The organism is Gordonia oryzae (assembly GCF_003797185.1).
Taxonomy (GTDB): domain Bacteria; phylum Actinomycetota; class Actinomycetes; order Mycobacteriales; family Mycobacteriaceae; genus Gordonia; species Gordonia oryzae.
In genome coordinates, this window is the sequence record NZ_RKMH01000004.1 from 115,344 (window position 1) to 173,014 (window position 57,671).

Annotated in this window: 51 protein-coding genes (2 of these 51 cut by a window edge); 22 read left to right on the plus strand and 29 right to left on the minus strand. The window is 66.5% G+C overall.

The window, feature by feature from the left end; translation table 11 throughout:
• Positions 1-308: the beginning of an LLM class F420-dependent oxidoreductase gene (locus tag EF294_RS06440; protein WP_123927054.1), read on the minus strand. It extends 475 nt beyond the left edge of the window; the window shows 308 of its 783 coding nt (coding positions 1-308); it begins with the start codon at positions 306-308; the stop codon falls past the left edge of the window.
• A 137-nt stretch (positions 309-445) separates the two neighbouring features.
• On the opposite strand from EF294_RS06440, the gene EF294_RS06445 reads away from it, so the two are divergent.
• Positions 446-1,048, plus strand: coding sequence for a class I SAM-dependent methyltransferase (locus tag EF294_RS06445; RefSeq protein WP_123927058.1), 603 nt, complete (start codon positions 446-448; stop codon positions 1,046-1,048).
• Between the two features lie 625 nt (positions 1,049-1,673).
• Positions 1,674-3,047, plus strand: coding sequence for a ferredoxin reductase family protein (locus tag EF294_RS06450; RefSeq protein ID WP_123927062.1), 1,374 nt, complete (start codon positions 1,674-1,676; stop codon positions 3,045-3,047).
• Between the two features lie 451 nt (positions 3,048-3,498).
• Here EF294_RS06450 and EF294_RS06455 read toward each other — a convergent pair whose 3' ends face one another.
• The 6 genes from EF294_RS06455 to EF294_RS06480 are packed head-to-tail and all read right to left on the minus strand — an operon-like array spanning position 3,499 to position 11,682.
• The gene (locus EF294_RS06455) at positions 3,499-4,404 is read right to left on the minus strand and encodes an amidohydrolase family protein (protein ID WP_123927065.1); all 906 of its coding nucleotides are present in this window, start codon (positions 4,402-4,404) and stop codon (positions 3,499-3,501) included.
• Positions 4,401-6,359 carry an acetoacetate--CoA ligase gene (locus tag EF294_RS06460; RefSeq protein ID WP_221182442.1) on the minus strand — a complete coding sequence of 653 codons (1,959 nt, stop codon included), beginning with the start codon at positions 6,357-6,359 and terminating at the stop codon, positions 4,401-4,403. The genes EF294_RS06455 and EF294_RS06460 overlap by 4 nt, the downstream gene beginning before the upstream one ends.
• Positions 6,360-6,399: 40 nt before the next feature.
• Positions 6,400-7,728, minus strand: coding sequence for an MFS transporter (locus EF294_RS06465; protein ID WP_221182443.1), 1,329 nt, complete (start codon positions 7,726-7,728; stop codon positions 6,400-6,402).
• A gap of 25 nt (positions 7,729-7,753) precedes the next feature.
• Positions 7,754-9,901, minus strand: a complete 2,148-nt coding sequence (locus tag EF294_RS06470; protein ID WP_123927068.1) for an acetate--CoA ligase family protein — start codon at positions 9,899-9,901, stop codon at positions 7,754-7,756.
• 51 nt (positions 9,902-9,952) lie between these two features.
• The gene (locus tag EF294_RS06475; protein ID WP_123927072.1) at positions 9,953-10,882 is read right to left on the minus strand and encodes a 3-hydroxyacyl-CoA dehydrogenase NAD-binding domain-containing protein; all 930 of its coding nucleotides are present in this window, start codon (positions 10,880-10,882) and stop codon (positions 9,953-9,955) included.
• Positions 10,879-11,682, minus strand: a complete 804-nt coding sequence (locus EF294_RS06480; protein WP_246007721.1) for a crotonase/enoyl-CoA hydratase family protein — start codon at positions 11,680-11,682, stop codon at positions 10,879-10,881. Before EF294_RS06480 ends, EF294_RS06475 begins: the two co-directional genes overlap by 4 nt.
• A gap of 214 nt (positions 11,683-11,896) precedes the next feature.
• Here EF294_RS06480 and EF294_RS06485 point away from each other — a divergent pair, with 214 nt between their 5' ends.
• The 12 genes from EF294_RS06485 (at position 11,897) to EF294_RS06540 (ending at position 26,989) form a co-directional block, all read left to right on the plus strand.
• Positions 11,897-12,373, plus strand: coding sequence for a MarR family winged helix-turn-helix transcriptional regulator (locus EF294_RS06485; protein WP_123927075.1), 477 nt, complete (start codon positions 11,897-11,899; stop codon positions 12,371-12,373).
• A gap of 361 nt (positions 12,374-12,734) precedes the next feature.
• Positions 12,735-13,943 carry a DNA polymerase IV gene (gene dinB / locus EF294_RS06490; protein WP_123927078.1) on the plus strand — a complete coding sequence of 403 codons (1,209 nt, stop codon included), beginning with the start codon at positions 12,735-12,737 and terminating at the stop codon, positions 13,941-13,943.
• Positions 13,944-14,081: 138 nt separating this feature from the next.
• Positions 14,082-15,587: a CitMHS family transporter gene (locus tag EF294_RS06495; protein ID WP_123927080.1), complete on the plus strand. Its 1,506-nt coding sequence runs from the start codon at positions 14,082-14,084 to the stop codon at positions 15,585-15,587.
• 56 nt (positions 15,588-15,643) lie between these two features.
• Positions 15,644-17,287, plus strand: a complete 1,644-nt coding sequence (locus EF294_RS06500; protein ID WP_123927083.1) for an ATP-binding protein — start codon at positions 15,644-15,646, stop codon at positions 17,285-17,287.
• Positions 17,284-17,970 carry a response regulator gene (locus tag EF294_RS06505; RefSeq protein WP_123927086.1) on the plus strand — a complete coding sequence of 229 codons (687 nt, stop codon included), beginning with the start codon at positions 17,284-17,286 and terminating at the stop codon, positions 17,968-17,970. Before EF294_RS06500 ends, EF294_RS06505 begins: the two co-directional genes overlap by 4 nt.
• 287 nt (positions 17,971-18,257) lie before the next feature.
• A complete protein-coding gene (locus EF294_RS06510) occupies positions 18,258-19,562 on the plus strand; it encodes a TrpB-like pyridoxal phosphate-dependent enzyme (protein ID WP_123927089.1) in 1,305 nt (434 codons plus the stop codon).
• A gap of 23 nt (positions 19,563-19,585) precedes the next feature.
• Entirely contained in the window at positions 19,586-20,326 is a 741-nt protein-coding gene (locus EF294_RS06515; RefSeq protein ID WP_123927092.1) for a DUF429 domain-containing protein, read from the plus strand.
• 517 nt (positions 20,327-20,843) lie between these two features.
• Positions 20,844-22,220, plus strand: coding sequence for a 4-hydroxyphenylacetate 3-hydroxylase N-terminal domain-containing protein (locus EF294_RS06520; protein ID WP_123927095.1), 1,377 nt, complete (start codon positions 20,844-20,846; stop codon positions 22,218-22,220).
• Complete coding sequence (locus tag EF294_RS06525; RefSeq protein WP_123927099.1) at positions 22,217-23,434, plus strand: acyl-CoA dehydrogenase family protein; 1,218 nt, start codon at positions 22,217-22,219, stop codon at positions 23,432-23,434. Before EF294_RS06520 ends, EF294_RS06525 begins: the two co-directional genes overlap by 4 nt.
• Positions 23,435-23,478: 44 nt before the next feature.
• Positions 23,479-24,588 (plus strand): homogentisate 1,2-dioxygenase, encoded by a 1,110-nt coding sequence (locus tag EF294_RS06530; protein ID WP_123927102.1) that lies wholly within the window; start codon positions 23,479-23,481, stop codon positions 24,586-24,588.
• Positions 24,585-25,778, plus strand: coding sequence for an alpha/beta hydrolase family protein (locus tag EF294_RS06535; RefSeq protein ID WP_123927105.1), 1,194 nt, complete (start codon positions 24,585-24,587; stop codon positions 25,776-25,778). The genes EF294_RS06530 and EF294_RS06535 overlap by 4 nt, the downstream gene beginning before the upstream one ends.
• A complete protein-coding gene (locus EF294_RS06540) occupies positions 25,763-26,989 on the plus strand; it encodes an acyl-CoA dehydrogenase family protein (RefSeq protein ID WP_123927108.1) in 1,227 nt (408 codons plus the stop codon). The genes EF294_RS06535 and EF294_RS06540 overlap by 16 nt, the downstream gene beginning before the upstream one ends.
• Here EF294_RS06540 and EF294_RS06545 read toward each other — a convergent pair.
• From EF294_RS06545 to EF294_RS21965, 3 genes are all read right to left on the minus strand, one after another.
• Complete coding sequence (locus EF294_RS06545; protein ID WP_123927111.1) at positions 26,936-28,111, minus strand: FAD-dependent monooxygenase; 1,176 nt, start codon at positions 28,109-28,111, stop codon at positions 26,936-26,938. The genes EF294_RS06540 and EF294_RS06545 overlap by 54 nt on opposite strands.
• A gap of 20 nt (positions 28,112-28,131) precedes the next feature.
• Positions 28,132-28,893, minus strand: coding sequence for an alpha/beta fold hydrolase (locus EF294_RS06550; protein WP_123927114.1), 762 nt, complete (start codon positions 28,891-28,893; stop codon positions 28,132-28,134).
• Positions 28,894-29,612: 719 nt separating this feature from the next.
• A complete protein-coding gene (locus EF294_RS21965) occupies positions 29,613-30,407 on the minus strand; it encodes an AMP-binding protein (protein ID WP_246007722.1) in 795 nt (264 codons plus the stop codon).
• Positions 30,408-30,560: 153 nt separating this feature from the next.
• Between EF294_RS21965 and EF294_RS06560 the strand changes: the two genes are divergently transcribed.
• Positions 30,561-31,163 (plus strand): TetR/AcrR family transcriptional regulator, encoded by a 603-nt coding sequence (locus tag EF294_RS06560; protein ID WP_123927117.1) that lies wholly within the window; start codon positions 30,561-30,563, stop codon positions 31,161-31,163.
• A gap of 21 nt (positions 31,164-31,184) precedes the next feature.
• On the opposite strand, the gene EF294_RS06565 is transcribed toward EF294_RS06560, so the two are convergent.
• The 6 genes from EF294_RS06565 to EF294_RS06590 all read right to left on the minus strand — a co-directional run bounded on the left by EF294_RS06565 (position 31,185) and on the right by EF294_RS06590 (position 38,031).
• A complete protein-coding gene (locus EF294_RS06565; protein WP_123927120.1) occupies positions 31,185-32,453 on the minus strand; it encodes a TerD family protein in 1,269 nt (422 codons plus the stop codon).
• The gene (locus tag EF294_RS06570) at positions 32,450-33,253 is read right to left on the minus strand and encodes an HAD family hydrolase (RefSeq protein ID WP_123927566.1); all 804 of its coding nucleotides are present in this window, start codon (positions 33,251-33,253) and stop codon (positions 32,450-32,452) included. The genes EF294_RS06565 and EF294_RS06570 overlap by 4 nt, the downstream gene beginning before the upstream one ends.
• Positions 33,254-33,330: 77 nt before the next feature.
• Positions 33,331-34,452, minus strand: coding sequence for a cysteine protease StiP family protein (locus tag EF294_RS06575; protein ID WP_123927123.1), 1,122 nt, complete (start codon positions 34,450-34,452; stop codon positions 33,331-33,333).
• A complete protein-coding gene (locus EF294_RS06580) occupies positions 34,449-35,693 on the minus strand; it encodes a phosphoribosyltransferase family protein (protein ID WP_123927126.1) in 1,245 nt (414 codons plus the stop codon). The genes EF294_RS06575 and EF294_RS06580 overlap by 4 nt, the downstream gene beginning before the upstream one ends.
• Positions 35,690-36,913 (minus strand): HpcH/HpaI aldolase/citrate lyase family protein, encoded by a 1,224-nt coding sequence (locus EF294_RS06585; protein ID WP_123927130.1) that lies wholly within the window; start codon positions 36,911-36,913, stop codon positions 35,690-35,692. Before EF294_RS06585 ends, EF294_RS06580 begins: the two co-directional genes overlap by 4 nt.
• Complete coding sequence (locus EF294_RS06590; protein WP_123927134.1) at positions 36,910-38,031, minus strand: hypothetical protein; 1,122 nt, start codon at positions 38,029-38,031, stop codon at positions 36,910-36,912. Before EF294_RS06590 ends, EF294_RS06585 begins: the two co-directional genes overlap by 4 nt.
• A gap of 155 nt (positions 38,032-38,186) precedes the next feature.
• Here EF294_RS06590 and EF294_RS06595 point away from each other — a divergent pair, with 155 nt between their 5' ends.
• From EF294_RS06595 to EF294_RS06605, 3 genes are read left to right on the plus strand one after another with little or no spacing between them, the layout of a single operon-like run.
• Positions 38,187-38,807 carry an AIM24 family protein gene (locus tag EF294_RS06595; protein WP_123927137.1) on the plus strand — a complete coding sequence of 207 codons (621 nt, stop codon included), beginning with the start codon at positions 38,187-38,189 and terminating at the stop codon, positions 38,805-38,807.
• A gap of 12 nt (positions 38,808-38,819) precedes the next feature.
• A complete protein-coding gene (locus EF294_RS06600) occupies positions 38,820-39,524 on the plus strand; it encodes an AIM24 family protein (RefSeq protein ID WP_123927140.1) in 705 nt (234 codons plus the stop codon).
• Complete coding sequence (locus EF294_RS06605; RefSeq protein ID WP_123927143.1) at positions 39,521-40,282, plus strand: AIM24 family protein; 762 nt, start codon at positions 39,521-39,523, stop codon at positions 40,280-40,282. Before EF294_RS06600 ends, EF294_RS06605 begins: the two co-directional genes overlap by 4 nt.
• 111 nt (positions 40,283-40,393) lie before the next feature.
• Here the strand turns inward: EF294_RS06605 and EF294_RS06610 are convergent, their stop codons facing one another.
• The 4 genes from EF294_RS06610 to EF294_RS06625 form a co-directional block, all read right to left on the minus strand.
• Positions 40,394-41,569: a DUF475 domain-containing protein gene (locus EF294_RS06610; protein WP_123927146.1), complete on the minus strand. Its 1,176-nt coding sequence runs from the start codon at positions 41,567-41,569 to the stop codon at positions 40,394-40,396.
• A 130-nt stretch (positions 41,570-41,699) separates the two neighbouring features.
• Positions 41,700-42,275 carry a TerD family protein gene (locus tag EF294_RS06615; protein ID WP_123927149.1) on the minus strand — a complete coding sequence of 192 codons (576 nt, stop codon included), beginning with the start codon at positions 42,273-42,275 and terminating at the stop codon, positions 41,700-41,702.
• Positions 42,276-42,466: 191 nt separating this feature from the next.
• On the minus strand, positions 42,467-43,903 hold the full coding sequence (locus tag EF294_RS06620; protein ID WP_123927152.1) for an acyl-CoA synthetase: 1,437 nt from the start codon (positions 43,901-43,903) through the stop codon (positions 42,467-42,469).
• A 39-nt stretch (positions 43,904-43,942) separates the two neighbouring features.
• On the minus strand, positions 43,943-44,599 hold the full coding sequence (locus tag EF294_RS06625; RefSeq protein WP_246007723.1) for a helix-turn-helix transcriptional regulator: 657 nt from the start codon (positions 44,597-44,599) through the stop codon (positions 43,943-43,945).
• 143 nt (positions 44,600-44,742) lie between these two features.
• On the opposite strand from EF294_RS06625, the gene EF294_RS06630 reads away from it, so the two are divergent.
• Positions 44,743-45,471 (plus strand): MSMEG_1198 family transcriptional regulator, encoded by a 729-nt coding sequence (locus tag EF294_RS06630; protein ID WP_123927157.1) that lies wholly within the window; start codon positions 44,743-44,745, stop codon positions 45,469-45,471.
• A 13-nt stretch (positions 45,472-45,484) separates the two neighbouring features.
• Here EF294_RS06630 and EF294_RS06635 read toward each other — a convergent pair whose 3' ends face one another.
• The 8 genes from EF294_RS06635 to EF294_RS06665 form a co-directional block, all read right to left on the minus strand.
• The gene (locus tag EF294_RS06635; protein WP_123927160.1) at positions 45,485-46,519 is read right to left on the minus strand and encodes a ThiF family adenylyltransferase; all 1,035 of its coding nucleotides are present in this window, start codon (positions 46,517-46,519) and stop codon (positions 45,485-45,487) included.
• Complete coding sequence (locus EF294_RS21970) at positions 46,516-47,028, minus strand: hypothetical protein (protein WP_246007724.1); 513 nt, start codon at positions 47,026-47,028, stop codon at positions 46,516-46,518. The genes EF294_RS06635 and EF294_RS21970 overlap by 4 nt, the downstream gene beginning before the upstream one ends.
• Positions 47,019-47,936, minus strand: a complete 918-nt coding sequence (locus tag EF294_RS21975; RefSeq protein WP_246007725.1) for a phenylacetate--CoA ligase family protein — start codon at positions 47,934-47,936, stop codon at positions 47,019-47,021. Before EF294_RS21975 ends, EF294_RS21970 begins: the two co-directional genes overlap by 10 nt.
• Before the next feature lie 309 nt (positions 47,937-48,245).
• On the minus strand, positions 48,246-49,187 hold the full coding sequence (locus EF294_RS06645) for a quinone oxidoreductase family protein (RefSeq protein WP_123927163.1): 942 nt from the start codon (positions 49,185-49,187) through the stop codon (positions 48,246-48,248).
• A gap of 36 nt (positions 49,188-49,223) precedes the next feature.
• Complete coding sequence (locus EF294_RS06650; RefSeq protein ID WP_123927166.1) at positions 49,224-49,997, minus strand: HNH endonuclease family protein; 774 nt, start codon at positions 49,995-49,997, stop codon at positions 49,224-49,226.
• Between the two features lie 222 nt (positions 49,998-50,219).
• Positions 50,220-51,317, minus strand: a complete 1,098-nt coding sequence (locus tag EF294_RS06655) for an inositol-3-phosphate synthase (RefSeq protein ID WP_123927169.1) — start codon at positions 51,315-51,317, stop codon at positions 50,220-50,222.
• Positions 51,310-52,029, minus strand: a complete 720-nt coding sequence (locus EF294_RS06660) for a PadR family transcriptional regulator (RefSeq protein ID WP_123927172.1) — start codon at positions 52,027-52,029, stop codon at positions 51,310-51,312. The genes EF294_RS06655 and EF294_RS06660 overlap by 8 nt, the downstream gene beginning before the upstream one ends.
• Before the next feature lie 111 nt (positions 52,030-52,140).
• Positions 52,141-52,353 (minus strand): hypothetical protein, encoded by a 213-nt coding sequence (locus EF294_RS06665; protein WP_123927175.1) that lies wholly within the window; start codon positions 52,351-52,353, stop codon positions 52,141-52,143.
• 309 nt (positions 52,354-52,662) lie between these two features.
• Between EF294_RS06665 and EF294_RS06670 the strand changes: the two genes are divergently transcribed.
• From EF294_RS06670 to EF294_RS06680, 3 genes are all read left to right on the plus strand, one after another.
• The gene (locus EF294_RS06670; RefSeq protein ID WP_123927178.1) at positions 52,663-53,052 is read left to right on the plus strand and encodes a DUF5318 family protein; all 390 of its coding nucleotides are present in this window, start codon (positions 52,663-52,665) and stop codon (positions 53,050-53,052) included.
• Positions 53,053-53,212: 160 nt separating this feature from the next.
• Positions 53,213-55,513 (plus strand): transglycosylase domain-containing protein, encoded by a 2,301-nt coding sequence (locus EF294_RS06675; RefSeq protein ID WP_123927181.1) that lies wholly within the window; start codon positions 53,213-53,215, stop codon positions 55,511-55,513.
• Positions 55,497-57,122, plus strand: coding sequence for a glycosyltransferase family 87 protein (locus EF294_RS06680; RefSeq protein WP_246007739.1), 1,626 nt, complete (start codon positions 55,497-55,499; stop codon positions 57,120-57,122). The genes EF294_RS06675 and EF294_RS06680 overlap by 17 nt, the downstream gene beginning before the upstream one ends.
• Here the strand turns inward: EF294_RS06680 and EF294_RS06685 are convergent.
• On the minus strand, positions 57,119-57,671 hold the 3' portion of the coding sequence (locus tag EF294_RS06685) for a GNAT family N-acetyltransferase (protein WP_123927183.1). The gene runs 29 nt beyond the window's last position; only the last 553 of its 582 coding nucleotides appear in the window; its start codon lies off the right edge, out of view; the stop codon is at positions 57,119-57,121. The genes EF294_RS06680 and EF294_RS06685 overlap by 4 nt on opposite strands.

Below are 57,671 nucleotides of genomic sequence, written 5' to 3' on the forward strand. Positions count from 1 at the left end.
AACCGGCCGCCGGAGATGTGGTCGACGGTGCGTGCCATGTCGGCGAGCAGTTCGGGGTTGCGGTAGGAGTTGCAGGTGACCAGCGCGCCGATCTCCACGCGTTCGGTCTGTTCGGCCCAGGCGCCGAGCATCGTCCAGCACTCGAAATGGGCGCCGTCGGGATCACCATAGAGCGGGTAGAAGTGATCCCAGTTGAAGATGACGTCGACGCCGGCATCCTCGGCGCGCAGAACCGCGTCGCGAATGAGTGAGTAGTCGGGAGCGTGCTGGGGCTGGATCTGGACACCGATGCGAATGGGGAATGCCATGGGTCCCATCTTGCCCTCACGGGCCGGGTATGCGCACCCCCGTTGGTCCGCGGTGGACTTCGTCGTGCTGAGGACCATTACTTGCCGTTGCGGCAAGAAGCGTCGATGATCGGGTGCGGTCGTGCCAGAGTCGAGGTATGGGCACTCCAGACGGCAATCCCGACAGCGCGGCCGAATGGGATGCGCGATATCGCGCTACCGACAGATTATGGACGAGCGAGGTCAATCCCGCGCTCCCGATCGAGGTTTCGGACCTGACGTCCGGTACCGCGCTTGAGGTGGGATCCGGTGAGGGAGCAGACGCCCGGTGGCTCGCCGATCACGGATGGCAGGTCACCGCGCTCGACATCTCCCCGGTTGCCATAGATCGGGCGAGGGACACCGACGCCCGTCCAGCGATCACCTGGTTGCAGGCCGATCTCGTCGCCGACGATGTCCCTGGCCGTGACTTTGCACTGGTTACCGCCCACTACTTCCCGATCGCGGCAGTTGACGTCGCGGTGGCGCGCAAGCTCATCGATGCGGTCGGACCGGGCGGAACGTTGCTTGTGGTGGCACATGCCCCCGAGGGTGTGCGGGCCCATGGCTTCGACCCGGCCGACTACATCCAGCCCGGCGACATCGCCGAGATGCTGGGCGAGGGTTGGCAGGTGATCACGCACGAGACGCGCGAACGGGGGCGTCCCGCCGGCGGGGGTCACCACATCCACGATGTGGTGCTGCGGGCGCGGCGCATGTAGATCGGTAGCTCTGGCCGTGAGCGTCGAGGACGCGCGCGATCGGTGATCGCTTCGGTCAATGCCTTGGGTGTCAATGCCTCGGGGTGAGCACCCGACGTTGATCCGCGCGAATCCGTTGCCCGTCTGTAGTAGGTCACGGAATCGATTGCGGGCGTGGGCAACTGCTGATCTGGCATGCCCCAACTCGTAGGGTGGTGGCCTCCAAGACGGTGCGCTCGGTGTGTAGCGCGACAGCGATGTCCTCGGCTGTCCGGATGCTGGTGTTCGCGTGCAGTGCCGCGGGTGTCGACTTGCGGCGGGCGATGTCAGGTTGGGCGTGGGCTCTGCTGAAAAGTGCAACGGCGCCAATTCAGTTTGGCGTGAGATGACGTGACGCCACACCAATACTTCGTTGCTATGGCGTCCGTAGACGGACGGCCTTTGGTCTGTGGAGCAGCAGATCGAGTTCATGGGGTGGCCGAAGGGACAATCAGCTGTCCGACGGCAAGTGAACGATGCGAGGCTGAGCGGATCGAAGGGGCCTTACCCAGGTTCACCCGCTGTTCTCCGGGTAAATCGCGGTGCAACAGCTTTGTACCTGCACATGATGACCGCGAGTAACAGGCCCAAGTATTAGACATCCGATATGATGTACGTCATCCGCAATTCTGACCAGGATCGGAGATTACCAGTGCCTAGGGCAGTGAGAGCGACGCTATGGTTTGGCACGTACCTCGCCGTCGTCGTGGCGCCGCTTGTATTTGCCACCATCGGCATCGTCGAGGAACAGCGCGGATTTTGGAGAGAGTTTTCAGTCAGCCTAGGGTTTGTGGGCTTGTCGATGATGGGACTGCAATATGTCCTGGTTGCCCGCATCCAGACCCTTGCCAAGCCTTTTGGCGAGGATGCGCTGGTTCACTTCCATCGGTACATGGGAGAAGTTGGTACCGTCCTCATTCTGGCGCATCCAATATTGCTCGTGGTAGCGGTAAATGTCGACTACATGAACCGCATCAATCCATTCACCGCGCCTTGGGCGGGCCGTTTCGGCACACTCGCAGCTCTCTTCATAGTTGTTGTCATCGTTACTTCGCTATGGCGACGCGCGTTACGTATTTCATACGAGACATGGCAGCTGCTGCATCTCATCATATCCACCGCCGCAGTAGCCGCAGCAATCGTCCATGTCGAGCTGATCGGGCACTACATCAATCAACCCTGGAAGCGTGCCTTATGGGTTGCTATGTCTCTGGGGTTCCTAGCGATATTTGTTTGGGTACGGGTTGTGAGGCCGATCGCCCGAACCCGCAGACCATGGCGGATTGCCTCCATTACTGCACAGCCTGGGGACGTTGCAGAAGTGGCATTGAAGCCAATGGGCCACGCCGGATTCACCTTCGCTCCGGGGCAGTTTGGTTGGCTGTCAGTTGACAGATCGGCATTCTCCGTAACGCAGCACCCGTTCTCGTTTTCATCAAACGCGGATAACCCTTCAGAAATTACCATGAGTATTAAGAGGTTGGGCGACTTCACGTCTACGATCCACACCGCGGAGCCGGGGTCCATCGCGTATCTCGACGGGCCTCACGGCGTCTTCTCTCCTGACTTTTATGAGGGTCAGGCCTACGTATTCTTGGCCGGCGGGGTAGGGATAGGGCCAATTATGAGCATTCTACGAACTTTCGCTGCGCGTAATGAAGCCACGCGCTGCTATCTCTTCTACGGTGCCAAGAGCGTACGCGAGGCTACATATTATCCAGAAATCTGTGAACTCGCAGACCGTCTGGATTTGAAGGTTGTTGTGACCGTTTCAGAGCCTGGGGAGGATGATGCGGCTGACGTCGAGTACGGGTTTGTGGACATGAAGAAACTGGACGCTCATCTTCCTCATGATAAACGAAACACGTTTCAGTACTTCATCTGTGGGCCGGGTGCTATGCAAAACTCGATAGAGAATGCGCTCGGTAAGCTCGGCATACCGGCTGACCGGGTTCACACTGAGAAATTCAACTTCGTCTGACGATGTCAGTCCGAATATTCGGATCGAAAGTAGGAATGCATGAGACACAGGTACACCCAGTTCGCCGCAGCAGTCGTCTGTGGTTCAGTGCTGATTGTGTGCATACTGTTCGCGATCGTTCAAAGCTGACAATAATTCGACAGTCGCTCACAGGATCCCCGCAGTCGTGTCGCTGATTCTTGGTGGTACGTGTCGTTGGCGGCGGGCTCCGTTGAGGCCGTTCTGAAATCAGAGGCGTTCAGTTTTTCTGCGAGTTGGCCGCGGAGTGAATGAGCGACGGCAAGTTGTCGTGGGTGAGGTTGCGGAATCCGACGGCGATGCCTCACAGCTGCTCGAGGGGGCCGTTGCCGCTGGGGGTCGCGGAGTCCGGGCACCTCCGATGGGGAGTTGCCGGCCGCGAGGATCGACAGCTCATCGTCCATGTGCCCAGACTGTCGGCCCGGTCGGACGGTCACCGGCTCCCGCGCCCGGTCAATCCGAGCAGCTTCGCGGCGTTGTCCTTGAGGATCAATTCCGCGGCCTCGGGAGCGATCGGCAGTTCGGCGAACTCCTTGAGCCACCGCTCCGGTGTGATGAGGGGATAGTCGGTCCCGAACAGGGTTCGGTCGCGCATCATTGCCGACGCTGCCCGCACCAGTTCGTCGGGGAAGCGCTTCGGTGCCCAGCCCGACAGTTCCAGGTAGATGTTGGACTTGTGCACCGCCATGGAGATCGCCTCGGCCTGCCACGGCACCGAGGGGTGCGCGAGAATGATGTTGAGCTGCGGGAAGTCAGCGGCCACGTCGTCGAGCAGGATCGGGTTGCTGTAGCGCAGTTTGATGCCCCGCCCGCCGGGCAGACCGGCCCCGATCCCGTTCTGCCCGGTGTGGAACAGCGCGGGCACGCCGAGCTGCTGCAGTGCGGCCCACAATGGCCGGAACCGTTCGTCGTCGGGGGAGAAGCCTTGCACGCTCGGGTGGAACTTGAACCCGGCCACGCCGTGATCCTCGACCAGCGAGACGGCCTGCTCGATGGCAGCCTCCCCGCGCAGCGGGTCGACGGACCCGAACGGAATCATGATGTCGGCGTGCTCGTGGGCGCGCGCAGCGATCTCCTCGCTCGACAGCGGCGGGTGGCCGGACGCTGTTCCGGCGTCGACGGTGAACACCACCGCGGCAATGCCGAGCTCCCGGTAGGTCGCGGCGATGTCGTCGATGCTCGGCGTCCGTCCCTGCGGCCCACGGAAGTACGCGGCCGAGGCATCCATCAGCTCCTGATCGAGGCTGAGGTGCCCGTGATCGTCGATCTCGATGTGGACATGCATGTCGATCGCCGAGATGGCGTCGAGGTCGATCTCGGTGGGATCGAAGCGGCTCATGCGCGGCTCACCTCGCGCTCGGCGGCCAATGCGACGAACGCATCGAGTGAGGTGGGAACGGCGAGGGCGTCGACGCTGGCGACCTCGGCCAGCGGCCGTCCCTGCAGAATCTTCTTCACGGGTAACTCCAGTTTCTTGCCGGTACGGTTACGGGGCACGGTCGGCACAGCACGGATGGTGTCGGGGACGTGGCGTGGGGACAGTTGATTGCGCAGCGCGGTGACGACGCGCGGGCGCAGTTCCTCGACCGACTGCTGCGGCTCGACCTCGAGGAACAGGATCAGCTCGCCGTTGTCCCCCTGACCGTCGAGGTGCACGACCAGGCTGTCGGCGACACCGTCGATTTCCTCGACCACCCGGTAGAACTCTGCCGTTCCCAGCCGCACGCCGCCGCGATTGAGGGTCGCGTCGCTGCGGCCGGCCACGTGGCAGGACCCGTTCTCCTCGAACTGGATCCAGTCCCCGTGCCGCCAGACCCCCGGGTAGGTGTCGAAGTAGGTCTCGCGCAGCCGGGTACCGTCGTCGTCGCCCCAGAACCCGACCGGCATCGAGGGTATCGGCTCGGTGATCACCAGTTCGCCGAGCGCTCCGACGACGGGCTCACCGTGCTCGTTGAAGGCGTACGCGGCGACCCCGAGCGCCGGCCCGGAGATCCGCCCAGCCCACACCGGCAGCAGGGGATCGCCCTGCACGATGCCCGAGCAGATATCGGTACCTCCACTGCCCACGTTGATCGCCGCGTCGGGGAACTGTTCGTGCAGCCACTGGTAGCCCTCGGGCGGGAGCGGTGCCCCCGCCGATGCGACGGTGCGCAGGTGCAGCCCGTGCGTGCGGCCGGGTTCGAGTCCGGCGCGCCGGGAAGCCATCACAAAGCCGGGCGCCGCGCCCATAATGGTGGTCCCGGTCTCCCGCGCGAGGTCCCACTGCCAACCGGGCGCCGGATGGACGGGGTTGCCGTCGATCGTGACGATGGTGGCGCCGAACAGCAGGGTCGAAACCAGGGCGTTCCACATCATCCATGCAGTGGTGCTGTACCACAGCAGTGTGTCGTCGGCGGTCACGTCCCATGACAGGCCGTGGTTCTTGAAGTGCTCCAGCAGGATTCCGCCGTGGCCGTGCACGATCGCCTTGGGGAGGCCGGTGGTGCCGGAGGAGAAGAGCACCGCGAGCGGGTGATCGAAAGCGACGCGCTCGAACGTCGGCTCCGCGGCGGTGGCTCCCGCCAGCGCCGCGCTCCACGGCAGCGCCCGGGGGATGGTGAACGGGCCGTACTCGATGTCGATCACCGCCCGGACGGACGGTAGCGCCGCCGCGATCGCCGCGACCTCGTCACGGCGATCGATCCGCTTTTCGCCATACACGTATCCGCCCGCGGCGATCAGTACTGCCGGCTCGATCTGGCCGAACCGCTCGATCACGCTGCGCGCCCCGAACTCCGACGCGCACGAGGCCCACGTGGCGCCGAGGCCGGCGGTCGCGAGGTAGCCGACGATGGTCTCCGGCACGTTCGGCAGGTAGCCCACGACCCGGTCCCCGACTCCGACGCCCTGATCACGCAGCACCTGCTGCAGCCGCGCCACCTGCCCGCGCAGCTCACCGTAGGTCAAGGAGACGGGCTCGCGCGTCTGAGAATAGGCGCGGACGGCGACCTTCTCGGCCGGGTGGCGCAGGACGTGCTCGGCGTAGTTGAGTCGCAGGTCGGGGAACCAGCGGGCGAACGGCATCGTCCGCTCGGCCAGCACCGTCTCCGGCGATCCGTCGGCGGTCACCGCGAAGTAGTCGACGATGCTGCGCCAGAACGCGTCGATGTCGGTGACGGACCACCGCCACAGGGCGGCGCGATCGGCGAGATGTAGACCGCGGGACTGGTTCAGCCAGTCGAGGTACCGGCCTATCACGGTGGTTCGGCCGGCGTCGGGCGCGGGCTCGCTGATCAGTTGTCCCTGCTCGATCACGGGATGCTCCTCGCGGTGAACGGTCGGTGGTGGGGGCCGCTCACAGTGCGGATTCCTTGGTGGAGCCGAGCAGCAGCATGCAGATCGCCGCGACCGCCGATCCTGAGGCCATGGCGATGGAGACGCCCTGAAGTCCGATCCCGCTTTGGAACAGGAAGCCCGCGATGACGGGGCCGAGCGCGGCGCCGCCGCGGCCGACGCCAATGACGAATCCGGTGCCGCCGGCGCGGACCGACGTCGGGAACGAGTGCGCGATCAGCGCATAGAGGGCGCAGACCACCGAGTTGGTGCAGAACCCGACGGCTGCCGCTACCAGGCTCAAACCGGCGATCGAGTTCTGCCCGGTGCCGAAGTAGATCACTGCGACCACGGACGCGACCATGCCGATCATCGCGAGATTGCGGGTATTCATGCGGACCGACAGGACGCTCAGCAGCAGGCCTCCGAGCAGGCCGCCGACGTTCGCCCAGACGAGGACCCCGGCCGCGGTGGACGGGGAGTTGCCCATGTCGACGACGATTTTCGGGATCCACTTGAGGATGAAGTAGAACGTCATGATGTGCGCGAAGTACGCCACGGTCAGCAGGATCGTGACCCGCGCCAGCTTGCCTGTGAACAGCTGCTTCACCGAGGCCTTCGGCTCGTCGGCCGAGATCGGCGGCAGCAGCGGAACGGTCCGGTGCCCGAGCCTGGTCAGTGTCGTGTTGATCGCGTCCAGGGCATCGCCGCGGCGGCGCTGCAGGACGAAACCGACTGACTCCGGCACGAAGAACCACACCAGAGGGATCGACACCACGGCGACGATCGCTCCCAGCCAGAACACCGATCGCCACGATCCGGTCTGTTCGAGTAGCACCGCGGCCACCGAGCCGCCGAGTACGGCGCCGGCCGGATACCCCACCGCCATGATGCCGATGGCCCGGGTCTTCGATCGGGTGTTGGAGAACTCGGCGACGATCGCATTGGTGCAGGCCAGCATTCCGCCGATGCCGAGTCCGGTGAACAGCCGGAAGACCGAGAGGGTCGTCACGTCACCGGACGTCGTGGCCAGCGCCATCCCGACGACCATCACCGCCAGGCATGCGAGGGTGACCGGCCTCCGGCCGAAGCGATCGGCCAGGTTGCCGATCACGATCGAACCGGCCGCCATGCCGATCAACTCCATCGACAGCACGATGCCGAGTGCTGCCTTCGTCACCCCCCACTCGGATGCGATACCGGGGGAGGCGAAGCTGATCGAGAGCACGTCGTAGCCGTCGAGGGCGTTGAGTAGGACACAGATCGCCACGATCAGGATCTGGGGCCGCCGCATGCGCGAATCGGCGAGCACGACGCGTGGATCGGAGACATCGCTGGGTTGCGCTGCCACCTGCTGAGGTTCGGACATAGGACTACTACCTGTTCTGTGCTGTCGGGGCGGTGATGATGAGTGCGTCCAGAGCGATGGCCGCGGTGGCCCCCTGTTCCCCGGGCCGCACCACGACGGGGTTCAGGTCGATCTCGGTGATCTCCTCGGCGGCGAGCATGACTGAGCCGAGGGTGGCGACCAGCTGGGCGACCGCGTCGACATCGCACGGTGCCGATCCGCGAAAGCCGGTCAGCAGCGGGGCTCCGCGCAGCTGGAGCAGCTCGGCGGCGACCTCGTCCGCCGACAGGTCGGCGGCGATCAGCCGCACGTCGCGGTTCAGCTCTGCGGTGACTCCGCCGAATCCGATCAGCAGCACCGGCCCCCACCCGGGTTCGCGGCGCCCGCCGATGATCAGCTCGATACCCTGGGCACCCATCGTCTCGATGAGAACGCCGTCAAGGCAGATGCTCGGGTCGTAGGCACCCACATTGGCGTGCAGCCGATCCCAGGCGTCGCGGACCGCAGCGGGATCGTCCAGGCCGAGCAGCACGCCGCCGGCGTCGGATTTGTGCGACAGCGCCGCGGACTGCGCCTTGGCGACCACGGGGTAGCCGACGCGCTCGGCGAGCCGTACCGCCTCGTCCGCATTCGCGGCGAATCCGCCTTCGGGGAACGGGATGCCAAAGGACGCGAGGTACTCCTTTGCCCGGTACTCCGCGATCACCGGGCCCGGACTCGGCAGCGCGGCGCTCGCAGCGGCCGCAGCCTTGGGCGGACGAACGGCGCCTGTGGCGGCGTCGGTAAGCCGGGCGAGGGCGCGGAGCACGCGCTCGGGGGAGGGGAAGTAGCTGACGCCGAGCTCCCGGAGCGCGGCCACCGTCGCATCGTCGACCGGGGCGCCCTCGTCCATGCCGGCCACGATCACCGGCTTGGTCGGGGGAGCGGCGCGCAGAGCTGCCAACACGGGCGGGATCTTGATCGCGGTGGTGCGTTCGTCGGTCTGGATGAGATTCACGATGACCGACCCGAACCGAGGGTCTGCGAGCGTCGCATCGATGACGCGCCGGTAGATCTCGGGATCGACCAGTCCCTGAGCGGTGATATCGAGGGGATTACTCAGCGCCACGAAGTCCGGCACCGCGTCGCGCAACGAGGGGAAACCGGCATCGTCGACCGCTGGAAGCGGCAAGCCGACGCGCTCGGCGAGGTCGAGCGTGAGTGCTTTGAACGCTCCCGATTCGCCGATCACAGCCGGACCTTCAGGCAGGGCAGGGGCGCTGCGCAGCGCGATCTCGCCGACATCGGCCAGTTCTTCGAGTGTGTCGACGCGGATGACGCCTGCCCGGTGCACCAGCGTGGCCATGACCGCATGATCACCCGCCATCGCGCCGGTGTGGGTGGCGGCGGATTCCCGGGCCGCGTCCGACGTGCCGGGGTGCAGCAGCACGAGGGTTTTTCCGGCCCGGCGCGCTGCGGCTGCGGCGGCGAGGAAGCGCTGCGGGTCGCGGAACTGCTCGACGAGCATCAGGACAACGTGGGTCTGATCATCGGCGACGAGGTGTTCGACGAAGTCCTCGACCCCGGTGGCGGCCTCGTTTCCGGTGGAGACCGACAGAGAGATCGGAATGTCGCGGGCCGACACCACGACCCCGAGGACCGCGGCCATCGCGCCGGACTGGGAGACGATGCCGAGTGCGCGTTCTCGGGCGGTGGTGGGAGCGATCGTGGATTCGACGAAGGTCAATGCCGCGGCGGCGTTGTGGTTGACCAGCCCGAGGCAGTTGGGGCCGAGCACCAGCATGCCGGATTGCGATGCGATGGCGGAGAGTTCGTTCTGTGCCGCGCGGCCGGCCTCGCCCCCTTCGGCGAACCCGGCGGAGAAGATCACCACCGCGCCGGTCCTGCGGGCGGCCAGGGCGCGCACCGCGTCGAGTACGGCAGCACCCGGGACCGCGAGGATCGCGCAATCGATGCCCTCGGGTAGCTCGTCGATCGAGGCCACCGCCTGGCGGTCGCCGATCAGAGGACGACGGGGATTGACGAGGTGGATCGCACCGGGGAACCCGCCGCGTTCGAGGTTGTCGAGAACCGAGGCGCCGAGGGCGCCCGGTGTGGTGGAGGCGCCGACGATCGCCACCGATTGCGGCGCGAGCAGTCGATCGAGACGGTGCGCGGGCGCGAGGACTGTATTCATGAGGTCACCTTGGGTGTGCGAGCGCAAGCGCGGGGCTGGGATGGGACGTGCTCATGGCAGGTCCGCGGCGTGTTTGAGGGAGAGCAGTTCTAGCAGGGCCCTGTCCCGGCGCCGCCGGATCGGGGCGTCGTCGAGGCCGAGCTCGTCGTCGACGCCCGCACAGATCCGGTCCACCAGCGCAGGGCTCAGTTCGGGGGCGCCCAGGTCCTCCCACCACTCCACCATCGGCGGCCCGAGGTGTTCGAGGACATGCCGGATGCCCTGACCGCCGCCGGAGATGTGCTGGGTGGCGAACGGTCCGAGCAGGCTCCATCGCAGTCCGGGGCCCCAGGCGATCGCGGTATCGATGTCGGCGACCGTGGCCGCGCCGATGTCTACCAGGTGGTAGGCCTCGCGCCAGAGTGCGGCCTGCAGGCGGTTGACGATGTGGCCGGGGATCTCGGCGCCGACCCGGATGGTGCGTTTGCCGATGCCGCCGAAGAAGGCCTCGGCCTGATCAAGTGCGGTCGCCGACGTGTGGGTGCCACCGACGAGCTCCACCAACGGAACGAGGTGCGGTGGGTTGAACGGATGGGCCACCAGCACGCGGTCAGGGTGGGTCAGTCCCTCTGCGATCCGGCTGATCAGCAGACCCGACGACGAGGTGGTGAGCAGGACCTCGGGGGCGGTGTGCCGATCGAGCACGTCGAAGATCTCCCGCTTGACCGCCAGCCGCTCCGGCCCCGCCTCGATCACCAGGTCGGCGGTGGAGGCGGCCTCGGCGAGGTCGGTGCCGAACGTCAACCGTTCGGTCGACGCCGCGTCGTCGCGGCCGAGTTCGCCGAGGTAGTCGGTGACCCGGACGCGTGCGCCGGCGTGGACGGCCTCGTCGGGCTCGGCGATCACGACCGACACGCCCCGGGCGAGGAGATCGGCGGCCCAGCTGGTGCCGATGGCACCTGCGCCGACGATCAGGACGGTCCCGACGTTGTGGGTGCTCACCGGGGTGTCCCGTTGGTCGACGGGCGTTGGTTGCGGGTCAGGAACGACTGCATCCGCGCCTTCGCCTCATCGGTGCCCTGTGCGACACCCGCCATCAGGGACTCGATCAGGTAGCCCTCGCGTTGCCCGGCTTCCGCGATGTGGGGGAGTGCCTGCAGCACCGCGAACGTGCTCACCGGCGCGATCTTCGCGGCGGAGTGTGCGAGTTCGAGTGCGGTGTCGAAGCCGGCGCCGTCGTCGACGACGTACTGCGATAGGCCGATCCGTTCGCCGGTCACCGCGTCGTACCGGCGACCGGTCAGCATCATGTCGATCATCCGGTCCACCCCGATCAGGCGGGGGAGACGGACCGAGGCGCCGCCGCCGACGAAGATGCCGTGCTGACCCTCGGGCAGCGCGTAGAACGTGCTCATTTCGGCGACGCGGACATGCGCGGACGAGGCCAGCTCGAGTCCGCCGCCGATCACCGCGCCCTTGAGGACGGCGAACACCGGGACCGTGGCCTCGCGGATCGCTCCCAGCGCGCGGTGCCACATCCGTGAGTGCTGTACCCCCTCGAAGGTGTTGCGTTCGTCGAGTTGGGAGAGGTCGAGGCCGGCGCAGAAGTGCTCCCCCTCAGAGCACAGCACTACTGCGCGGATCTCGGAGGTGAGGGCGCTGAAGAACGACTCCAGCGTCAGGACGGTCGCATCGTCGAGGGCGTTGCGCTTCTGCGGGCGTGTGATCTCGACGATCGCCACGGCGTCGTCCCGCCAGGTGGTGACGGTGTCGCTCAGACGTTCCGGCGCGGTCTGCATCATCAGGTTTCCTTATTGCCGCAAGGGTTGGGTGATACATCACAAGGGGAGGGGGATGTGATGTGGGTATCGAAAAACTATCAGGAAACCTGATTAGTGCGCAAGGGTCTTCTTCGGGGTTCCCTGCGAAGGGCGACGCCCGATGGCGTGTACGTTCGGGAGCGGGAAAGCACTGCCCCGTTCCGCTGAAGCATCCGAGATTCGGGAGGTCTCATCCATGTCGCAGGGCCCGACGGGAGTCTCGGACATCCCGACTGCCGACGCTCCGGAACCGTTGCTCATGTACCTCTGCAAACGGCTCGAGCAGGTCATCCGGCATCGCCTCGATTACGTACTGCGCCCGTGGGGGGCGACGGCGGTGCAGTACACCGCGTTGACCGTGCTGGCCAACAGGCCAGACAACACCGTGACCTCGGCAGTGTTGGCGCGTCGCAGTTTCGTCACCGCGCAGTCGATGCACGACATGGTGCGTGCGATGGAGCGCAGCGGATGGATCGAGCGCACGCGCGACGATTCGCATCGCCGGCAGAAGCTCATCAGACTCACCGAGAGTGGTCGGCAGATGCTCGCCGAGGTAGCGCCGCTGACGGCGGAAATCGAGCGGACCATGCTCGGTGAGTTCGACGATGCGGCGCGTGTGCAGTTCCGGACGATGCTCAACAGCTCGTACCGCGCGCTCGCCGGCGCCTCCTGAACACGGCCCTCACCGCCTTGGCGAAAGTGCATCTTCGCTGAGCTTTGCCTGATCAATGACGCCGAGGCGCTCCGAAGGCTTTGACTGCTCTGGCCGCCGGAATCCGACTGCGCGAAGCGGCCCGCGCTTGATGCCCGGGGTGCTCGCGGCCGTCTCTGGTCCAGCGGCCGGGCGAAGCGGATATGTGTCACGAAGTTCCGCAATGGTTTTCGGTTACAGAGGCTGGTGAGTGGCAAGCGCCTCGACCACCGTGGGGAAGGCGTGTCGACCGGCGGTGGGAACTGCCTTCGATGCCTGAGCGTAGAGGTAGTATTCGCCTATACGTTCGATTGACCACGCGCCGGGGAGGAGGGTCCGACTGATGCGCATCGATGGCGGGACGAGGCGAGAGGCGTCGATTCTGCACGCCGATCTGGACTCCTTCTATGCCTCCGTCGAACAGCGTGACGACCCGGCTCTGCGAGGTCGACCGGTGCTCGTCGGTAATGGGGTGGTGTTGGCCGCCAGCTATGAGGCGAAGGCGCGCGGTGTCCGCACGCCGATGCCCGGCCGGGAGGCGCGAGCACTGTGTCCCGATGCGGTCGAGGTGCGTCCACGGTTCGAGGCGTACATGGAGGCGAGTCGGTCGGTCTTCGAGATATTCCGCGACACAACACCTCTCGTCGAGGGGATCTCCGTGGATGAGGCATTTCTCGATGTGGCCGGCCTCCGGCGTCTCGTCGGTGATCCGGTCGCCATCGCCGAGATGCTGCGGTCCCGCGTACGCACCGAGGTGGGTCTGCCGATCACGGTCGGCCTCGCGCGTACGAAGTTCCTCGCGAAGGTGGCAAGCGCCGTCGGCAAGCCCGACGGGCTCCTCGAGGTCAAGCCGGGTACCGAACTGGCATTTCTGCACCCGCTTCCGGTCCGCCGACTCTGGGGTGTCGGCCCCGTGACGGAGGCCAAACTCGCCGACGCGGGGGTTACGACTGTCGGCGACATGGCGCGTCTCGGCCAGAAGGCGTTGTGCCAGATCGTCGGTCCCGGCGCCGGCCGCCACCTGTTCGCGCTGTCGCTCGCCCAGGACCCGCGGCGTGTCCAGACCGGCAAGCGGCGCAGCTCGATCGGCTCACAGCGGGCCCTCGGCCGCAGGCCCCGGCCCGAGGCCGAGATCGAGGCGTCGATCATCGCCATCGTCGACCGGCTCGGCAAGCGACTGCGCGGCGCCGATCGTGTCTGCCGAACCATAGTGCTGCGCTTGCGTTTCGACGATTACTCCCGCGCCACGCGCTCACGCACCCTGCCCGAGGCCACCGACCGCACCCAGGTACTGATGGGTTGTGCCCGGGCGTTGTTCGACGACGCCCTGCCCCTCATCCGGGAACGCGGGTGCACACTGATCGGGCTGTCGCTGGCCAACCTCGACGACTCCGACTCGCTGCAGATGACCCTGCCCTTCGACGACGATCATCAGCCGGAACTCGACGCCACGATGGACGAACTCCGTAACCGCTTCGGCCGGGACTCCGTCACCCGAGCAGTGCTCGTCGGGCGCGATCATGGCGCCGACGCCCCGATGCTGCCCGACTGAACCTGAGGACACGGTGCGCACAATGCGCATAACACGACTTACGAGCACAACAGTGACTGTGATCCGCATTACCCACAGACTCCTCGTGTAGCCGACGACACGCAGAGTCGTCGGGAAGCACGGCAGAAAGTTCAGGCAATGTTGGTAGCACTCGGGGTGGCGATGGTCGCCACCTTCATGTTCCTCATCATCACCAAACGCGCGACACCCGTTGTCGCACTGATCCTGGTTCCCGTCGCCTTCGGCCTTTTCGCCGGCGCGGGCCTCGGGATCAGCGACATGATCAAGGACGGCATCAAGGAGCTCGCACCCACCGCGGCGATGCTGTTCTTCGCGATCATCTTCTTCGGCATCATGATCGACGTCGGTCTGTTCGACCCGATCATCGGCGTCATCGTCCGCATGGTGCGCAACGATCCGGCCCGGCTCGTCGTCGGGACCGCCGTCCTCGCAGCCGTGGTGTCACTCGACGGTGACGGATCGACCACATTCATCATCACCACCGCGGCACTCTTGCCGCTGTACCTGAAACTCGGTGTCTCCCCGGTGGTTTTGACTGTTGTCGCCGGTCTTGCCAACGGCACCATGAACATTCTCCCGTGGGGCGGGCCGACAGCGCGCGCGGCCAGCGCGCTCAAGATCGACACCAATGACGTCTTTCTCCCGATGGTGCCCGCACTCGCGATCGGCATGCTTGTCGTCCTCGCCTTCGCCTACCACCTCGGCGTGCTCGAGCGTCGTCGCATCGGCCGCATGGAGATCAAGGAGTCGATGCTGGCCCCGAGCGATGAACTCGTCCTCGCCGGCGCAGGCGGTGGCAGTGGAACCGATACGCCCACCGGTCGTCGCCGCCTCTTCGGTCGCGGAAATGGTGGTGGTGCGACCGGATCGGGCTTCGGGTCGGCGGGCGCCGGCGGCGACGTGCCCGCCCGCCCCCACGACGATGCAGCCCACGACGATGCAGCCCACGACGACTCCGACGCCACGGCCTCCTTCACCGGCGTGCTCGACCCGAACCGGAAGTCGCTGCGGCCCAAACTGTTCTGGATCAACGCCGCACTCACCTTGGTGCTACTGGCGATCCTCGGCATGGACGTCGTCGCCATCCCCGTGCTGTTCATGATCTTCGCCGGAATCGCTCTCGCGGTGAACTTCGCGCACATCAAGGATCAGCAGGAGGCCATCACCCGGCACAGCTCGAGCATCGTCTCGGTGGTCGCGATGGTGCTCGCTGCTGCGGTGTTGACCGGAGTGTTCAGCGGAACCGGCATGGTCGATGCGATGGCGCACTGGATGGCCGACGGCATCCCGACCTGGATGGGTCCGCACATGGCCGTGGTCATCGGCGTGCTGTCGATCCCGTTGACCTTCCTGATGTCCAACGACGCCTTCTATTTCGGTGTGCTGCCGGTGCTCTCGGAGACCGCGACCCGTTACGGCATCGACCCCTCCGAGATGGCGCGGGCGTCAATCACCGGTCAGCCGTTCCACATGCAGAGCCCGCTGGTACCGGCGATCCTGTTGCTCGTCGCACTGGCCGGGGTCGGCCTCGCCGATCATCACGCGAAGGTACTGTGGCGAGCTGCGGTGGTCTCGCTGGTGATGCTGGGCGTCGGCTGCCTGTTCGGCGCCATCCCCTTCTGAGCCCCGTTCGGCGCTTCCCGCCACCGGCTGATCCCACCCACGCCTAGGCTGACCGTATGCGATTGCGAACGCAGGTACTGCTCCTGCAACTCGCCGTCATCGCGGTCAGCCTCGGCGTGGGTTTCGGCGTGGTGGTCTACGGATCCGACGACCGGGTCCGCGACGAGTACGCCCAACGGGCATTGGCGATCGCCCAGACGATGGCCGACGATCCCGACGTCGTCGCCTCCGTCGCGGCACATCAGGGCACCGACCTCGACCGAGCCGAACTCGTGAACTCGTCCCTGCGTCGCCAGGCAACCGCCGTGGCCCGCAGCACCGGTGCGCTCTTTGTGGTCATCGCCAATGCCGACGGAATCCGATTGGCGCACCCCGACATCGACGAGATCGGCGTGCACCTCTCCACCGATCCGTCCCGGGCTCTGTCCGGTCAGATCGACATCACCACTGATCGGGGAACGCTCGGCGACTCGGTCCGGGCAAAGGTCCCCATTCTCCAGCCCGGACTGACCCATCCGATCGGCCTGGTCAGCGTCGGCGTCTCGACGCAGAAACTCACCCGCGACACCCGCCGCGACATCCTCGCCACCGGGCTCATCGCGCTCGTGGCCCTCGCCGTCGGCGCAGTGGGGTCGGTGCTGCTGGCCCGCCGATGGCGGCGCCTGACCCTCGGTCTGGAGCCCGACGACCTCGCCGAACTCGTGCGTGAGCAACGGGCGGTGCTGCACTCGCTCGATGACGGTGTCCTGGCTGTCGACAGCGCGAACGTGCTGCGGGTCGCCAACGACCGCGCCCGCCGACTGCTCGAGGTGTCCGCGCCGGTCGGCACTTCCGTCGACGCTCTCGGTCTCACGCCGCGGGTGCGTGGTGTGGTCGAAACGCCGACGCCCGAGCCGGTGGCCGCCACCGTCGGGGATCGGATCGTGCTGGTGTCGTCGCATCGGGTCACTGCCGACGGACGTGACCTGGGCATGGTGCTGTCGGTGGTGGATCGCACCGATGTCGAGGAACTGAGCCGCGAGGTCGACGCCGTCCGCGCGATGAGCGTGGCCCTGCGCGCGCAACGCCACGAGACCGCCAATCGCATGCACGTGCTCGCGGGGCTACTGCGGCACGACAACGTAGACGAGGCTCGCGCCTTTCTCGACGACCTCACCGGACCGCACGCTCGCACCGTCGACGGAATCGAAAATGTCGACGAACCGCATCTGCGGGCGTTCCTCGAGGCCAAGGCCAGTCATGCGCGCGAGCGGGGTGTCACGCTGCGTCTCGGCCCCCAGACGTGGGTGGCGGGTGCTCTCGCCGATGCGGTTACAGTGACCGCGGTAGTGGGCAACCTCGTCGACAACGCCATCGACGCTGCGGCCGGCCGAGCCGACGCCGAGGTGGAGGTGGAATTGCTGACCGATCCGGGCGCAGTCGACGACGGTGCGACGCACGCGACACTGTTGGTGACAGTGTCGGATTCGGGACCCGGCATCGCCTTCGAGAACCCGGCGGAGATCTTCACCGAGGGCGTCACCACCAAGACCGACCCCGCCGTGCCCGGCGGCCGGGGGATGGGCTTGTCGATCGTCGGGCAACTCGCGCGGCGAATCGGCGGTGAGGTGACCATCGCCGAGCGGGGCGGAACCGGCTGCGGCGGTGCGGTATTCGTGGCCCGGCTACCGGGCGTGATCGAGGAGGGAGGCTGGTCGTGACCGACCAGGCGCCGCGCACCGACGGCTACGGGGTGCTGATCGTCGACGATGACTTCCGGGTTGCCGCGCTGCATTCCGCGATCGTCACGGCGGTCCGCGGATTCCGTGTGGTCGCCCGCGCCGGGACGCTGGCGCAGGCGCGTACGGCGCTCGCCGAGCGCCCCGACATCGAGCTGGTGTTGCTCGATGTCTACCTGCCCGACGGTTCCGGAATCGACCTACTTGCCGAATTGCATTGTGACTGTTTCATCGTCGGCGCCGAGACCGACGCGCGGGCGGTGCGTGCGGCTACCCGTGGGGGCGCGTTGGCCTACCTGATCAAACCCTTCGCCGATACCGAGTTGGCGCGCCGTCTAGCCGGTTACGCGCACTATCGGCGTGTGCTCGAAGCGCCCCGAGTCAGTCAGGACCAGGTCGATGCGGCGTTGTCCGGCTTGCGGTTCGGCACGGTGCCCGCCGAGCGGCCCGCGGGCGCGTCTCCCACCGAGCAGCGGATCCTCGAGTTGTTCGACGACACCGGCAAGGGGTTGTTCGCCGACCAGGTCTCCGATGCCATCGGCATCTCGGCGGCCACCGCCCGCCGGCACCTCGCGGCGCTGGTGTCGGCGGGACGGCTGGTCATGTCACTGCAATACGGCGGCACCGGACGCCCACGGCAGGAGTATCGCAGGCCGCGCACGTGAGGTGGTCGTCGTGCGCAAGCACTTCGATGGCTTCGACGCGCCGCGGGCACGCGGCAGGTGAGATCGCACTGTCCTCGATGTGTAGTAGCCCGGTCATGGCGGCAGTGCCCGTACGGTAGTCCCACAAGTTTCTTGTGCACATCAACAATCCCCCTGTGTCACCGGCATTCGCGACGTAAGTACAGATGATTGAAGATTGAATATCGCAAACCCTCGGCAATCACGCAGACGCGGGCATCCGACGACCCGGCTCCTTGCCGTGCGCGGGACCGCTACAGTTGTCAGCCATGACGACGCACGTGGATGCCACCAGCCCGGATCTGATCACCGTGGACGTGCCGACGCACTGGTACAACCTCGCAGCCGAACTCGACGAGCCGATTCCGCCGCATCTGCACCCGGGCACCAAGGAGCCGGTCGGCCCAGAGGATCTCGCCGCACTCTTTCCGGCCGGGTTGATCGCTCAAGAGGTGTCGACCGAGCCCTACATCGAGATCCCCGAGCCGGTCCGGGAGATCTACCGGATGTGGCGGCCGTCGCCACTGATTCGCGCGCGACGCTTCGAGGAGTCGCTGAACACCGGTGCGCGGATCTACGTCAAGTACGAGGGTGTCAGCCCGGTCGGCAGTCACAAGACCAATTCGGCTGTCGCGCAGGCCTACTACAACTCTGTGGACGGAGTGCGCAAGCTGACGACAGAAACCGGTGCAGGCCAGTGGGGTAGCGCGCTGGCCTTCGCCGGAGCGCAGTTCGGCATTGACGTCGAGGTGTGGCAGGTGCGTGCGTCCTACGATTCCAAGCCGTACCGCGGATATCTGATGCGGACCTATGGCGGGACGGTGCACCCGAGTCCGTCCGACCTCACCGAAGCCGGCCGCGCGATGCTCGCCAAGGACCCGAACACCACCGGGAGCCTGGGCATGGCCGTCAGTGAGGCCGTCGAGATCGCCGCGACCCACGACGACACCCGGTACGCGCTCGGCAGCGTCCTCAATCACGTTGTGCTCCATCAGAGTGTCATCGGCCAGGAGGCCGTCGAGCAGCTCGCCGGCGTCGAGCCCGGTGGTGCCGACGTCGTCTTCGGTTGCGCTGGCGGCGGATCGAACCTCGCCGGGCTCTCGTTCCCGTTCCTGCGGGAGAAGCTGGCCGGACGGTCGAATCCGCGGATCGTCGCCGCTGAACCCGCCGCCTGCCCGTCGATCACGCAGGGTGAGTACCGGTACGACCACGGTGACGTCGCCGGACTAACTCCGCTGCTCAAAATGCACACGCTCGGAATGGATTTCGTTCCGGACCCGATCCACGCCGGTGGCCTGCGCTACCACGGCATGGCGCCCGCGCTGAGCCACACCGTCGAACTCGGGCTCGTGCAGGGCGTCGCGATCGCCCAGCGCAAGGCCTTCGAGGCCGGAGTCACGTTCGCGCGCACCCAGGGCATCGTGCCCGCGCCGGAGTCGACGCACGCCATTGCCGCAGCCGCGGCTCACGTCGCCGACGATCCGACCGAGCAGGTCGTCGTCATTGGATTGTCCGGCCACGGTCAGCTCGATCTGCCTGCCTACGCGGAGTTCCTCGACGGCACGATGGCCTGAGTGGCCCTCGACCGGTCTCACGTGTGACACGCACCGCTGGAGTCGATCTCGCGGCCGCACCGCGATCGACGGCGGTTGCGGTGATCGACTGGTCGGCCGACGTCGTGCGACTAGTCGAGCTGGTGACACCCGCCGACGATGCAACCATCCGGACCCTGGTGGCCGGGTCGGCGCGGGTGGGGATCGATTCGCCGTTCGGGTGGCCCGAGGAGTTCGTCGAGTTCGTCGTCGCCCACCGCCGCGGCGCGACGCCGACCGGCAGCGGACTCGATGCCATCGAACGCCGACGTCGGTTGGCATTTCGGCGCACCGACCGGTATCTCGTCGAGCACGGACTGGGGCGGCCACTCAGCGTCTCCGCCGATCAGATCGCCCACGTCGCGTTCCGCTGTGCCGGGCTGCTGGCCGACCTCGACGTCGTTGACCGTGTGGATGGCTGGGCAGTGGAGGCGTATCCGGCAGGCGCTCTGCGACACTGGGGCCTGCGTTCCCGCGGCTACAAGCGGGCGGGCAACCGGGAGTCGCTGGCCGGTCTCGTGTCGGCGCTGCAGGACGCGGCCGGATGGCTCGATCTCGGCGATCACCACGCGCTCATGTGCGGTGACGACAACGCCTTCGACGCCGTCGTCACCGCACTCATCGCCCGTGCCGCGCAACTGGGGCACACTCGTCTACCGGACGACGCCGACCGATCGGTGGCGCTGCGAGAGGGCTGGATTCATATTCCCGAATGCTCGTTGGAGGCACTGCGCTCGTCGGGGTGAACTGGAACCAGTACGGTTGCGTGACCCCCGTACGCCGGGGAGTATCCGGCCTCGACCGCGGGTGCGCCCCGATCCCGTGCGCACTCGACGGCACCGGCGATCAGTGGGTGCGCACGAGGCCGGTCCTGCGGTATCCCGTGGTGTCCGCGCGAAGGGTGATCGCAACCCAGCCGACCACCTCGTCATCGAGGTAGGCGACACCCGGCGGGCGCTCGGCGGCACCGAGCCGCCGGACGTGGGGTGCATGCTCTCGCTTCGCCAGGTGCGGGCTTAGTCGTTGAGGATTCGATAGCTCAGGCACCGGCAGGCGTTGGCTTCGGGACGCTTCAGTCCGACCAGGGTGGCGACGTGCGTCTCCGGAGGTGCCTGCACGGCCATGACAACCAGCCTCACCCACTCGGCGTGCAGGTGCAATGGACAGCACTCAAGCGCTTGTATATTTCTGAATCTGAATCTAACATCAGAAAAGTCGAGCCGAACTCGCGCGCCCACTCCCCTCACCTGAAAGAGGCCTCACATGGCGATGATGACCAGGGACTCCTACGTCGCGTCCCTCGACGACGGGCGCCGAATCTTCGCCGAGGGAGAGCAGGTCAAAGATCTCTCGCGGCATCCGCAATTCACCACCGCCATCCAACTCGTGGGCCAGGGTTACGCCGATCACTACCGGCCGGACGATGATGCCAGTGGTCCGTACTTCGACATCCCGCGCAGCCCTGCCCAACTCAAGGAGTTGCTCTCGGACCTGCTGCACTGGGACATGGTCACCGTCACCACCAGCCAGGGCCTACTCGCGCTGCTGACCGCGGCTGCCCGCATGCGCGCCGATCACCCGGAGGCGTCCGCACGCATCGAGGGCTATTTCGATTACTGCCGACGCAACGACCTGCGCTGCGTGCAGGCCATCACCGATGCCAAGGGCGACCGTCGGCTGCCGCCGGGAGCGCAGGAGGATCCCGACGTCTACACGCGGATCGTCGAGCGTCGCTCCGACGGGGTCATCATCCGTGGCGCCAAACTGCATATCTCGTCGGCGGCGGTCTGCCACGAACTCGTCGTCATGCCCACCAAGAACATGAAACCAGGGGAAGAGGATTACGCGATCGCATGCGCGGTGCCGGTCAACGCGCCCGGCGTGCGCATCGTCAACACCAGCTACGCGCCCCGTGAGCGCCAAGGCGATTTCCCAGTCAGCGCGAAACACAATATGCCCGAGGGCTTCATCATCTTCGACGACGTCTTCGTCCCCGCTGAGCGGGTCTTTCTCGACGGCCAGGTCGGCCATTCGGCGACCTTCGCCCACGCCCTCGGACTGTGGGAGCGTCTCGGTGGAACCGCCCATATGTCGGAGTTCGCCGATCAACTCGTCGGGCTGGCGCAGCTGATCGCCGAGGCCAACGGCACCGAACGCATCAACCACATTCGGGAGAAGATCGCCGAAATGGTCATCTACGCCACCATGATCCGGTCCGGCCTCGAGGCGGCGATTGCCAATGCCGAGGAGAGCCCGGAGGGCTGGTACTTCCCGAGCGAGCTCTACACCAATGCCGCCAAGCATTACGCCGCAGCCGATTACAGCCTCATGGTGCGTCACCTCCATGACATCGGCGGCGGCTCGATTCTCACCGCACCGTCGACCGCCGACCTCGACAATGACGAGGTAGGCCCGCTGATCAAGAAGTACATGCGCACCAAGGACGGCATCGACGGCGATTACCGCACCAGACTGTTCCACGCCATCCGTGACTTCACCGCCGACGCCTACGGTGGCTGGCAGCTGGTGACGATGCTGCAGTCCGGCGGCGGGCTGTACGCGCAACGCCTGGTGGCTCGCAAACACTACGACATGGACAAGGCCAAGCGCTCGGCTCTGGAGCTCGCGGGATTGGCATGACGCACCACGGGATTCCCACGGGACTCGACGCCTTCGCCCGATATCTGCGGCGTCGCCTGGCAAGCCTGACCGGTGAGTTCTGTGGCGCGGCAGCCGATCCTGCTCACTCCGAATCCGGAGGCGACAGAATCGCGGCGGTCGAAGAGCTGCGTGCGGGTCACGAGCAGGTGGTGGCGCGAATGCGCCGACTGCAGGGGGCGCTGTTCGACGCGGGTGTTGCATGGCCCGGCGGGCCGGTCGAGCACGGCGGGCTCGGGCTGTCCGCGGCACACGACGAGGTCTTGGAGAACGTACTCGACGAGCTCGGATTCCCCTCCCGAGAGGCACTTTTCGTCGGACTGAATATCGTCGCGCCGGCCCTGCTCGCGCACGCGCCCGCGCACGTGCGCGACTCCGTGCTGCCTGCGCTGTTCCGGGGCGATTTGATCGGCTGCCAGTTGTTCAGCGAGCCCGGCGCCGGGTCGGATCTCGCGTCGGTGAGCACCCGTGGGGTGCGCGACGGCGACGACTGGGTGATCACCGGTCAGAAGGTGTGGACCTCGATGGGCCATCTCGCCGATGTCGGTGAGGCCCTGGTGCGCACCGATCCCGAGGCGCCCAAACATGCTGGCCTGACCATGTTCCTACTCGACATGCACGCCCCGGGGATCACGGTGCGCCCGATCCGGCAGATGACCGGTGGTGCGGCGTTCAACGAGGTCTTTCTCGATGGCGTCCGGGTCGCCGACGGTCGTCGGATCGGGGGGATCGGTGAGGGCTGGGCGGTGGCGTCGACGAGTTTGGGTAGCGAGCGGTCGACGATGAGCGGACCCGGCGGCCCGCTGACGCCGGTCGTGATGGCGCGGCTCGTCGAACTGGTACGCCGCCTCGGTGCCGAGGCGGATCCGGTCCATCGGCCGCAGATCGCGCGTACCGTGACCGCTGTGACTGCCATGCGTGCTGCGGCCGGGCTCAGCCCTGGATCGTGGAGCCACCGGATGGCGCCGGTCAGCGGTTCGGTGCTCAAGTTGCTGATGGTCCGCGCCGCCGACGAGATCGCTTGCCTGGCAACCCAAGTGCTCGGGGAGCGGGCATTCGTCGACAACGGTGACCCGGACACCTTCGCGTGGTCGGAGTTCGTCCTCGGCGTTCCCGCCCTACACCTGGCCGGTGGTACCGACGAGATCCAGCTCTCGGTGATCGCCCACCGCGGACTCGGGCTGCCCCGCAGATGATTTCCGGCACGACTGTGCCACACCACCCACGAAGGAGTGTCGAGATGGAGTCGTTCATCACCCACCGCAAGGGCAGGACGCCTCGCCAGGTTCACCGCGACGTCGAGGACCTCAAGGACGACGAGCTCGGCCGCTACGGGTTTACCGGGCGAACCGCACACCTGTACCGCCGCCACGACCCGACGCAGTACCGTGCCATCGGAGATCTCGCCGGGGTGGACCGCGCGACAACGGATCTGACGCCGACCGATCAGATCGATCCGGCCGGTGAGCCGCTGCTCATGTTCCACAACGCCGATTGTCGAATCTCGTTGTCGCGTCGAGAGACCCCGGCGCCCTTCTACACCCGCAACGTCGATGGTGACGAGTTGATCTTCGTCCACAAGGGCACCGGTCATTTCGAGACCGAGTTCGGGCGACTGGCCTACCGGCCGGGCGACTGGGTCTACCTGCCGAAGGGCACCACCTTCCGGCAGATCCCCGACGATCGCTGCCACTTCCTGATCATCGAGGCCACCGAGGAGTACCGGGTCCCCGAGGCCGGTGTGCTGGGACGGTTCTTCCCGTTCGACCCGTCGTTGGCGGTCGTGCCCGAGGCGGAGGTGTTCGCTGACGATGGGCGCGAGGAGTACGAGGTGCGCTTCCGGCAGCATGAGGGCGCCACGTCGCTCTTCTACCCGTTCAACCCGCTCGACGTCGAAGGCTGGCGCGGAGACAACTTCGCGTTCACATTCAACATCGAGGACTACGACGTGATTACGTCAGAGACGGTGCATCTGCCACCGACGGTGCATCTGTTCATGCAGGCCACCGGCGTGTACGTGATGAATTTCCTGCCCCGTCCCGTCGAAGGTCGTCCGGGTACCGAACGGCTGCCGTGGTATCACCGCAACACCGACTTCGACGAAATTGCGTTCTACCACGGCGGCAGCGTGTTCGGCATCGACATGCCGCCCGGGCTGATTTCGCATGCACCACAAGGAATCCACCACGGGATTCCCGAGCGTGCGCGCGAACGAGCCCGCCGCCGATTCGAGGTCGACCAACGCGTCGAATGGCAGGTCATCGCGATCGACACGCGTCGTCGACTCATCGCCACCCCGGTGATGACGGCCGCAGCTGCCGCCGAGATCGCCGCGGAGGCGAAGGTATGAGCACCACGTGTTCGGCGGCGCGCAATGTCGACTACGACCGCATCCCCTATCTGGTTGTCTTCGACGACACCTCGGCCTACCGGGACACCTACGGCGGTGTCACCGAGAGCGTGGTGCTCGAGAGCTATCTGCTGCAGCCCAAAGGAATCAGCTCGGACACCGTGATCGTGTTCATGCACCCCATCGGTGGTGGAGCCTATCTACCGATGACCAATGCTCTCGCTCGCGCCGGCCACCACGTCATCTACTGCAACAGTCGCTACCGGGGTGTCGACAGCGCGTTGATCATGGAGAAGGTCGTCCAGGATCTCGGCGCCTGCCTGAGAGATGCCCGTGATCGGCTCGGCTATCGCACTGTGGTTCTCGCCGGGTGGAGTGGCGGCGGCGCGTTGTCGTTGTACTACCAGCAGCAGGCGCAACATGCGACGATCACCGCCACCCCTGCCGGTGATCCGCCCGATCTCACGCAGCTCGATCTTCCTGCGGCGGACGGGATGATGCTGCTCGCCGCGCATGTCAGCAGGCACGGGACGCTCACCGAATGGATGGACCCGTCGATCCTCGACGAGACCGATCCCGACAATCGTGATCCCGAACTCGATCTCTACAACCCGAACAACCCGAATCAGCCGCCGTACACCGACGAATTCCTCGCCCGATATCGAGCGGCCCAGATCGACCGGAACCGCCGCATCACGGCGTGGGTGCGTGAGCAACTCGACGATCTGCGGACCAGGGGAGAACCGTTGCTGGAGCGGGGATTCGTCGTGCACGGCACCATGGCCGACCCGCGGTGGCTCGATCTCACCCAGGACCCCAACGATCGTCGACCGGGTTGCTACCTCGGCGACCCGAGGATCGTCAACATGGGTCCAGTGGGCCTGGCGCGCTTCACTACCTTACGGAGTTGGTTGTCGCAGTGGAGTTTCGACGACGCAAACGGCGATGGGCCACGGTGTGCCGCCGATCTCGCCGTGCCCACGCTGGTGCTCGGCAACAGCGCCGACAATGCGTGCACGCCGAGCCACACCCAACGGCTCTACGACGCTGTCGGCCACCCGGACAAGCAGATGCACACCATAGTCGGTGCCACTCATTACTATTCCGGTCGCGCTCAGTTGCCGTACCTGAAGGCGGCGGTCGACACCATCACCGGGTGGCTGGGTGAGCGGTCATGGACGAGGCTCTGAACAGCACCGGTCCGGCCGGCACCACACCCGGTATCTCGCCGGACGAGGTGCGTGCCGCCCTGCGCGACTACTTCGCGACCCGACCCGGTCTCGACGAGGTACGCCGCACCCGGGATGGTCGGCAGCCCAGCGGATTCGACGAGAGCAGCTGGCGAACGCTCGCCACGGACGTCGGGCTGTGCAGCTTGGGTATGTCGCCGCGGTGGGGTGGTCTGGGATTGGGCCTGGACTGCTTGGTGGCCGCTGTCGAGGAGTGTGGAGCCGCCCTGTATCCCGGACCGGCGCGAGCCGCCGTCCTCGCGGCTTGGGCGCTGGGTGAGGGGGCCCTGGTGGAGGGTGGACAGGGTGACCTCGCCGATGCCGACGACGTCACCGAGACCATCAAGGGGCTGCTCGCCGGAATGGTTGTCCCTGGGTCCACTCTCGACGCCCAAGTCGCAGAGCCACAATGCTTCCCGCTCTGGCGTGCCGGCGCGACGACCGGTGTGCTCTCGGCGGTGTCGCACGGTGTTGTTGCCGGGCTCACGGTCACCGAGGTGCGCACCGACGACGGCATTGCCGCCGCGCTGGTGATACTCGACGACTCCGTTGACCGGAGGTCCCGAACCACCGTCGACTTCGCACTACCGCGCACCGATGTGATCGTCACCGGTGCGCCGACCCTGCTCCTCACCGAGCCGGGCGATGACACTGCGCTGCAACGAATCCGCGATGCGTCGACGCTCATGCGTGCCGCCGAGCAGGTTGGCGGCGCCGCGGGGTGTGTGTCGTCGATGGTCGAATATGCTGGAGTCCGAGAGCAATTCGGCCACCCGATCGGCAGCTATCAGGCCATTGCGCACCGGTGCGCTCGGACTGCGGTCGACGTGGCCGGTGCCCGCGGATTGGTGACCGCGGGCGCCGCGGCGCTGGACCGTACGACATTTGCCGACCCCGATACCGCGGTACACCTCGCGTCATTGGCTCATGCTTCGGCCGGCGAGGCCTATCTGGCGGCCTCGAGTTCGCTTATCCAGGTCAGTGGTGGTATCGGATTCACCTGGGAACACCATGCGCACCTCCACTTTCGGCACGCTCGAACGCTCGCGGCGGCGGGCGGAACCCCGGCGGAATACTACGACCGTGCGGTGGTGGACGGCTGCCTGGATTTGGTGACTTCAGGAGTGGGAGGCAACGAAGCCGTGAATCCAATCGAGATGGCGAGCGGGTAGGCCGGATGCTCCCAGACGGGCGTTGCGCCCGAGGAGAAGTGGCGAGTCGTCGGGAAGATGGAGGACGTCGGCGGTGGTGATCGAGGCGTACTGCACCCGCCGGGTGCGGTCTCGCCGGAGGTTCTCGTAGCGGGCGCGCGCGGCGTCGAGGTCGATGCCCGCGGCAAGTTGGTCGGCGAGGACGATCGCATCCTCGATGGACTGGTTGGCGCCCTGACCGTGGTGCGGGACGAGGGCGTGTGCGGCGTCGCCGAGCAGGGTGATGCGGCCGTGGTTCCATCGCGTGAGCGGCGGCCGGTGGAACAACGCCCACCGATCCCCGACAGGGGCCGCCTCAACCATCTCCGTCACCGCCGGATGCCAGTCCGAGAAGCGCCGCATCCGTTGATGATCAGTGGCCGGCGCGGTCCAGGCAGGGTAAGGCCACGGTGCCGGGCCCCGTTCGACGAGCAGGAAGTTGTGGGCACCGGACCCGATCGGGTAGTGCAGCAGGTGGCCGCCCGGTCCTATCCAGAACTGAATGGCGTCGGGGTCGGGTAGTAACCCCAGGTGCGACGGGTTGACGATGCCACGAAAGCCGGAGCAGCCCGAGTAGAGAGCGTCATCGTAACCGAGCACGAGTCGTCGAACGGTCGAGCGGGCACCGTCGGCACCGATGACGAGATCGGCTGCGGCGGTGGTTCCGTCGTGGAAGGTCAGAACTGCCTCGGTACCGCTGTCGTCGATGCCGGTGAGCGTGCGGCCCAGATGCAGGGTGTCGGGACCCACAGCCGTCGACAGGATGGACTGCAGATCGGCCCGGTGCACGCCGGCGTAGGGCGCACCATAACGGCGGCGGTACTCCTCGCCGCCGTAGTGCCGGCCGATGATCTCGCCGGTGCGGCCGTCGCGGAAGATCAATTCGGGAATCTCGGCCCATACCTTGGCGAACCGGTCACCGAGTTCGAGCTGACCCTCATAGAAGCGCGTCGCGTTCGCCGACAGCGCGACGGCTGCACCGACCTCCCTTAGTTCCTCGGTGCGTTCGTAGATCTCACAGGCGATGCCATGGCGACGAAGCGCAAGTGACAGCGTCAGGCCGCCGATTCCTGCGCCGATGATCGCGATGCGTGGGCTGCGCACGTTTCACTCCTCCGCCTCGGCTACCGCCGAGCAGAGGACACCTTCGGTTGCAGTGGCACCGTCGCCGCCTCGACAAAGCTCGCAGCGAGTGTGGCGGGCGAGGACAGTTGCGCTTCGTGGCTACCGGGGGTCCGCAGCATCGGTGAGCCCTCGGGGAGGCGCGCGGCGAAGCGTTCCCAGCCGTATTCGCCTGGGGGCAGCGCCAAGTCGTCATCGGCGAGCAGATACACCGAGGGAAGTGCGAGCCGAGCCCAGTCCTCGAGGTCGAGCGAGTCATTCATGGTGTGGAACGGCTGACGTTCGAGGAGCGGGTGGATGACTCGCTGGACCTCGGCACTGACGTCCTGCATGAACGCTGCTGCGACGACCTCGAAGGGGAACATCACCGAGTTGTCCCGCGATGACTGGGCCGAGGCCCGGAACATGTCACCGTAGGCGGGAGGGCAGAGGTCGATCAGCGATTCGCCCGTGAGGGGAACGAAAGCGCTCCAGTAGACGAGGCGCTCGATCCGATCGGCGATCGCGGCGGCCGCGCCGGACACGGGGAATCCACCCCAGCTGTGTCCCACGAGAACGATATCGTGCAAGTCCCTATCGCATACATAATCAACAAGCGCTGCAACGGAATCCGATAGCCGAACCTCTGCCCGCTCGTCTTCGGTACCGAGTCCCGGCAATGTTGGCGTATAGACGGTGTGCCCCTGTTCGCGCAGGATCTCGGCGACGGGTCGCCATGACCATCCGCCGTGGCAAGCACCGTGAACGAGGACGAATGTGAACATATGCCACCTCTCAGCTGTGATCCATCCCATACCTCTGCCACGCTAGGTTTGCCATCCATGTAATACAAGGACGAAAGATCGGAGCATTCATACAATGTGACGATCAATGCCCGAGATGGCTTCGGCGGCAGAGCCTGTGGAAGCCGCGGATCACGATTCCTCACTGGAGGGCGGTCACGCCGACTCCTGCCACCTCGCCGATGGTGTCCTGGCCTTCGTGGGCGGCAATGGAGTCTCGTTCGATGACGACAACACTCGGCGACACACGCTTGGGTGTGTCTCCCAATTCCCTTTGCGGGTCTTGGCGGCCCGATTGCGCCCTGGCCGCGTTGTCGTCGGTCGCGATAGCTGCCGCTATCGCTTCCTCCTCCGCCTTGCCAGAATGCAATCGTTCGCGCCAATCCCTCGCAGAAGAATTGGGCGACACACCCTAGTCACGACGGTCATTGTCCCCCGGCCCCACCGTGCACCCAACCACGATGAGTAGCCCAGTGATCGGCCATCCCCTACACCCCACACCTCTCCCCTGCCCGCGAGCGTTTCCTACGCCGGCAACCGATCGTGCCGACCATCTCGCTGCCGTCGACCGGACGCGGCGTGCTTCGTGATAGTGCGAGAGTGGCCGTCAAGTCGCGCGTGGTGAGTTCGGTTCTCCTGATGGACGATTCGTGCCACGAAAGCTTCGAGAGGTGACAATGAGCTGCTGAGAGCCATCGACTTCAGAACAGAACCAGGGGGATGAGCGACGGCCACCACGGTGGCACCCCCTCTGGGCATGCGGGCGAGAGTTCCGGGTAGCTGTTGTATTGACTGAACGAGAAAGTCACGAAGAGCCAGACACTCACTAGTAGAGCGAGCGTCATCGACACGAGGTACACGGGGTTGCTTACCCTCATGAGCGCCCCCGAGATGACGAAAAGCGTTACCAGGCCGATCATGTAGGAAACGGGGGCATACATGGTCAGTCCAATGGTCGAGACCAAGGGAAATTGATTGATATCGCACGTCGACCACAGCTGTGCAAGGAGGTATACGCCCCCCAGCATCGCGCCGAAAGCTCCGACGAATGGGGTCAGGGTCGTGCGGAGGATCGGTAACTTGCGGGGCGCCGGGCTCGACTCCGATGCGCCAGTCTGATCCGTGGGCAAACCTGAATTGTGCCGATCCGGCACGCCAGGGTTGTCCCCGGAAGGGCCGTCCCCGGAAGTATTGTCGTCCGAATCCATGTTGGCCCCTTCGCCGTCAACACAAGAGCCTACCGCGCTGCCTTGAGGTGAGGGCCCCGGTGCGCGGCGCTGATACGCGGCGACATTCGGCCCCAACCACGCCACCCGATCACCGCGCCCGACGCCCTGTACCGACAGCGATGCGGCCAGCCGATCGGCGGCCGCGTCGAGGTCGCTCCACGTGAGGTGGCGATAGGGGTCGACGACGGCGATGTCGTCGGCGTGCTCGCGGGCGCGCCGACGGACCGCGGCATCGATGCTGTCGTGGATGTTGGCCTGTGCGGTCATGGCGAAACCTCCGGGGGTGCTGAATCTGAAACTGAGTCTAGATTTAGAATCAGTTGCGCGTTCGGTTACGGTCAGATCAGCCGGTCCCGTAATCTCCAATCCGGATTCACGCGCGGCGTGACCACCGGCACGAACGGACACAGAGAGAGCGGCATGGCGACCAAACGCAAGGGCGAGCGCACCGAGGGGGCGCTGCTCGACGCCGCCCGCGAGGTGTTTGCCGAACAGGGCTACTTCAACGCCAAGATCGCCGACATCACGCGCGCGGCGGGCCGTTCGCCGGGATCGTTCTACAACTACTACGAGAACAAGGCGCAGCTACTCGACGCCCTCCTCGACCAGTTCACCGGTGAGGTCATGGAGCAGTCGATGGCCGCGATGTCCGACGACCCTTACCAGAGTGTGCGCGGTGCGGTCACCGCCTACTGGACGACGTCGCGCCAGCATCTGCCGGAGATGATCGGGCTGACGCAGATGGCGATGACCGACGAGAGGTATGCGCAGCGTGCGCGCGAGATGCGCGCGATCGGGATGCGTGGGGTCATGACGCATCTCAAGCGTGCCCGCAAGGCGGGTCATCTGGCCGGCATCGACCTGCCGACGATGGCCTCGGCGATCATCTCGATGCTCGAATCCTTTTGCTGGACATGGCTGGCAGGCAACGGTGACCTGGGTGTCGAGCCGCCCGACGACGACACGGCGATCACCACGATGACTGCGCTATGGTACGGCGCGATGTACGGTCCGACGGACTGACATCAGGCCGGATCGCGGGCGTCAGGCCAGATGGCGTGCCGCATGAGGCACCGCGTCGCGGGGGGTCTTGCCGTGGAATCCGTCACCGACTGCGCGCAGCTTCCACTCCCCGTTCTCTCGAGAGATGACCGCCATGGTCACCCCGGTGAACGCCATCCCGCCGGCAAGGGTGAACCGGGCCAATTCGGCGCCCGTGGTCTCGTCGACGAGGCGGCAGTACGCGTTGTCGACCTCCTGGAAGGTCTGCCCCTGATACGAGGTGACCGCGAAGACGAGATTGTCGATGGCCGGGTGAATCGCGGTCAGATCGACGTTGATCACCTCGTCGTCGCCCTCGCCCTGACCGGTCAGATTATCGCCGGAGTGCTCGATCGAGTTGTCGTCGCTGCGCAGGCTGCCGTAGTAGACGATGTCGGCGACCTGCCCGCGGGTGAACATGAGCACCGAGGCGTCGAGGTCGATGTCGCGTTGACGACCGCCGAAGAACCCGCCGCGCCTGATCGGGTCCCATCCGAGACCCATCCGGATGCGGGTGAGCGCGACGCCACCGTCCTTGCGCAGCGACACCTTCTGGCCCTTGGACAGATCCACGCGGCGATTCTTTGTCAGGCTGACCTCGCCGGACGCGCCGGGCGGTGCCGGTGCCGGGCGAGTCGGCGGCGCTGGAGGTGGCGGGGCGGATCCCAGCGGCGCGGAACTCTGCGGAGTCAATCCCCTTGGTGGCGAGGCATATCCGGATGCCGACGCGGGTGGCGGAGGTGTGGTCACCGGGGCAGCGTGGGTGACGGCCGGTGCATCGTCGACCGCGACACCGTGATCGCGCACGAGGTCGGCGAAACCGCCCGCATAGCCCTGACCGACCGCGCGGACCTTCCAGCCGGCGCCGCGCCGGTACAGCTCGAGCGCCACCACCACAGACTCGGAGGAGAGCCCGTTGATCGTGTAGGTGAACAGTTCGGTGCCGCGGGCGTCGGTCACGTGGGCGACGGGAGCCCCGAGTCGCCCAAAGCTCGACGACGCGTCGTCGAGGGTGATCACCGCGCGTACGGCGTGGATGTCGGTGGGCACCGCGTCGGTCCGCACCCGCAGCACCGGCCGGTTCGACCGATTCTGCAGGTCCACGCCCGGCCCGGTGGGCTGGTTGTAGAACACGAAGTCGGCGTCGCTGCGCACGCTCATCGCGTCGGTCACCAGCAGGGCCGACAGATCGGCGGGAGCACACACGCCGATGGAGACGAGGACATCGCTTCCCGGCAGCGGCGCATTCTGGCCCTTGGTCAGTACGGTCATGTCCCCATCCTGGCATCCGCGCCGACACGGGCGAGGAACCATTCGACGATCTGCTCCCCGCCCAGCGCCCCGGGATCGGCGGTGATGGTCAGATCGGGGCGCGTCCAACCGATCTGGTCGAGTTCGCCGTGGCACGGTCGGACGGCCGCGTCGGCGTAGGTGAGCAGGTCGATGTCGAGCCGACCGTCGCCGGCGGCGTAGACCTCGTTCGCGGTGGCCAGCGTGCCGTCGTCGACGAGCCGCTCGCGGACGTGGGCCAGGGCCGCAGACTTGGTGACCTCTCGCGGCAGCGCATAGATCTTGCGGCCCTGCTGCGAGACCGTCCACCCTCGGGTCGCGCACCACGCGCGCCAGTCGTCGAGGAAGCCCGCGGGCTGGGCGTCGAGGTCGACGATGATGTAGCAGAACAAATCGTCGGCGGTGCGCAGCGAGCGCACCCAGCCGTCGTCGATGCGGGCCGCCAGCCCGGCCGTCACCTCGGCCAGCGGTGCCGACGTGGCGGCAACACGTCGCTCGATCCGGGCCCGCCACGCCGCGTCGTCGGCGCCATCGCACAGCACACGACCACCGCTGGAGACGACCGCATGGCGAAACGGACTGCCGGGCAATGTGATCCGCCCGAACTGCGCCGGGGTTCGGGTCGTCACCGGGACCACGGGCACCAGCTCGGTGAGCCGCGACAGCAGGCCGTGCGCCCGGCGGGTCATGTAGGAGAGCGGCGCGTCCTGATAGATCTCCACGCACACCGGATCGACGTCGGCAAACTGGCGCTCGCCCATCGCCGTTCGGGAGTAGATCATGGTGCGATCGAGATCGGTGGCCACCAGCCCGGTGGCGACCGGACCTCCGGCGAACTGTCCCAGGGCAGCAGATCCGCTCACGCATCCTCCTTGACGAGCCCGACGCAGGAGTAGGCCAGATCGGAGCGCACCTCGACGGGAACCCCGCGTTCGGCGGCGAGCATCCGAATGTGGTGGTGTTCGGGCAGATCCGGCTCGCGGACGAGAACCATCCACGGCACGCGCCGCAGGAGCACGCGGGTGGTCTCGCCGACACCGGGTTTGACGAAGTTCACCGACGACACCCCGTACTCGTCGCGTAGGCGCTCCATCGACGCCCAACCGGACCACCGCGGCTCTCGATCACTGTCGAGGATGCGCTCGATACTTCTCCGGACGTCGGGCTGCACCTCGGCGAAACGCTCGGACACGGTGTCCAGGAACAGGTTCGACACGTCGAACTCCCGGAGGTGTTCGTAGAACTTGGCGCCGTGGAACTCCGCGGGGCCGATGTGGTCGGCGTTGAGCACCGTGCGCGACACCAATCCCGACACCGTCGAGTTCAGGCACGCCGAGGCGATGAGGAAATCGTCGCGGGTGCCGTAGGTGCGGGTACACGACCCGGGATCGGCGAGGACGGCGAGCTCGTCGGCCAGCCGCGCGCCGCCGGCACGGGCGTAGGCGTTGAGGGCGTCGGTGAGTTCGCGTTGGATTGCGCCCTTGCCGGTCCACCCGTCGACGAAGACCACCGACTCGGGTCGGTGCCGTGCGGTGATGTGGTCGAGGGCGACGGTGTCGATGCCGCGGTCCCGCACGATCGAGATCGTGTAGTGCGGCACGTCGACTCCGTGCGCGAAACGTATCCACCGCCGCATCAGGATGCCGACGGGCGTGCCCGCGCGCGCCAGTGACACCAGCGTGGGCTGCCGGTCACGTTCGGCGACAACGAGTTCACTGACCACTGCGGTGGCGTGTGCGAGTCGGGCAGCGGAATCCCGCAGAGCCGTATGGAACAGCTCCTGGTACTGCGCGCCCGGCTGGTACTCGATCGGCAGCGACTCGGCGTAGTGGGCGGCACCGGACTGGATGCGACGCTCACGCTCGGCCAGCTCTCCTTCGAGCGCCACGTGTGAGAGGTCCTTCAGCAGCCAGGTGACCTCGTCGGGGCCGTATGACCCGAATGCCGGTCCGCGTAACGGCGGTGGTGCCGGTGTGGTCATCGGGGCCCCTTGCCGGTCGGGAGGATCGCCAGGCACACGTCGTGGCCCGCGGCGGTCACCACGTCGAGAAGCCCGCCCGGCGCGCGCAGCAGGTCGGTGTCGGCGGGGGCGTCGATGACCATCGCCACTGATGCACCCGGCACCAGGTTGTAAACGAAACGGGGTGTCCCCGGGTCGGATTCGGGCGCGGTGAAGGTGAACCCGCGGCGCAACGGATAACCGTCGATGTCGCGGACGTGCGCCGGCGAGCGGGTGGTCGTCTGATATCGCGTCGGGATACCGCGCCGGTCGAGGTCCTCGGCCAGACACAGTGGCAGGTACATGAGCTCCTCGTGACCGACGACCACCACCTCGAGCGCCGGGTCGAGGTGGTCGGCCACTGCCGCGGCGGCGTCGGCGACCGCATGAGCGAAAGCCTCGGAATCGCTGTGCGCAAACCCATGTCGGCCACCGTCGGGTACGCCCGACGGCCACCGCAGAGCGATCTCGGTGACGCGGCCACGTCGGTCATCGACCGGGTTGAGCGGGTCGGCAACGCTGTCCCACACGGCGTCGACGAGCCCCTCGGGCAGCTCGATGCTGCCGTCGGCGAGTGCGACGTGATCGATCCGGACACCGAGTTCGGCTGCGACACGCGCAGATTCGGTGCGATGGGCATCGGTGCGCATGTCCACCAGGGAGGCCACCACATACCGGTCGCGCGGCGTGATCCGCTGTAGCGCGGTGATCGCGCGCAAGGCGGTCGAGCCGGTGGAGATCTCGTCGTCGACGAGTACCACCGGTGCCGCCGGGTCGAGCGCCAACAACTCGGGTGAATGTGGTTGCAGGAGATGGGTGGTGGCGTGCGAGTGGCCCTCCTCGAAGGTCCCCGATACGGGAACACCATCGATGTGGCGCCGCGTGGAGTGCAGATACAGCCGCGCCGAACACCGGTGAGCCACACAATGACCGAGGCCGGTCGCGGTCTCGGCGAACCCGAGTACCGTGGCACGCGCCGCGAGGTCGGCACCGAGCAGGTCGATCACGGCGTCGCCGAGGGCGTCGGCGGCACCACGCACCCGGGCGGGCGGGGTGGGGATGTGCTTGCCCAGCACCGTCGACACCAACAGGTGTGCCCGACGGCGGTTGCGCCGCAGCCCGAGGATCACCAGATCGTCGGTGCCGGTCATCGACACCCCGAACTGCTCGGTCACCCAGTCCGCGGGCCGCTCGGCGGTGCTGACGTGGCTCGATGAACTCACGCGGCGTCCATCGCGGTGAGCAGGTCGACGAAGTTGATGCCGGGGGCGGTGACGCCGAATGCGGCGGCCCGGTCCATCACCCGCTCGGCCCACTTGCGGTGCGGTTTCATCTCATTCATCTTGTTGCGGTACGCCGATGCGGCCACCCCGCCGGTCGTGCCGGCCAGGATGTCGACGGCGTCGTGGTACTCCTCGTGGGTGACCACGCTCAACGCGTGCACCGGTGCGACGTGTGCGGGGTGGATGACGGTCTTGCCGTGCATGCCGTTGGCGCGGTCGAGAGCGATCTCGCGGAGGAGACCGTCGATGTCGCGGCTGACGAGCTGCTGGCGGAACCACACCGCGTCGTGATCGCGGAACGGGGTGGTGCGCAGTTGCGGGGCGAAAAGTCGCTCGTGATCGGCGAAGTATTCCCACACCGGCCCGGTGATGACGTGACCGGTCCCGTCCGCGCGGCCGAGGATGTTGACCACGCAGGCGATCGCGTCGGCGGCCACCCGTACGTCGTAGATCGTCAGGTCCCGGTCGCGGCGGATGCCGAACAACCCGCACATGTCGGTGGCGCCGATCCGCACCGCCAGCACCTGATCGCGGTGATCATCGAGAGCTGTTGCGATGGTGGCCAATTCGTCATCACGCGACTCGCGGTGCACCAGTGCCGCCGATTCGAGCACCGGCATCGCCCACAGGTGACCGCCGAGGCGTCGCGCGGACCGATTGATCTCCTGCAACGCCGTATCCGCTTCGCCGGCACTGAATTTCGGGATGACGAACCCGGAGAGCGCCCCGGCGGAGTCGAGCTTGGAGGTGATGGAGGAGATCTGGGAGACCTCGCGGACCCGCACGAACAACAACATCTGCCCGGCCGCGGACCCGTCGAGTTGGTGCAGGGCGGCGACGGTCGCGTCGATCGCCTCGTCGGAATGCTCGTCGGCGACGGCGTCCTCGAGGTCGATGACCATGGAGATGACGCCCTCACGATGACGTCGTGCGATGACCTCGGCCAGATCGGGGCGGGTGGCCGGAACGTAGAGCGTCGCGCCCAGGGCGACGGCGGTGCGGTGCGTCGACCACTGGGCCGTGATCGGCTCGGGCCGACGCAGGAACAGCCGGTCGAGGACGTCGGGAGCGAGCTGGTGAAAGTGCCTCGGTCCGGTGAATTCGGTCGAGTCGGCGACTTCATGCGTCGAGTCGACACCCCGCGGCGCGGTCGTGGTCATCGTGCGGCCACCTGTCCTCTCATGCGGTCGACGATCTCGACGATGCGGTGGTCCACGGCACGTAGCTGTGTCAGATACGACCAGTAATCGGGGTGAACTCGGTCGAGCACCCCCCGCGCCCTCGAGATCCGGTCGGCCTGAGCATCGAGCACCGAGCCCCATTCGTCAACCAGAGCATTGTTGACCGCGAAGTGTTGTGCGTCTCGTAGCCGGAACCGCACCCGCGCCTCGGTGGCCGCCGGATCGGCGCGCACCTCACGCAACAGTCGTAGCCGGTCACCGACGGCGGCGACGGCCGCCTCGGCGGCGCTGAGATCGTCGCGGGCGGCTTCCGCATCGTCAATGGCCTGGTCGGGCGTAGTACGCAAAGCGGTCCGGGCTGCGTCGAGGTGGGCGTCGGCGGCCCGTAGGTGCTCGCGGATGATGGCATCGGAGTCTTGCAGATCCTGCGAACAGTCCGCACTGAACTCGCGTCTCAGGGCCGAGAGTTGATCGGGGATCTGAGACCGACGGGTCTCGATCGCACTGCGTCGGGTGTCGACCGACCGGATGACGCGCAGGGCGCGGTCGGCGGCGCCAGGAGCGTCCGACAATGCCGACCCGACGCGTTCGGCGGCGGCGAGCACCGCCGTCGCCGCCGACTTCCGGGTGCGGATGCCCTCGGCGTTGCCCAACGAGACCGTCGCGTCGCGCAACGCGTCGGCAGCGAGGGAGACGGTACTCAGCCCGAGGAGTCCGGGCGGGGCCTCATCGAGTGCGGTCGCTGCCGCGGTCGCCGCGACCCGCGCGCGTTGCTCAAGCACCCCCAGTTCGGTAACCGAATGCCGGGCACGGTCGAGTTCGGCGGCGTGGGTTTGCGCGAAGCGGCTCATCTCCTCGGTCATCGCTTCCAGCGCGTCGGTGCAGCGTGTGAGCTCCTCGACGCCCGGGCGCGGTCGTTCTGACGCGCCCGCCGCTGCCGAGAGGCGGAGATACTCGGCTGTCACTTCGGCGTAGCGTTCGCGGACCGAGATCCACTGATCTCGGACGCGGGATCGGGGATCGAGATCGTGTGCGGTCTGCGCAGCGGAGTCGATGTCGGAGAGTGCGGATTCGGAGGCGAGGAACGCCGACGTCATTCGATTTGTGTACGCGCCGAGATCGGCTTGTGCGCGTGAGCTGGCCCCGAACCATCTCCTCGCAAACTTCCTGGGCACGCCACCGATGCTATCGACTAGGTTCTTCGACAGGCGTGTCGTATCGGACGAACGGCACAATCGCGAAGGGGTGGCGTATGCAGCTCGTACAGCGTTCCAAACGGGTGGTGGAGGCCCGGCTCAACAACTCGGCGGTCCGGGCATTGTCGGGGTCGATGGTCGCCTATGAGGGTCAGGTCAACTTCAAGTCCGCCGGCTTCGGCGGTGGCGACGGGCTCCTCGCCGGGATGAAGCAACGTGCGACCGGTGAGGGACTGTCGTTGATGGAGGCCTCCGGCAGTGGCGTGGTGTACTTCGCCCACAACGCCGCCGAGACCACCATCATCGAGATGAACGGTGAGACACTACAGGTCGAATCCCAACAGTTGATGGTGCTGAACGGGAATCTGCAGACCAACGTCACCTTCGCCGGGGTGCGCGGCGCGACAGCGGGTCAGGGGCTGTTCACCACAACCGTCACCGGCCACGGTCAGATCGCCTTGCTCTCGCAGGGTGGCCCACTGATCCATCTTGAGGTGAGCCCGCAGTATCCGCTGGTGGTGGACCCCGACGCCTTCGTCTGTGCGCGCGGCGCATTGAGCCAGTCCTTCGTCACCGATGTCAGCTGGCGCAGCGCGCTGGGACAGGGCGGCGGAGAGGCGTTCTCCCTGCGCTGGGACGGTACCGGCGTGGTCTCCATCCAACCGGCCGAGCGATAGGGGCGCGCCGACATGTTCGAAAAGGTCAATAGCAAGGTGGTCTCTGTCGACATCAGTCGCAGCGGGCCGGTCGTCGCGCGGCGCGGGGCGATGCTCTTCTACAGCGGTAACGTCTTTTTCCAACCGCACCAGGTCGCCGGTGCCCCCGGCGGGATGGGTGGCATGGGCGCAGTTGCGGGCATGGCCGGGCGGATGATGTCCGGCGAGTACGAGTCGACGATGATCGCCCAGGGACAAGGCGTGGTGCACTACGGCTTTCGCGGGATCGAGGTCCAGATCATCGACGTCGGCGCCGTCGGCGGGATGATCCGCGTGGAGGCCTCGCGCACACTCGCCTACACCTCAAATCTGCAGGCGGCCATCGTGTCGGTGACCTCGCAGGGTGGCGGCGGTGGTGGCGGTGGACTGCTGCGCTCGATGCGGTCGGCGGCCGCCGGCGCGATGACCGGGCAGGGTATGTTCACCACCCAGCTGTCGGGACCCGGGCAGGTCGTGATCCTCGGCCACGGAGGGGTTTTCGAGCTTCCCGTGTCACCGGACCGGCCGCCGGTGACCGTCGACCCTCAGGCCTATGTCGGGGCGGCAGGACAGGTCAACACCACCCTGCGATCCACCGTCAGTTGGCGCAATGTCGGCCGAACCGGTGGTGAGGCGATGCAACTGGAGTGCGCCGGGCACGGCGTCGTCTACGTACAGGCTTCGGAGGAGAAGTTGTGAGCCAGCTCAACACCATCTGGAATCCGGCGACCCTGCCGACCGACGACAACATCGCCGACAACGACTACTCGTTCTGTATCGACCTCAACCAGCCGTGGTTCATGTCCAAGGGCGCGATGATCGCCTATTACGGGCAGATGAACTTCACGGCACTGACCCACGGGCTCTCTGGGCAGCTGTTGCACATGGTGGCCCAACAGTTCTCGGCTCCGCTGCACCTGGGCGACTATGTGGTGGCCGAGGGACAGGGCAAGCTCATCATCGGCGACCGCGGCTACAACATCAACGCCTACGACCTCGACGACGGTAACCTCACCATCCGGGCCGCCAATCTCCTTGCGTTCCAACCACAGTTGTCGCTGCAGCAGTCGATCGTGCCAGGCTTCCTGACGCTCATCGGCACCGGGAAGTTCCTCGCGTCGTCCAACGGGCCGGTGATGTTCGCCGAACCGCCGGTGCGCGTCGACCCCGAAGCCCTCGTCGGATGGGCTGATTGCCCATCGCCGAGCCATCACTTCGACGAGGCGTGGGTGAACTCCTTCATCGCCGCCGCAGGCCGGCGCTTCGGCATCAATTCCGGCGAGGAGCGCCAGTTCGACTTCACCGGCAGCGGAACGGTTCTCATCCAGTCCAGTGAGAAGGTCCGCGACGACACCTCCATCGTGCGGACCATCCAGGGCCACCTGCCCGGCCTCTCGGTGCCCGGACTGCAGCAGATCAATCAGGAGATCACCCAGCAGTTGGGGCAGCAGCAGTAGGACAGAGGTAGAACATCGACGCGGCACGAACTCGCGGGCGCCCCGTGCGGCGTGCCCACGAGCCCGTGCCGCGTCAATGTTTCTCTGGTGGTGTATCGGTGTCGGTCGAGCTCAGATCTCGATGTGATCCTTGGCGTCGGCGGGCTCGTTGCGGCGCCGGACGACGCTGGAGATGAAGGCCGCCACGATCAGCACGACGCCGACGAGGCCGGTGACGACCTCGGGAACGTGGGTGCCGATCGAGTAGAACAGGATCAGGGCGAGAGCGCCGATGGCCCAGTGCGCTCCATGCTCGAGGTAGACGTACTCGCTCAGCGTGCCCTTGCGGACCAGATAGACGGTCAGCGAGCGGACGAACATTGCGCCGATCAGGCCGAGGCCCAGCGCGATGATGATCGGGTCCGCGGTGATCGCGAACGCGCCGATGACGCCGTCGAAGGAGAACGACGCGTCGAGCACCTCGAGGTAGAGGAACAGGAAGAAACCGGCCTTGCCGGTGGCCTTGGCGAGATCACTCGGCCCAGAACGGCGGCGTACCTCGGCGTCGGCAACACCCGCGGCGTCGTCCACTCCGGGCGTGCGTTGCGCTTGTGCGCGTTCGTCATCGGACTCGTCGGGATCATCGTCGTCGGTGTTGAACAGCTCACCGAGACCGTTCACGGCGAGGTAGGTGATCATGCCGAGGATACCGGCGAACAGAACCGTCGACCGCTCCTGATCGGGTGCGATGAACTCGGCGGTGATGATGAGCAGGATCGCCGCGACGACAACTTCGAGCTGATCGAGCTTGCCGATCTTCTCCAGCGGCCGTTCGATCCAGCTGAGCCAGGTGATCTCCTTCTCCTCGAAGATGAAGCCCAAGAACAACATCAGCAGGAACATGCCGCCGAACGCCGCGATCTGCGGGTGGGCGTCGGTGATGTAGGTTTCGTAGCTTGGCGAGCCGTCGGGGAAGTACGCGGCCCCGTCGGCCGGCGGGTTCAGCGCCAAGCGCATCGCCTCGACCGGGTTCAGCCCCGAGGCCAGCCACACGATGACGAGCGGGAACACCAGTCGCATACCGAACACGGCGATGATCACGCCGATGGTGAGGAAGATTTTCTGCCAGAACTCGCTCATCCGTCGCAGCACGGTGGCGTTGATGACGGCGTTGTCGAAGGACAGCGAGACTTCGAGGATGCCGAGGATGAGGGTCAGGAACAGGGCCGTCGTGCCGCCGTAGAAGAAGGCGGCGATCAGCGAGAGGACGGTGATGACGATGGAGAGACCGAATATTCGGAGTACCACGGGATGTGGCCTTTCTACATGTGGACGAGCACCAGGAGTCGGGACGACATGTGCAGTTCCGGTGTGTGTACGACGAATGCCGCACCCGGCGTTGTGAGCGGGTGCGGCATTCGCGCGATGTGTCGGTTTCTCAGACGTTGACGCCGTAGTCGCGTGCGATGCCCGCGAGTCCGGAGGCATAGCCCTGGCCGACGGCGCGGAACTTCCATTCCGCACCGTTGCGGTAGAGCTCGCCGAACACCATGGCGGTTTCGGTGGAGGCGTCCTCGGACAAGTCGTAGCGGGCGATCTCCGCGCCGCCGGCACGGTTGACGACGCGAATGTAGGCGTTGCGGACCTGGCCGAACGACTGGCTGCGAGCGTCGGCGTCATAGATCGAGACTGGGAAGACGATGCTGTCGATCTCCGGCGGGACACCTGCCAGATCGACGTTGATGACCTCGTCGTCGCCGTCGCCCTCACCGGTCAGGTTGTCGCCGGTGTGCTCGATCGAGCCGTCGGGCGAGCGCAGGTTGTTGAAGAAGACGAAGTGCTGATCGGAGAGCACCTTCTTGTTGGCGCCCAGCCCGATGGCACTGGCGTCGAGGTCGAAATCGGTACCGGTGGTGGTACGGGCATCCCAGCCGAGACCTACGGCGACCGCGGTCAGACCGGGGGCCTCCTTGGTCAGCGAGACGTTCCCACCCTTGCTCAGGCTCACGCCCATGTCCGTATGCCTTTCTTTCGTTGTAACAGCCATCCGCCACTGTACGGGCGATGCCACACACCTTATGCGAAGAATTTGGCATCGGACAGGGATGCGTCAGCCGACCGAACGAACTGTGGATGACAAGGAGACTGCGTCGGGCGATGCGAGGCGAGGCGAAGGCGAGGCGATGGCCGGACGGCAATCGTTGCTCACCCCAACAGCTTCTTCTGCACTTTCCCCAGCGCGTTGCGCGGCAACGACTCCACCCGGCGGATCTCGCGCGGACGCTTGTGCGCCGAGAGCTCGGCGCTCACGAACGCGATGAGGTCCTCGTCGCCGCCGGAACCGTGGCCACCGGAACCGTCGCTGCCTGAGCCCTCGATGGCCCGCTCACCGACGATGTAGGCGACGATCCGCTGCCCCAGATCGTCATCGGGGACGCCGATGACGGCCACTTCGGCGACCGACGGGTGGGCGAGCAGGACGGTCTCGATCTCTCCCGCGCCGATCCGGTATCCGCCGGACTTGATCAGATCGGTGGCGCGGCGCCCGACGATGCGATGCATTCCGTCCCCGTCGATGACGGCGACATCGCCGGTGGCGAACCAGCCGTCGTCAAGCCATGATTCGGCGGTCGCCTCGGGCCGATTGAGGTATCCCGACGCCAGCATGGGGCCGCGGACGTGCAGGTCGCCGACGGACTCGCCGTCGTGCGGCAGCACGGCGTCGCCCTCGACCAGCCGGGTCTGCACACCGTCGAGCGGGAGTCCGACCCAGCCTGGTCGGCGTTCACCGTCGGTGCGGGTGCTGACGGTGATCATGGTTTCGGTCATGCCGTAGCGTTCGACAATCGCGTGGCCGGTGGCCGCGCAGATCCGGTCGAACACCGGCACGGGTAGGGGCGCGCTCCCCGACACCAGCAGCCGCGCGCCCGCGAGATGGCGGGCCGATTCGGGCTGGGCGCCGATCCTCGTCCACACCGTCGGAACGCCGAAGAACATCGACGCACCGGAGTCGGCGGCGCGGGCGTAATGGTCGGGAGTCGGCGTGACGGTGTGGATCAGCCGGCCGCCGCGCCGCAACGGTCCCAGCACCCCCAGGATCAGTCCGTGCACGTGGAACAGCGGAAGGCCATGTGCGAGTGTGTCTTCCGACGTCCATGCCCATGCGTTGGCGAGGGCGTCGAGGCCCGCCGCGATCGCGCGACGGGTGATCGGGACGCCCTTGGGTAAGCCGGTGGTGCCCGAGGTGTAGAGGATCAGTGCAGTCGAGTCGGCGGGTGGTTCGGGATGGGAATGCCACGACTTGGCGTAGCGGCGGACCGGGATGGCGGGCAGCGATGTGTCGGCGGGGGCCTCCCCCAACCATGCCTGGGCGCCGGAATCCTGCAGGATGTGGTCGAGTTCTCGGCGCCCCGAATCCGGAGGCACCGGCACGATCGCGACGCCGGCGATCAGGCCGCCGACGACGGCGAGGATCGTCGAGGCACTTGGGCGCGCGAGGACGGCGAGCGTATGTGCCCCGCGAATACGTTCGGCCACCGCGGTCGCGGCGCCGGCGAGGTCCTCGCGTGACAGACGGTCGTCACCAATGACGACGGCATCGGGCAGGTCGGGGGCGTGGGGAACCAGCGACGGCAGCAGCACGGGTCCATGCTGCCACCCGCCCGTGTTCTGCGAGCCGACTCACCCCGCGGCGTGGAGGATTTCCCGCGGATGCACCCACCCGTCGCTCATCAGCCGCAGCAGCAGCTGTGCCTTGTTGCCGATGGGCTTGTCGGCGTCGGCGTACCGCTGGGTCACCCGGCGATAGTGTTCTCGCACGGTGCTTTCTGCGATGTGATGGCGCTTGGCCGTCTCGGGCATCGTCGCGCCCAGCGCGTAGGTGGTGAGGATTTGCCGTTCGCGATCGGTCAGGCGGACGCGGACCGACTGGTGGGGAAGACGATCGGCGACGCTGGTGAGGAACGCCGCGAACTCCGCCGGGACGCGCCCGGTGTTCGCGAGATCGATACCGCGCGGATCGTCGGCGCGCACGCCGAGTCCGACGACGATCGCGTTGCGCAGTCGCAGATGTTGGCGGACCTCCACTAGTCGACGCGTCGAGCGGACAATGATCACGGTTCCGGACTCGTCGGCGGGCCGCCCGGAGAGGGAGTGGTCGGCGTCGGGGCGCAAAATCCCGGCCCGATGGCCCCAGGACTCGACGAGGGTGCACAGCGCGGTGTCGAGGATGTCGTCCTCGGCGGCGACGGCAACGAACAGGGGCGCAGTCCCTGTGACGGTGGCGTCGGAGTCGGGAACGACGGTCGGGACGGGGTGATCTGAGCGGGTGTGCGGCATGTAGTCAACGATGTTCGGACTGCGAGGACAGGTCACCATTTCGTGCGACACAAATGGTCGGGATTCAGGTGACGGCGGCTACCAAGCGATGATCGTCATGCGTGATTACGCATGAACGGCGTTAACGAGGCACAATCAAGGCCATGTCGGAGGGCTTACGTGTTCTGGTGGCCTCCCCGTTGGGCGAAGTGGTCGCGGCGCCGTTGCGGTCGCGCTTTGCCGGCTGGACGGTGGAGGTGGCCACTGATGATTCCGAGTTCGATCGCCGCGTTGACGGCCGGGTGCGGTTCGATGTGGTGACCGCCGACTTGGTGTGGAACCGGCCGGAGACCGAGTGGGTGTTCGACGGTCTTGACGCGATCGAGTCACTGCGTAATCACGATCGGCTGGCACCGGTCCTGCTGACCGCGCAGGGCCACAGCATGGAGACCGACCTCATCGAGGAGGCGCGTCGCCGCGAAGAGGTGGTAGGGGTGGTCGCCAAATCCGACGGCTTCGCCGCGTTCGCCGACGCCATCAGCGTGGCCGCGCTGGGGCGCCGGATTCCACAGACCCCTTCGCTCAATCGTCGACCCAGCCTTTACGAGCTGTTCACCGGGCGCCGCGGGCAGACCGCAGGCCGGATGGCGGGGGCCATCGCCGCCGGTCACGTCTCCGATACCGCGACGCTGGCGCGGGTGGCCAAGGTGTCACCCAACACCGCCAACAAGATCACCAGTCACTACATCGGACCGATGATCATCCAGCGCGGCGAGCACGACGAGGAACTGCCGATGACCCAGGCATCGGTGTATCGCTGGTGCGGACTACACGCCCGCTACCTGATCAGCTGGTGTCGCCGCAACGGTCACGCCGACGTGCTGGCGGCGTGACCGGCAGCCCGGGTCAGGCCGCAAGCGCGCTGTCGACTGCGAAACGGTAACGGCCCGAGGGTAGTTCGCCTCCACACACGATGGTGCGCGCCGCGAAGGCCCCGACCACCCCGGCCAGGCTCGCTGCGGTGCCCAACTGTGGCCATGACGGAATGGTTCGGCCCACCTCGGTGAGTGCCTTCGCTAGTCTCGGCGCCACGTCGTGACCGACAATGGCGCCGGCCAGCCGCACCCGATTGGCCGGATCACGCAGAGTATCGGTATCGAGGTCGGTGATCTCCCCGGCGCTCCCGTGAAAGAGCGGATACCCAGGGTCCAGGTCGTAGCGTTCGACGTCGAGGATCACGTTGTCGCCGTCGTCGGTGACCATGATCAGTGGTAGCCCGGTCCGGCGAGTGTGCACGCGCAGCGCGACCTTCATGGCCAGGTCGTCCATCTCCTCGATGACGACGTCGACCGGCCGGCCGTCGGGTGACCGCAAGAAGTCCGTCGCCATCGCAGGGCCGAAGCCCTGTGTCCAGGTGGTGACGTCCGAGTAGGGATCGGCCTCGAGGAGGCGGCGGGCGGCCAGAGTCGTCTTTTCGACGCCGAGATCGCACACCGATCCCGACAGCCGGTTCAGGTTGGTCGGCCCGAGGGTGTCGGGGTCGGCGAGATGGAATCGGCGGGCGCCGGTCAGCCCCGCGACCCCGACGACGGAGGCGCCGACGCTCAGGCCCGCCACCGCCAATCGTGCGGCCGACCAGGCGTTCTGCTCTTCGTCAGTGATGAGGAAGCGATTGCGTGCGGTGCGCAGTCGGTGAAAGACCGGGTCGATGGGTGTGCGCACCACGGTGTGCCGCCACGGGTAGACGACGTAGCGGCTCCACTCGTCGAGATCGCCGTCGTCGGGGTCGCCGTTGCCGGGGACGGGTTCACCGGTGAAGGCGGCGAGCGCGGTCAGCTCGGGCAGTGCGGTTGTCCATGCGTCGACCAATCGATACTCCATCACGGTGCACAGGGCGTCGATGTGGTTGCGGTCGCGGGTGGGGTGAAGGATTTCGATCATCGTGCTGCTCCTCGGATGTAGACGTCCTTTGCGCCGGAGCCGAATCCCGCCGAGTGGTACTCGTAGAGGGAGACGGTGGGGCGGGCGGCTTTCCCCAATGACGCACTGAGTGCCCGGTACTCGGAGTTGGTGTGCACCAACGACTCGCGGCATCGGTCGCGCAGGGCTCGTGCCAGGTCGGCGTCGGCAGCGGTGTTCTTGGCCAGCTCGGCCCGAATGTGCAGCGTTTGGTGATGCTGTTCGCTCTCGAGGACCTCCACGACGAATCGTCCGGTGAGATTCTCCGCGAATGCGGGGTCTTCGAAGGCGGGGCGTAGGTTTTCCGGATACACGTTGAGCGAGTGGAAGATCGCCGCGATATCGGTGCGACCGTGCAGAACCAGGAAGTGGTCGGATGGCTGAACTGTGGCAGCGAGCTCGTCGTGTCCGTGCATACGCAGAATCCCGTCGAGTTCCGTGCCGTCGAGGACCCGGCCGCGGTCGTTGATCCGGTAACGGATCAACGGCATGGCCGAGTCGACCGTGAACAGCAGATGGCCTTCGGCGTCGCACTCGGTGTAGCGGTATTCGGGGTGATAGCGCACGAATGTCGGCTGCGCGGTGATGCCGGGCCGAACACCTGGTCCGACAGGGCTGTGTCGTCGAGTGCGGCCCGCCGCACGGCGATGCTGGTCGGGGTTTCATACCCCATCAGCCCGGCGTCTGCGGTGCCGTATTTGAGACAGATTCGCCCGGGTTCGGAGTGTCGATGCAGCAGATCGAGGACGTGGTCGCGCCACTTCTCGGTGATCGCCTCGCCGGCGAGCAACAGCTTGATGTCCATCGCAAGCAGGTTGGCAGGGGTGTTGTCGAGAAGATCCTTGATCAACGGCGGGTATCCGGCGAGGACGACGTGGTCGTAGAAGGGGCCAAGTTCTGCGAGGGTGGCTATGGCGACGTCGACGTCGATCCCTGGGGTGGCCACGCTGATGCGATGGCCTCGGTCGTTGAGTTCGCCTACTCCGGCCATGGTGTAGGTCCCGCCGATCCACGTTCCCATCGCAAAACAGTTGATCAGCAGGGTGGTTCGTAGTTGCGAGTTGAAGGACCCGGTGAAGATCCGGTCATACATCGAGGCACTTTGCGCAAGGGCAAGTGCTCCCCGTCCGAACTGGGTCGGTATCCCGCTGGAGGAACCGGACGTTGACGACCACACCTCGGCCTCGGTGATCTGGCCGTCCCAGTAGCGTGTCGGCTGCGGATAGCGGGTGATGTACCCGGTCTTAGTCATCGCGGGTAGCCGCGTGAAGGCGTCGGCATCGATACGCTCGCCGGGGTCGATTCCGTTGTGACGCAGAAAGTCCGCGTACGCAGGAACCTTGCGGCGAGCGCGATCGGTCATTGCCGCGGCCAGGTCCAGATCGGTGATGGTGAGCACTCGCTCCTCCTCGGGAAGAAGTGGCCGACGTGAGATCGGTTATCTCACTCGCATTTCTGAGGAGTGAGGCGGTTGTCGGCGCCCACTCAGTCTGACCCCGGACATGATGAGGGCGCGAGCCTCACGCATCCGATTCGACCGATCGCCCGACCGTTGAGCGAACAGTAGGCCGCGCAAATGACCGCTGGTGAAAAGACTTGTTGTCCAGTGGTTTACAGCGATTTGATTACTGAAATTCGGCCGCCGATCGGCGTGCCGGCGGCACGCTGGGCGCTCCATTCTGTCGCTCCCCTGTGATAGCTCGACGAGTCACCGGCCGGTTCGGAGAACGACCTTCCCGCCGGCATGCCCATCGGCAACCAGGCGCAGAGCCTCCCGGGCCTGTTCGAAATCGAGGACCGCGGCGATCGGCACGACGAGATCACCGTCCGCGGCGAGGCGAATCAGGCTGGAGCGCAACATATCCCGAAACTGTGCGCTCTCCGGCTGGCGGCCACCAAGGGCTTGAAACCCGTCGTCCACGGCGCGCCGTGGTGCGGCGATCGTGACGATGCGCGTGCGATCGGCCACCAGCTCCAGAGACGCGTCGACCGCCTCATCGGTGCCGACGGCGTCGAGCGCGGCGGCGATGGGTCGACCGTCGGCGGCGGCCCGGATGCGGTCAAGCACGCCGGGCCCGTAGGTGACCGGCAGCCCGCCGAAGTTGCGCACACGCTCGGACGATCGACGACCTGCGGTGCCGATGACCCGGATTCCTCGCAGACGCGCCAGCTGTAACACCGCCACCCCGACCGCTCCCGACGCGCCGTGCAGCACGATCAGTTCGTCCCGGGCGGTACGCGCCGCACGAAGCATGTCGGCGGCGGTCGTACCTGCCAGCAGGAGTCCCGCCGCCTCGTCGACACTGAGCGTCTCCGGCCGCGCGAACACCTTTTCCGAGGGCACCGTGAGTGCTGTCGCGTAGCCGCCTCTGACTCGGAAGGCGAGCACCTCGTCGCCGACTGTCGCAGCACCCGAACCGATTTCGGTGTTGGGTCCCAAAGCGATGATTCGGCCCGCGACCTCGTACCCGATGGGCAGCGGGAAGACTGTCGCGGTACGCGCGTGCTTGAGATCGGCCGGATTTACCCCGGCAGCGGTCACCTCGATCGTCACCTCACCGCTTGTGGGCGACGGCACGTCGACGTCGGTGAGGGCGACATCATCGAGGCCGCCTGGGCCGAGGGCGACCCAGCGGCGTGCGGGGGTCATGTCCGGATGCGCAAGCGGAGGATCATGGGTGCCAGGCTACGGCGAAGCGGAGCACGAACCGAGGATGCGCGCCAGGGCATCTCGCTCGGCCGAAGTCACCCACAGGTGGTAGGCGGTCTTCACGGCGATCTGCCGCGACGCATACGTGCACCGATACGCACGGTTCGGGGGTAGCCAGGTTGCGGCGTCGCCGGCGCTCTTCTTCTGATTGGTGGGTCCGTCGGTGGCCTGAAGATTGCGCGGGTCGTTGGCGAAGTCCACGCGCTGTTGGGGGTTCAGCTGCTGGGCGCCCTTCTGCCAAGCATCCGACAACGCCACGACGTGGTCGATTTGCACGGCCGGCGAGGTGGCCGCACCGCGCGAGAAACCGAGCGTCTTGCCGGTATAGGGATCGTGCAGCGTTCCTGAGAGGACCACACATCCGCGCGTTCCGGGCTTGACGATGATGTCGATGAGATCGCGGCGCAGGATGTCGTTGCGGGTGTCGCAGCCGTTGTGGCCGTCGTCGACGTTCACATCGTCCGACCACGCCTGACCGAACTGTGCCCGGCTGTAATCCGTCTTCGGCGCGCGACCCTTGACCGGCAGGGCCTGGAGCTGCGACCACGCCAGCGCCGCGTCGGGGGAAAACGTCCTCGGGACGGCCGTTGCCTTGACCGACGGTGACGACGTCGCAGGGCTCGATCCGGTGTCGTTCACCGCGGTCGTGCGGGGTGAGGTGAGTGTTATCGACTCCCTTGGTGCGGTACACCCGGCGACCGCGGCGATCACAACCACGGACGCCCCGAGCGCCAGACGTCGTCGTCGCATGGGCCGATTGTGCCGGATCGGCCCGACAGTACTTCTCGCCGTGAGCGGCGGCCCAGGTCGGCGTTGTTCCACGGGAAACACTCACGACCGTCGCATGGCGGGTGGTGAGCCGGCTCGCGCACCGAAACAACCGTGGCGGTCCTCCTCTTCGGGAGAACCGCCACGGATGCGCTCAGGGCGAGACGTCGGGGTAGAACTTGAGACGTCGTCGGGGCAGGACGATCAGGCGTCCGCGCCGATGATGAACGCCTCGAGCTGCTTGCGCGCGATGTCGTCGGCGACCTGCTCGGGCGGGCTCTTCATGAGGTAGGCTGACGCGGGCAGGATCGGGCCGCCGATGCCGCGGTCCTTGGCGATCTTGGCCGCGCGTACGGCGTCGATGATGATGCCGGCCGAGTTGGGGGAGTCCCAGACCTCGAGCTTGTACTCGAGGTTCAGCGGCACGTCACCGAAGGCGCGTCCCTCGAGGCGGACGTAGGCCCACTTGCGGTCGTCGAGCCACTCGACGTGATCCGACGGGCCGATGTGGACGTTCTTGTCCTCGACCTTGCCCGCGAGCGAACCGGTCAGGTTGGAGGTCACGGCCTGGGTCTTGGAGACCTTCTTGGATTCCAGACGCTCACGCTCAAGCATGTTCTTGAAGTCCATATTGCCGCCGACGTTGAGCTGGTAGGTGCGGTCGAGGGCGACGCCGCGATCCTCGAACAGCTTGGCCATCACGCGGTGGGTGATGGTCGCGCCGACCTGACTCTTGATGTCGTCGCCGACGATCGGCACACCGGCCGCGCGGAACTTCTCGGCCCACTCGGGGTCGGAGGCGATGAACACCGGCAGCGCGTTGACGAAGGCGACGCCCGCGTCGATCGCGCACTGTGCGTAGAACTTGTCGGCCTGCTCCGAGCCGACCGGCAGGTAGCTGACGAGCACGTCCACCTGCGCCTCGCGCAGGGTCGCCACGACATCGGCGCCCTCTCCGTCGGCCTCGGTGATGGTCTCGCGGTAGTACTTGCCGAGACCGTCGAGGGTGTGGCCGCGCTGCACGGTCACACCGGTCGGCGCCACGTCGGCGATCTTGATGGTGTTGTTCTCGCTCGCGAAGATCGCGTCGGACAGGTCGAAGCCGACCTTCTTGGCGTCGACGTCAAACGCGGCGACGAACTCGACGTCGCGCACGTGGTAGGGGCCGAACTTGACGTGCATCAGGCCGGGCACGGTCGCGTTCTCGTCGGCATCCTTGTAGTACTGCACGCCCTGGACCAGGGATGAAGCGCAGTTTCCTACGCCCACAATGGCCACGCGCACCTTATTGGGCTCACCCATGGTCGGGTTCTCCTTTTTCTTGTCGGGCCGCAGCGCTGGGCTGCGTCACGGGGGTTCGACCGAGTGGTTCGTCTTGCTCGGCTTCTTCCTGCTCCTCGGCACCGGTCGCCGGTGACGTACCTGACGTGGTGGCCGGGAAATCTGTGGGGGCTGATGCTGATGCCGACGTTGGCGAGGCCGCTGATAACGACGCTTCCGATGCCTCGGCGGCGATGAGCTCGTTGAGCCAGCGGACCTCGCGCTCGCTCGATTCCAGGCTCAACTCGTGCATCTGGCGGGTGTAGCGATCGGAGGCGCCGGTGGCACGGCCGACCAGCTCACGCAGGCCTTCGCGGCGCTCCTCGACCTGGCGGCGCCGGCCCTCGAGGATGCGCATACGCGCGATCGCCGGGGTGCGGCTGAAGAACGCGAGGTGCACCCCGAAACCGTCGTCGGTGTAGTTCTGCGGTCCGGTGTCGGCGACGAGCTCGGTGAAGCGGTCACGACCGGCGTCGGTGAGTTGATACACGCGACGCCCGCGACGCACCTTCACCCCGGATGGCGTGCTGGTCTCGCCGATGAGTCCGTCGGCTTGCATCCGACGCAGCGTCGGATACAGGGAACCGTAGGAGAACGCACGAAACGCGCCGAGGAGCCCGGTGAGCCGTTTACGCAGTTCATAGCCGTGCATGGGGGACTCGAGCAGGAGGCCGAGAATTGCCATTTCGAGCACTACTGACCCCCTCTCCAATGGTTCGTCGCGCCGATGCTTTCACCCAATGTATCGCACCGATATAAACGCTGTCGATATCGGTCGCGAGTCGCGCGGCGCGCCGCCCAGGCGTTAGCGCGGCGGTTGCCACGGCCACGATCCCTCTTTGAGCCGCCAACGGCCGAACGCAAACACGAACGCCAAGACGCAGATAGTCGCTGCAGCACCCCACGTCATATGGAATGACAACAGGGCAAGGAATAGCAGGGGCGGTGCGACGATCAGAAGCAGGAAACCGGCGATGCGGCCACGTCGCCGGCGGACGGCATCGAAATCGTTGGTCATGAACCGACCCTATCGAGGGGCTGCTATCGACGGTGGCTACTGGCCGATCAGCTGGGCTGTGGGCCGGTGCCGCGTCAGTTGGGCGCCGCAGAGCGTCTGGATCGCCGCGACAGGGGTGTTGGGCTGCCGCGGTGGGGCCGGGTGGCCACTTCGTTCTCGTAGCGCTCACGTACTTCGGGTCGCAGTCGCGATCATCGCGTGCTGTCGCGGGTGCAGGTAGTCGCGCGGCGCGATCCTGGTCTCGGCAGAGCCGAATCGGCGGGTAGGTCACACCGACAACGCCGACATCGACCACGTACGCTGGTCCACGTGCAACGCCAGATCGTCGACTACGCCCTTCAGCGGCGATCGCGGCTGTCGCAGGTTCATTCCGGGCGGGTCGGCGTGACCGAGGTCTGCGACGCGAGTCCTTATCTCCTGCGCGCCGCTAAGTTCCACGGTCGCCCCAGCTCGACGCTCTGCCCGATCTGCCGCAAAGAGCACGTGACCTTGGTCTCCTGGGTGTTCGGGGATCGTCTGGGCCAGGTGTCGGGGTCGGCGCGTACGGCCGAGGAGATCTCCCGCCTGGACACGACGGCCGAGGAATTCTCCGTACACGTGGTCGAGGTATGCCGGACCTGCAGCTGGAACCATCTCGTGCAGTCATACGTTGCCGGTCTGCCTCCGCGCTCTGCCCGTCGTCGTCGGGTGGCCGAGTAAGCGGTCCGTGGCCGCCTCTTCGAAGTCCGGCTTTTGTTTGCGGCTCGTCGGTGCGTCAGAGTGGTGGACGGCAGTCATACCGACAACCGGCAATCTTGCCGACAAGTAGTGTGAGGAACGTCGAGCCGATGGTGTATGCGGTTCATGGGGAGGTCCGACGATGAGCGAGTCACGCAGTACGACGTCGCGGCGCGCCACATCTACCGACTCCACGACCGGACCGGACCCGAAACGGTCGCGGCTCCGTCTCGTCGCGTGGGTCGTGGGTGCGCTCGGTCTGATCGTCCCGGTCGTCGCGTTGGTCGCGATCGTCGGTTTCCTGATCGCCTACGCGACGGTCACTGTGCCGCGTCCCGGTGACATCAAGCAGAACCAGGTCGCCACGATCGTCGACGCCAAGGGCAACACCCTGGCGAAGATCGTGCCGCCGGAGGGCAACCGCACCGACGTCAGTATCAGTGACATCCCCAAGCCGATGCAGGATGCGGTCATCGCTGCCGAGGACCGCGAGTTCCGGACCAACGACGGCTTCTCGGTCCGTGGTCTGTCCCGCGCGGTGTGGGGTCGCATCACCGATAACGATCTCGCGGGCGGGGGATCGACGATCACCCAGCAGTACGTGAAGAATGCGCTGGTCGGCGATGAACACAGCTACGAGCGCAAACTGCGTGAGCTGGTGATCGCGACCAAGATGTCGAGCGAGTGGTCCAAGGACGACATCATGGCGGCTTACCTCAACACCATCTACTTCGGTCGGGGCGCCTACGGAGTCGGGGCCGCTGCGCAGGCTTACTTCCGCAAGGACGTCAAGAATCTGACACCCGCCGAGTCGGCGGTGCTGGCCGCAGCGATCCGCTCACCTTCCTACTACGATCCGGCGGTCAACCAGGAGGCGGCGACGGCCCGATGGAACTACGTGCTCGACGGCATGGTGCAGATCGGTTCGATTACCCAGGCCGACCGTGCGGCGATCCGCTATCCCAAGGTGGCGCCGCCGCCGACGGCGACCGGTGAGACCGTCGGACCCAATGGCCTCATCAAGCGGCGGGTGCTCGCCGAACTCGGTGATCTCGGCATCTCCGAGCAGCAGGTCCGCACTGAGGGCCTGAAGATCACCACGACGATCGATCCGCAGGTGCAGAACGGCCTAGTGCAGGCGGCGTGCCGCGACAACAACATCTACAAGTGCCCCAACGGGATTCTCGTCGGCGAGCCGGCGCAGATCCGCGACGCCGCCGTGTCGATCGATCCCCGTACCGGTGGGGTCGCCGGCTACTACGGCGGTGACGACGCCCAGGGCTGGGACTATGCGCAGGCGGGTCTGCAGACCGGATCGTCGTTCAAGGTGTTCGCCCTCGCGGCCGCACTCGAGCAGGACATTCCGCTGTCGAAGGTGTATAGCTCGGCGCCATACACCACCTCGAGCGGGCTCACCATCGAGAACTCCGACGGTGAGAGCTGCGGCTCGTGCAACCTCGCGACCGCGATGAAGATGTCGCTGAACACCGTGTACTACCGGCTGATGATGGACCTCAAGAACCAGGCACAGGACGTGGCCGATGCCGCGCACGCCGCTGGCATCGCGGAGTCTTTCGGCGACATCGCGCACACGCTGCAGGAATCCAACGGCGGCGTGCAGGGCGGTGTGGTGCTCGGGCAGTACCCGTCCCGCGTCATCGATATGGCCTCGGCGTACGCCACCTTCGCCGCATCCGGTATCTACCGTGCTCCGCACTTCGTGCAGAAGGTGGAAACTTCCACCGGCGACGTGCTCTACGAGCGCCAGCCCGACCCGGGCAAGCGGGTGTTTCCGGCCAAGGTCGCCGACAACGTGACCGCGGCGCTCGAGCCGATCGCGGCCTACTCCAACAACAACAACCTCTACGACGACGAGCTGGGATCGCGTCCGTCGGCGGCCAAGACCGGTACCGCGCAGCTGGGTAACACCGGCCAGAACAAGGACGCGTGGATGGTCGGATACACCCCGCAGCTCTCGACCGCTGTGTGGGTGGGTACCGACCAGGGCACCGCCCTGGTCAACGCCAGTGGGTCGATGGTCTATGGCAGCGGTCTGTCGGCGCAAATCTGGAAGCGCGGTATGGACGACGCGCTTGCGGGCCAGCCCATCGAGCAGTTCCCTGAGCCTGCAGCGGTCGGTGGCCAGGCCGGCGTCCCGTACGAGCCGCCACCCACTTCGTACAACTACAACTCTCCGTCGACGAGGCCGAACCGGACGCCGCCGACCTCGGACTATCCGGGTGGTGGGGCGATCACCATCGCACCGGGCATCACCATCCCGGTCCCGGGTGGCGCGGAGCGCGGTGGAGGCGCTACCGGCGACGGCGGCGCTGGCAACGGCGGGACCGGCAACGGCGGCGCTGGCAACGGCGGGACCGGCAACGGCGGCGCTGGCAACGGCGGCACTAGCAGCCAAGGAGCGGTCCCTGCGCCCGGCGGCTGACGGGACGTCACCGCCGACCGATGAGGTCGCCGACGACAGTCCCGCACCGCTGGCCGCCGACCTTCGTACCGACACGCATCGGCTGATCCCGAGTCACCATGATCCGGTGGTCGCCGAGGTGTCGTGGGTGCTCGGCGGTCCGCTAGGTGCGCACGCAGCTGTGGGACGTAGCCCACGCTGGACCCCGATCCGGGTGTTGTTCCTCCTTGCGCTGTGCACGTTGGCGCTGAGTTGGTTCGGCAAGGCCGGGTGCCTGCAGCAGGAAGTTGTCGTGAACGCGGGCCAGGGGCAGACAGCGGTGAAACTCGACCGCGACGATCAGCGTCAGTTCACCGACCTCTGCTACTCCGACGTCATCTCGCTGTTCGGTGCCGAGCAGCTCGACAGGGGTGAATTCCCTTACCGGACATTCTGGTTCGAGAACAATGGTGACGGCCGGGAGATCAAGCGGTACATGGAATATCCGGTGATCACCGGGATGTACATGTATGCCACGGCCTGGATGGGTCGTGAATGGGCGTCGGCATCGGACCGCTGGGGCCTCCCGGGCGCGTTGCCCGCGGTGCTCTACTTCGACCTCGCCGCACTGGGTTTGGCCCTGTTCTGGTTGATCACGGTCTGGGCCACCGCGCTGACCGCTCGGACCCGCATCTGGGCGGCCTGGCTCGCGGCCGTATCCCCACTGGTGATCGTGCATGCCTTCACCAACTTCGACGCCATCGCCACCGCCGCCCTGGCCGTGGCCCTGCTGTGCTGGGCGCGCAAGAAGCCTTGGCTCGCAGGCGTGTTCATCGGTCTGGGAACCGCCGCCAAGTTTTACCCCCTGCTGTTACTGGTGGTCCTGTTCCTCCTGTGCCTGCGTTCGGGCAAGCTGCGCGACTGGTGCGCGGCGGCTGCTGCTGCGGTCATTGCGTGGACTGCGGTGAACCTGCCGATTCTTATCCTGTATCCGCACGGCTGGTACGAGTTCTTCCGGCTCAACTCCGATCGCGGCGCCGACGCCGACACCCTGTTGCGTCTGGCAGCCAAGGCGATCGGTGCGACGTGGAGGGTCGACGTCCTCAACGTCGTCTCGTCGGGGCTGATGATCCTCGTCGTCCTCAGCATCGGATGGCTGTGCCTGGCCGCGCCACGCCGACCCCGCGTCGCGCAGGTAGCCTTCCTGATCGTCGCTGGGTTCCTACTGGTCAACAAGGTGTGGAGCCCCCAGTACTCGCTGTGGCTGGTGCCGCTGGCGGTACTGGCCATCCCGCATACACGCCTGCTGCTCGCGTGGATGGCCATCGACGCCCTCGTGTGGATTCCGCGGATGTCGCTGTTCATCGACCCCAGCCGAAAGTGGTTGCCACAGGAGTGGTTCACCACGATCATCGTGATCCGGGCCCTGTTCGTGATCGCGCTCTGCATCATCGTCATCTGGCAGATCCTGCGTCCCGAACACGACCTGATGCGCCGTGACAACGAGGGCAACCAACTCGACGACCCGGCGGGTGGGGTGCTCGACGGTGCGGTCGATCGGCTGTCGTGGGCACGACGCACCCAGCGGCCTGGGATCGAGGGATCTGGAGTCGAGAGGACTGCGACCGACCGGGCCGGGGTGTACCCCTAGTCCCGAGTCCGTTCCAGCAAAACAGCTTTCGCAGCCGGCCAGTCCTCGTCGATCATCGCGAACTGCGCGGTGGTGCGCCAACCGTCACCGAATCGGCGGTGCTTGCGGAGCAGCCCTTCGAAGGTGGCGCCCAATTTGGCGATGGCAGCGCGGGATTGGGTGTTGCTCTCGTGGGTGTGCCAGACCAGCCGGACGGCGCCGCACTGGTCGAAAGCGTGGTGCATCAACAGGTATTTGGCGGTCGGGTTCACCCTGGTGCCCTGAACATTCTCGGCGTAGAACGTGTAGCCGATGGCAGCGGTCAGGTTGGCCGGGTCGATGTCGTAGAAGCTCGTCGAGCCGACGAGCCGGCCATCGGTGTTGTCGACGACGGCGAAGGCCACGCGTCGCTGGGGATCGGCGAGCGCCGCCGAGATCCATTCGGCCGCGGACTCGACATCCGTCGGGACGCTGGGCGCCCAACGGAACCGGGCCGGATCGCCGACGACCCGTGCGAGTGCGTCGGCGTCGTCGATGGTGAACGGACGCAACGTCACCCGGCCCCCGACG

Excerpts from the sequence above, each read along its gene's own strand:
- EF294_RS06560 (WP_123927117.1), top strand. The coding sequence starts at position 30,561 with ATGGCGACCAAACGCAAGGGCGAGCGCACCGAGGGGGCGCTGCTCGAC.
- dinB (WP_123927078.1), top strand. The coding sequence starts at position 12,735 with ATGCGCATCGATGGCGGGACGAGGCGAGAGGCGTCGATTCTGCACGCC.
- EF294_RS06525 (WP_123927099.1), top strand. The coding sequence starts at position 22,217 with ATGACGCACCACGGGATTCCCACGGGACTCGACGCCTTCGCCCGATAT.
- EF294_RS06495 (WP_123927080.1), top strand. The coding sequence starts at position 14,082 with ATGTTGGTAGCACTCGGGGTGGCGATGGTCGCCACCTTCATGTTCCTC.
- EF294_RS06565 (WP_123927120.1), bottom strand. The coding sequence starts at position 32,453 with ATGACCGTACTGACCAAGGGCCAGAATGCGCCGCTGCCGGGAAGCGAT.
- EF294_RS06445 (WP_123927058.1), top strand. The coding sequence starts at position 446 with ATGGGCACTCCAGACGGCAATCCCGACAGCGCGGCCGAATGGGATGCG.
- EF294_RS06520 (WP_123927095.1), top strand. The coding sequence starts at position 20,844 with ATGGCGATGATGACCAGGGACTCCTACGTCGCGTCCCTCGACGACGGG.
- EF294_RS06585 (WP_123927130.1), bottom strand. The coding sequence starts at position 36,913 with ATGACCACGACCGCGCCGCGGGGTGTCGACTCGACGCATGAAGTCGCC.
- EF294_RS06650 (WP_123927166.1), bottom strand. The coding sequence starts at position 49,997 with ATGCGACGACGACGTCTGGCGCTCGGGGCGTCCGTGGTTGTGATCGCC.
- EF294_RS06485 (WP_123927075.1), top strand. The coding sequence starts at position 11,897 with ATGTCGCAGGGCCCGACGGGAGTCTCGGACATCCCGACTGCCGACGCT.
- EF294_RS06500 (WP_123927083.1), top strand. The coding sequence starts at position 15,644 with ATGCGATTGCGAACGCAGGTACTGCTCCTGCAACTCGCCGTCATCGCG.
- EF294_RS06550 (WP_123927114.1), bottom strand. The coding sequence starts at position 28,893 with ATGTTCACATTCGTCCTCGTTCACGGTGCTTGCCACGGCGGATGGTCA.
- EF294_RS06595 (WP_123927137.1), top strand. The coding sequence starts at position 38,187 with ATGCAGCTCGTACAGCGTTCCAAACGGGTGGTGGAGGCCCGGCTCAAC.
- EF294_RS06570 (WP_123927566.1), bottom strand. The coding sequence starts at position 33,253 with ATGATCTACTCCCGAACGGCGATGGGCGAGCGCCAGTTTGCCGACGTC.
- EF294_RS21965 (WP_246007722.1), bottom strand. The coding sequence starts at position 30,407 with ATGACCGCACAGGCCAACATCCACGACAGCATCGATGCCGCGGTCCGT.
- EF294_RS06635 (WP_123927160.1), bottom strand. The coding sequence starts at position 46,519 with ATGATCGAAATCCTTCACCCCACCCGCGACCGCAACCACATCGACGCC.
- EF294_RS06615 (WP_123927149.1), bottom strand. The coding sequence starts at position 42,275 with ATGGGCGTGAGCCTGAGCAAGGGTGGGAACGTCTCGCTGACCAAGGAG.
- EF294_RS06590 (WP_123927134.1), bottom strand. The coding sequence starts at position 38,031 with ATGACGTCGGCGTTCCTCGCCTCCGAATCCGCACTCTCCGACATCGAC.
- EF294_RS06530 (WP_123927102.1), top strand. The coding sequence starts at position 23,479 with ATGGAGTCGTTCATCACCCACCGCAAGGGCAGGACGCCTCGCCAGGTT.
- EF294_RS06510 (WP_123927089.1), top strand. The coding sequence starts at position 18,258 with ATGACGACGCACGTGGATGCCACCAGCCCGGATCTGATCACCGTGGAC.
- EF294_RS06535 (WP_123927105.1), top strand. The coding sequence starts at position 24,585 with ATGAGCACCACGTGTTCGGCGGCGCGCAATGTCGACTACGACCGCATC.
- EF294_RS06540 (WP_123927108.1), top strand. The coding sequence starts at position 25,763 with ATGGACGAGGCTCTGAACAGCACCGGTCCGGCCGGCACCACACCCGGT.
- EF294_RS06645 (WP_123927163.1), bottom strand. The coding sequence starts at position 49,187 with ATGACCCCCGCACGCCGCTGGGTCGCCCTCGGCCCAGGCGGCCTCGAT.
- EF294_RS06470 (WP_123927068.1), bottom strand. The coding sequence starts at position 9,901 with ATGAATACAGTCCTCGCGCCCGCGCACCGTCTCGATCGACTGCTCGCG.
- EF294_RS06625 (WP_246007723.1), bottom strand. The coding sequence starts at position 44,599 with ATGCCGCACACCCGCTCAGATCACCCCGTCCCGACCGTCGTTCCCGAC.
- EF294_RS06665 (WP_123927175.1), bottom strand. The coding sequence starts at position 52,353 with ATGACCAACGATTTCGATGCCGTCCGCCGGCGACGTGGCCGCATCGCC.
- EF294_RS06675 (WP_123927181.1), top strand. The coding sequence starts at position 53,213 with ATGAGCGAGTCACGCAGTACGACGTCGCGGCGCGCCACATCTACCGAC.
- EF294_RS06455 (WP_123927065.1), bottom strand. The coding sequence starts at position 4,404 with ATGAGCCGCTTCGATCCCACCGAGATCGACCTCGACGCCATCTCGGCG.
- EF294_RS06600 (WP_123927140.1), top strand. The coding sequence starts at position 38,820 with ATGTTCGAAAAGGTCAATAGCAAGGTGGTCTCTGTCGACATCAGTCGC.
- EF294_RS06480 (WP_246007721.1), bottom strand. The coding sequence starts at position 11,682 with ATGATGCAGACCGCGCCGGAACGTCTGAGCGACACCGTCACCACCTGG.
- EF294_RS06450 (WP_123927062.1), top strand. The coding sequence starts at position 1,674 with ATGATGTACGTCATCCGCAATTCTGACCAGGATCGGAGATTACCAGTG.
- EF294_RS06630 (WP_123927157.1), top strand. The coding sequence starts at position 44,743 with ATGTCGGAGGGCTTACGTGTTCTGGTGGCCTCCCCGTTGGGCGAAGTG.
- EF294_RS21970 (WP_246007724.1), bottom strand. The coding sequence starts at position 47,028 with ATGCCGTTGATCCGTTACCGGATCAACGACCGCGGCCGGGTCCTCGAC.
- EF294_RS06655 (WP_123927169.1), bottom strand. The coding sequence starts at position 51,317 with ATGGGTGAGCCCAATAAGGTGCGCGTGGCCATTGTGGGCGTAGGAAAC.
- EF294_RS06575 (WP_123927123.1), bottom strand. The coding sequence starts at position 34,452 with ATGACCACACCGGCACCACCGCCGTTACGCGGACCGGCATTCGGGTCA.